This is a genomic window from Caballeronia sp. AZ1_KS37 (assembly GCF_023631165.1).
Classification (GTDB): Bacteria; Pseudomonadota; Gammaproteobacteria; order Burkholderiales; family Burkholderiaceae; genus Caballeronia; species Caballeronia zhejiangensis.
In genome coordinates this window covers 1-52,843 of the sequence record NZ_JALQDP010000019.1, presented here as the reverse complement: position 1 = coordinate 52,843, position 52,843 = coordinate 1, and the positions used below count along the sequence as shown (strand labels likewise).

The 52,843-nt window shown below is 62.9% G+C and carries 52 protein-coding genes; 18 read left to right on the top strand and 34 right to left on the bottom strand.

Annotation, left to right across the window (positions count from 1 at the left end):
• Positions 1 to 216 precede the first annotated feature (216 nt).
• On the top strand, positions 217 to 1,851 hold the full coding sequence (locus NCS00_RS12620) for an NAD(P)/FAD-dependent oxidoreductase (protein ID WP_250435243.1): 1,635 nt from the start codon (positions 217 to 219) through the stop codon (positions 1,849 to 1,851).
• A gap of 29 nt (positions 1,852 to 1,880) precedes the next feature.
• Complete coding sequence (locus NCS00_RS12615) at positions 1,881 to 2,261, top strand: hypothetical protein (RefSeq protein WP_250440233.1); 381 nt, start codon at positions 1,881 to 1,883, stop codon at positions 2,259 to 2,261.
• A gap of 53 nt (positions 2,262 to 2,314) precedes the next feature.
• Here the strand turns inward: NCS00_RS12615 and NCS00_RS12610 are convergent, their stop codons facing one another.
• The 3 genes from NCS00_RS12610 to NCS00_RS12600 all read right to left on the bottom strand — a co-directional run bounded on the left by NCS00_RS12610 (position 2,315) and on the right by NCS00_RS12600 (position 6,381).
• The gene (locus tag NCS00_RS12610; protein ID WP_175983098.1) at positions 2,315 to 3,856 is read right to left on the bottom strand and encodes a UxaA family hydrolase; all 1,542 of its coding nucleotides are present in this window, start codon (positions 3,854 to 3,856) and stop codon (positions 2,315 to 2,317) included.
• A 16-nt stretch (positions 3,857 to 3,872) separates the two neighbouring features.
• Positions 3,873 to 5,159: an MFS transporter gene (locus NCS00_RS12605; RefSeq protein WP_008344369.1), complete on the bottom strand. Its 1,287-nt coding sequence runs from the start codon at positions 5,157 to 5,159 to the stop codon at positions 3,873 to 3,875.
• A 97-nt stretch (positions 5,160 to 5,256) separates the two neighbouring features.
• Positions 5,257 to 6,381: a mannitol dehydrogenase family protein gene (locus NCS00_RS12600; protein WP_034473910.1), complete on the bottom strand. Its 1,125-nt coding sequence runs from the start codon at positions 6,379 to 6,381 to the stop codon at positions 5,257 to 5,259.
• Positions 6,382 to 6,605: 224 nt separating this feature from the next.
• Between NCS00_RS12600 and NCS00_RS12595 the strand changes: the two genes are divergently transcribed.
• On the top strand, positions 6,606 to 7,304 hold the full coding sequence (locus tag NCS00_RS12595; protein WP_350029722.1) for a FadR/GntR family transcriptional regulator: 699 nt from the start codon (positions 6,606 to 6,608) through the stop codon (positions 7,302 to 7,304).
• A 48-nt stretch (positions 7,305 to 7,352) separates the two neighbouring features.
• Here NCS00_RS12595 and NCS00_RS12590 read toward each other — a convergent pair whose 3' ends face one another.
• Complete coding sequence (locus tag NCS00_RS12590; RefSeq protein ID WP_008344375.1) at positions 7,353 to 7,673, bottom strand: hypothetical protein; 321 nt, start codon at positions 7,671 to 7,673, stop codon at positions 7,353 to 7,355.
• 376 nt (positions 7,674 to 8,049) lie between these two features.
• On the opposite strand from NCS00_RS12590, the gene NCS00_RS12585 reads away from it, so the two are divergent.
• Positions 8,050 to 8,925 (top strand): class I SAM-dependent methyltransferase, encoded by an 876-nt coding sequence (locus NCS00_RS12585; protein WP_008344377.1) that lies wholly within the window; start codon positions 8,050 to 8,052, stop codon positions 8,923 to 8,925.
• Here the strand turns inward: NCS00_RS12585 and NCS00_RS12580 are convergent, their stop codons facing one another.
• Positions 8,926 to 9,483 carry a DUF1415 domain-containing protein gene (locus tag NCS00_RS12580; RefSeq protein ID WP_250440232.1) on the bottom strand — a complete coding sequence of 186 codons (558 nt, stop codon included), beginning with the start codon at positions 9,481 to 9,483 and terminating at the stop codon, positions 8,926 to 8,928.
• Positions 9,480 to 10,127, bottom strand: coding sequence for a TetR/AcrR family transcriptional regulator (locus NCS00_RS12575; RefSeq protein ID WP_250440231.1), 648 nt, complete (start codon positions 10,125 to 10,127; stop codon positions 9,480 to 9,482). The genes NCS00_RS12580 and NCS00_RS12575 overlap by 4 nt, the downstream gene beginning before the upstream one ends.
• A gap of 131 nt (positions 10,128 to 10,258) precedes the next feature.
• On the opposite strand from NCS00_RS12575, the gene NCS00_RS12570 reads away from it, so the two are divergent.
• Together NCS00_RS12570 and NCS00_RS12565 are read left to right on the top strand one after the other, a co-directional pair.
• Positions 10,259 to 11,542, top strand: coding sequence for an MFS transporter (locus NCS00_RS12570; protein ID WP_033536108.1), 1,284 nt, complete (start codon positions 10,259 to 10,261; stop codon positions 11,540 to 11,542).
• Positions 11,543 to 11,646: 104 nt separating this feature from the next.
• Positions 11,647 to 12,243: a nitroreductase family protein gene (locus NCS00_RS12565; protein ID WP_250440230.1), complete on the top strand. Its 597-nt coding sequence runs from the start codon at positions 11,647 to 11,649 to the stop codon at positions 12,241 to 12,243.
• Between the two features lie 6 nt (positions 12,244 to 12,249).
• On the opposite strand, the gene NCS00_RS12560 is transcribed toward NCS00_RS12565, so the two are convergent.
• On the bottom strand, positions 12,250 to 13,737 hold the full coding sequence (locus NCS00_RS12560; RefSeq protein WP_250440229.1) for an MFS transporter: 1,488 nt from the start codon (positions 13,735 to 13,737) through the stop codon (positions 12,250 to 12,252).
• Between the two features lie 182 nt (positions 13,738 to 13,919).
• On the opposite strand from NCS00_RS12560, the gene NCS00_RS12555 reads away from it, so the two are divergent.
• Complete coding sequence (locus NCS00_RS12555) at positions 13,920 to 15,170, top strand: Hsp70 family protein (protein ID WP_034473913.1); 1,251 nt, start codon at positions 13,920 to 13,922, stop codon at positions 15,168 to 15,170.
• Positions 15,171 to 15,244: 74 nt separating this feature from the next.
• On the opposite strand, the gene NCS00_RS12550 is transcribed toward NCS00_RS12555, so the two are convergent.
• Positions 15,245 to 15,448 (bottom strand): cold-shock protein, encoded by a 204-nt coding sequence (locus NCS00_RS12550; RefSeq protein WP_007000074.1) that lies wholly within the window; start codon positions 15,446 to 15,448, stop codon positions 15,245 to 15,247.
• Between the two features lie 493 nt (positions 15,449 to 15,941).
• Between NCS00_RS12550 and NCS00_RS12545 the strand changes: the two genes are divergently transcribed.
• Positions 15,942 to 17,492 carry an APC family permease gene (locus tag NCS00_RS12545; protein WP_075583595.1) on the top strand — a complete coding sequence of 517 codons (1,551 nt, stop codon included), beginning with the start codon at positions 15,942 to 15,944 and terminating at the stop codon, positions 17,490 to 17,492.
• 56 nt (positions 17,493 to 17,548) lie between these two features.
• Here the strand turns inward: NCS00_RS12545 and NCS00_RS12540 are convergent, their stop codons facing one another.
• From NCS00_RS12540 to NCS00_RS12510, 7 genes are all read right to left on the bottom strand, one after another.
• Complete coding sequence (locus NCS00_RS12540; RefSeq protein ID WP_250440227.1) at positions 17,549 to 18,334, bottom strand: DODA-type extradiol aromatic ring-opening family dioxygenase; 786 nt, start codon at positions 18,332 to 18,334, stop codon at positions 17,549 to 17,551.
• A gap of 94 nt (positions 18,335 to 18,428) precedes the next feature.
• Positions 18,429 to 19,031 carry a UbiX family flavin prenyltransferase gene (locus NCS00_RS12535; protein WP_034473917.1) on the bottom strand — a complete coding sequence of 201 codons (603 nt, stop codon included), beginning with the start codon at positions 19,029 to 19,031 and terminating at the stop codon, positions 18,429 to 18,431.
• Between the two features lie 11 nt (positions 19,032 to 19,042).
• Positions 19,043 to 19,354, bottom strand: a complete 312-nt coding sequence (gene grxD / locus NCS00_RS12530; protein ID WP_034473919.1) for a Grx4 family monothiol glutaredoxin — start codon at positions 19,352 to 19,354, stop codon at positions 19,043 to 19,045.
• A 73-nt stretch (positions 19,355 to 19,427) separates the two neighbouring features.
• Positions 19,428 to 20,252: a peptide chain release factor N(5)-glutamine methyltransferase gene (gene prmC / locus NCS00_RS12525; protein ID WP_250440225.1), complete on the bottom strand. Its 825-nt coding sequence runs from the start codon at positions 20,250 to 20,252 to the stop codon at positions 19,428 to 19,430.
• Positions 20,249 to 21,331: a peptide chain release factor 1 gene (gene prfA / locus NCS00_RS12520; protein WP_034473922.1), complete on the bottom strand. Its 1,083-nt coding sequence runs from the start codon at positions 21,329 to 21,331 to the stop codon at positions 20,249 to 20,251. The genes prmC and prfA overlap by 4 nt, the downstream gene beginning before the upstream one ends.
• 97 nt (positions 21,332 to 21,428) lie before the next feature.
• Positions 21,429 to 22,724, bottom strand: coding sequence for a glutamyl-tRNA reductase (hemA, locus tag NCS00_RS12515; RefSeq protein ID WP_008344394.1), 1,296 nt, complete (start codon positions 22,722 to 22,724; stop codon positions 21,429 to 21,431).
• A 188-nt stretch (positions 22,725 to 22,912) separates the two neighbouring features.
• A complete protein-coding gene (locus tag NCS00_RS12510; RefSeq protein WP_250440224.1) occupies positions 22,913 to 23,692 on the bottom strand; it encodes a glycosyltransferase family 2 protein in 780 nt (259 codons plus the stop codon).
• Positions 23,693 to 24,100: 408 nt separating this feature from the next.
• On the opposite strand from NCS00_RS12510, the gene NCS00_RS12505 reads away from it, so the two are divergent.
• The 3 genes from NCS00_RS12505 to NCS00_RS12495 all read left to right on the top strand — a co-directional run bounded on the left by NCS00_RS12505 (position 24,101) and on the right by NCS00_RS12495 (position 26,929).
• On the top strand, positions 24,101 to 24,373 hold the full coding sequence (locus tag NCS00_RS12505) for a hypothetical protein (RefSeq protein ID WP_034473925.1): 273 nt from the start codon (positions 24,101 to 24,103) through the stop codon (positions 24,371 to 24,373).
• Between the two features lie 126 nt (positions 24,374 to 24,499).
• Entirely contained in the window at positions 24,500 to 26,287 is a 1,788-nt protein-coding gene (locus NCS00_RS12500) for an aminopeptidase P family protein (RefSeq protein ID WP_502801577.1), read from the top strand.
• An 18-nt stretch (positions 26,288 to 26,305) separates the two neighbouring features.
• A complete protein-coding gene (locus NCS00_RS12495; RefSeq protein WP_250435229.1) occupies positions 26,306 to 26,929 on the top strand; it encodes an HAD family hydrolase in 624 nt (207 codons plus the stop codon).
• A gap of 23 nt (positions 26,930 to 26,952) precedes the next feature.
• Here the strand turns inward: NCS00_RS12495 and NCS00_RS12490 are convergent, their stop codons facing one another.
• From NCS00_RS12490 to ychF, 4 genes are all read right to left on the bottom strand, one after another.
• The gene (locus tag NCS00_RS12490; protein WP_034473928.1) at positions 26,953 to 28,080 is read right to left on the bottom strand and encodes a DUF748 domain-containing protein; all 1,128 of its coding nucleotides are present in this window, start codon (positions 28,078 to 28,080) and stop codon (positions 26,953 to 26,955) included.
• A 131-nt stretch (positions 28,081 to 28,211) separates the two neighbouring features.
• On the bottom strand, positions 28,212 to 29,879 hold the full coding sequence (gene ettA, locus NCS00_RS12485) for an energy-dependent translational throttle protein EttA (protein WP_008344405.1): 1,668 nt from the start codon (positions 29,877 to 29,879) through the stop codon (positions 28,212 to 28,214).
• Positions 29,880 to 30,017: 138 nt separating this feature from the next.
• Complete coding sequence (locus NCS00_RS12480) at positions 30,018 to 30,326, bottom strand: DUF3761 domain-containing protein (protein ID WP_250440220.1); 309 nt, start codon at positions 30,324 to 30,326, stop codon at positions 30,018 to 30,020.
• A gap of 139 nt (positions 30,327 to 30,465) precedes the next feature.
• Positions 30,466 to 31,560, bottom strand: coding sequence for a redox-regulated ATPase YchF (ychF, locus tag NCS00_RS12475; protein ID WP_034473932.1), 1,095 nt, complete (start codon positions 31,558 to 31,560; stop codon positions 30,466 to 30,468).
• Positions 31,561 to 31,760: 200 nt separating this feature from the next.
• Here ychF and NCS00_RS12470 point away from each other — a divergent pair, with 200 nt between their 5' ends.
• The 4 genes from NCS00_RS12470 (at position 31,761) to NCS00_RS12455 (ending at position 36,425) form a co-directional block, all read left to right on the top strand.
• Positions 31,761 to 32,933, top strand: coding sequence for a UbiH/UbiF family hydroxylase (locus NCS00_RS12470; RefSeq protein ID WP_250440219.1), 1,173 nt, complete (start codon positions 31,761 to 31,763; stop codon positions 32,931 to 32,933).
• Between the two features lie 50 nt (positions 32,934 to 32,983).
• Complete coding sequence (locus NCS00_RS12465) at positions 32,984 to 33,715, top strand: DsbC family protein (protein WP_034473936.1); 732 nt, start codon at positions 32,984 to 32,986, stop codon at positions 33,713 to 33,715.
• A 171-nt stretch (positions 33,716 to 33,886) separates the two neighbouring features.
• Complete coding sequence (locus NCS00_RS12460) at positions 33,887 to 35,686, top strand: M61 family metallopeptidase (protein WP_250440234.1); 1,800 nt, start codon at positions 33,887 to 33,889, stop codon at positions 35,684 to 35,686.
• A 142-nt stretch (positions 35,687 to 35,828) separates the two neighbouring features.
• The gene (locus tag NCS00_RS12455; protein WP_250440218.1) at positions 35,829 to 36,425 is read left to right on the top strand and encodes an FMN-dependent NADH-azoreductase; all 597 of its coding nucleotides are present in this window, start codon (positions 35,829 to 35,831) and stop codon (positions 36,423 to 36,425) included.
• A gap of 44 nt (positions 36,426 to 36,469) precedes the next feature.
• Here NCS00_RS12455 and NCS00_RS12450 read toward each other — a convergent pair whose 3' ends face one another.
• The 9 genes from NCS00_RS12450 to rpe all read right to left on the bottom strand — a co-directional run bounded on the left by NCS00_RS12450 (position 36,470) and on the right by rpe (position 45,098).
• On the bottom strand, positions 36,470 to 37,798 hold the full coding sequence (locus NCS00_RS12450) for an IS4 family transposase (RefSeq protein WP_250440217.1): 1,329 nt from the start codon (positions 37,796 to 37,798) through the stop codon (positions 36,470 to 36,472).
• A gap of 116 nt (positions 37,799 to 37,914) precedes the next feature.
• The gene (locus tag NCS00_RS12445) at positions 37,915 to 38,697 is read right to left on the bottom strand and encodes a uracil-DNA glycosylase (protein ID WP_008344418.1); all 783 of its coding nucleotides are present in this window, start codon (positions 38,695 to 38,697) and stop codon (positions 37,915 to 37,917) included.
• On the bottom strand, positions 38,694 to 39,341 hold the full coding sequence (locus NCS00_RS12440; RefSeq protein ID WP_008344419.1) for a CYTH domain-containing protein: 648 nt from the start codon (positions 39,339 to 39,341) through the stop codon (positions 38,694 to 38,696). The genes NCS00_RS12445 and NCS00_RS12440 overlap by 4 nt, the downstream gene beginning before the upstream one ends.
• 20 nt (positions 39,342 to 39,361) lie before the next feature.
• Positions 39,362 to 40,147: an indole-3-glycerol phosphate synthase TrpC gene (gene trpC / locus NCS00_RS12435; protein ID WP_008344421.1), complete on the bottom strand. Its 786-nt coding sequence runs from the start codon at positions 40,145 to 40,147 to the stop codon at positions 39,362 to 39,364.
• A 22-nt stretch (positions 40,148 to 40,169) separates the two neighbouring features.
• A complete protein-coding gene (gene trpD, locus NCS00_RS12430) occupies positions 40,170 to 41,204 on the bottom strand; it encodes an anthranilate phosphoribosyltransferase (protein WP_250435228.1) in 1,035 nt (344 codons plus the stop codon).
• A gap of 4 nt (positions 41,205 to 41,208) precedes the next feature.
• Positions 41,209 to 41,793, bottom strand: coding sequence for an aminodeoxychorismate/anthranilate synthase component II (locus NCS00_RS12425; RefSeq protein WP_034473938.1), 585 nt, complete (start codon positions 41,791 to 41,793; stop codon positions 41,209 to 41,211).
• Between the two features lie 11 nt (positions 41,794 to 41,804).
• Positions 41,805 to 43,301: an anthranilate synthase component I gene (gene trpE / locus NCS00_RS12420; RefSeq protein WP_250440216.1), complete on the bottom strand. Its 1,497-nt coding sequence runs from the start codon at positions 43,299 to 43,301 to the stop codon at positions 41,805 to 41,807.
• A gap of 364 nt (positions 43,302 to 43,665) precedes the next feature.
• The gene (locus NCS00_RS12415; RefSeq protein WP_008344428.1) at positions 43,666 to 44,406 is read right to left on the bottom strand and encodes a phosphoglycolate phosphatase; all 741 of its coding nucleotides are present in this window, start codon (positions 44,404 to 44,406) and stop codon (positions 43,666 to 43,668) included.
• Positions 44,403 to 45,098: a ribulose-phosphate 3-epimerase gene (gene rpe / locus NCS00_RS12410; RefSeq protein WP_008344430.1), complete on the bottom strand. Its 696-nt coding sequence runs from the start codon at positions 45,096 to 45,098 to the stop codon at positions 44,403 to 44,405. Before rpe ends, NCS00_RS12415 begins: the two co-directional genes overlap by 4 nt.
• Before the next feature lie 220 nt (positions 45,099 to 45,318).
• Here rpe and apaG point away from each other — a divergent pair, with 220 nt between their 5' ends.
• On the top strand, positions 45,319 to 45,693 hold the full coding sequence (gene apaG, locus NCS00_RS12405; RefSeq protein WP_008344432.1) for a Co2+/Mg2+ efflux facilitator ApaG/CorD: 375 nt from the start codon (positions 45,319 to 45,321) through the stop codon (positions 45,691 to 45,693).
• A 25-nt stretch (positions 45,694 to 45,718) separates the two neighbouring features.
• On the opposite strand, the gene NCS00_RS33685 is transcribed toward apaG, so the two are convergent.
• Complete coding sequence (locus NCS00_RS33685; RefSeq protein WP_033536109.1) at positions 45,719 to 45,868, bottom strand: hypothetical protein; 150 nt, start codon at positions 45,866 to 45,868, stop codon at positions 45,719 to 45,721.
• On the opposite strand from NCS00_RS33685, the gene mltA reads away from it, so the two are divergent.
• Positions 45,867 to 47,030, top strand: a complete 1,164-nt coding sequence (gene mltA / locus NCS00_RS12400; protein WP_502800742.1) for a murein transglycosylase A — start codon at positions 45,867 to 45,869, stop codon at positions 47,028 to 47,030. The two genes, NCS00_RS33685 and mltA, sit on opposite strands and share 2 nt — an antisense overlap.
• 65 nt (positions 47,031 to 47,095) lie before the next feature.
• Here mltA and paaK read toward each other — a convergent pair whose 3' ends face one another.
• From paaK to paaN, 4 genes are all read right to left on the bottom strand, one after another.
• On the bottom strand, positions 47,096 to 48,400 hold the full coding sequence (paaK, locus tag NCS00_RS12395) for a phenylacetate--CoA ligase PaaK (protein WP_008344438.1): 1,305 nt from the start codon (positions 48,398 to 48,400) through the stop codon (positions 47,096 to 47,098).
• A gap of 69 nt (positions 48,401 to 48,469) precedes the next feature.
• Positions 48,470 to 48,856 (bottom strand): hydroxyphenylacetyl-CoA thioesterase PaaI, encoded by a 387-nt coding sequence (gene paaI / locus NCS00_RS12390; RefSeq protein WP_235366211.1) that lies wholly within the window; start codon positions 48,854 to 48,856, stop codon positions 48,470 to 48,472.
• Positions 48,857 to 48,920: 64 nt separating this feature from the next.
• Entirely contained in the window at positions 48,921 to 49,712 is a 792-nt protein-coding gene (gene paaG, locus NCS00_RS12385; RefSeq protein ID WP_008344440.1) for a 2-(1,2-epoxy-1,2-dihydrophenyl)acetyl-CoA isomerase PaaG, read from the bottom strand.
• A 158-nt stretch (positions 49,713 to 49,870) separates the two neighbouring features.
• Positions 49,871 to 51,580, bottom strand: a complete 1,710-nt coding sequence (paaN, locus tag NCS00_RS12380) for a phenylacetic acid degradation protein PaaN (protein WP_175983113.1) — start codon at positions 51,578 to 51,580, stop codon at positions 49,871 to 49,873.
• Between the two features lie 141 nt (positions 51,581 to 51,721).
• On the opposite strand from paaN, the gene NCS00_RS12375 reads away from it, so the two are divergent.
• The gene (locus tag NCS00_RS12375) at positions 51,722 to 52,498 is read left to right on the top strand and encodes an enoyl-CoA hydratase (protein WP_250440215.1); all 777 of its coding nucleotides are present in this window, start codon (positions 51,722 to 51,724) and stop codon (positions 52,496 to 52,498) included.
• 3 nt (positions 52,499 to 52,501) lie between these two features.
• On the opposite strand, the gene NCS00_RS12370 is transcribed toward NCS00_RS12375, so the two are convergent.
• A partial coding sequence (locus NCS00_RS12370; RefSeq protein ID WP_250440214.1) for a hypothetical protein occupies positions 52,502 to 52,843 on the bottom strand: 342 nt, incomplete at its 5' end.

Genomic DNA, 52,843 nt, shown 5'->3' with positions numbered 1-52,843 from the left:
GGACCGTGAAACGACTCCACGCCGATGATAGTGCGGATACCCGTGTGAAAGTAGGTAATCGTCAGGCTCCTCATGCTCCAAACAAAAACCCCACCCCAAAAGGTGGGGTTTTTGCGTTTGAAGCGCGGTATCTGCAAATCCGCGAAGTGCGCGTTGCGCAAGCGCTAGAATCTCTCTACAGCTTTTCAAAAAGTACGGCAGCGCCGTCGACTTCCCATGCTACGTCTAAGCGAACTCAAGCTCTCGCTCGATCATCCCGAATCGGCTATCGAAACTGCGGTTCTCGCGCGTCTCGCGGAAATCGGCGTTGGCGCGAACGAACTCGTGAGCTTTCACGTATTTCGCCGCGCACACGATGCCCGCAAGCGCGCCGATATCAAGCTCACCTACATCATCGATGTCGAGTTGCGAGACGAAGCGTCGGTGTTGAAGCGACTGGAAGCGCATCCGCATCCGCACTGCGGCGTGACGCCCGACATGGCGTATCGTTTCGTCGCAAAAGCGCCGGCGCAATCGACGATGCTGCGTCCCGTCGTCATCGGCATGGGACCGTGCGGGCTTTTCGCCGGCTTGATCCTCGCGCAGATGGGCTTTCGGCCGATCATTCTCGAACGCGGCAAAGCGGTGCGCGAGCGGACGAAAGACACGTGGGGCCTCTGGCGTCGCAACGAGCTCAATCCGGAATCGAACGTGCAGTTCGGCGAAGGCGGCGCAGGCACGTTCTCGGACGGCAAGCTCTACAGCCAGATCAAAGATCCCAAACATTACGGCCGCAAGGTGCTCGACGAGTTCGTCAAAGCTGGCGCGCCGGAAGACATTCTGTATTTGAGCCGGCCGCACATCGGTACCTTCCGGCTGGTGAGCATGGTCGAGAAGATGCGCGCGCAAATCCATCAGCTTGGCGGGGAAGTGCGATTTCAGCACCGGGTTGAAGACATCGACATCGATAACGGCAAGGTGCGCGGGCTCAAACTTTCGACGGGCGAAACGCTGCGCTGCGATCACGTCGTGCTCGCCGTCGGTCACAGCGCACGCGATACGTTCGAGATGCTGCACGAACGCGGCGTCTACATGGAGGCCAAGCCGTTCTCGCTCGGCTTCCGGATCGAGCATCCGCAAGGCGTCATCGACAGAAGCCGCTTCGGGAAATTCGCCGGCCACGAAAAGCTCGGCGCGGCCGACTACAAAGTGGTCCATCACTGCAGCAATGGACGCGCGGTCTATAGCTTCTGCATGTGCCCGGGCGGCACGGTCGTCGCGGCGACGTCCGAGCCGGGCCGCGTCGTGACGAACGGCATGAGCCAGTATTCGCGCGCCGAGCGTAACGCGAACGCGGGCATCGTCGTCGGCATTACGCCGGATGACTACCCGGGCGGCCCGCTGGCCGGCATCGCGTTTCAGCGCAAGTGGGAAGAGCGCGCGTTCGAACTCGGCGGCGGCGACTACTCCGCGCCGGGGCAACTCGTCGGCGATTTCATCGCGGGGCGCGCATCCACTTCGCTCGGTTCCGTGGCGCCGTCCTACAAGCCGGGCGTAAAGCCGACCGATTTGAGCACCGCGCTGCCCGATTACGTGATCGAAGCGATTCGCGAAGCGTTGCCCGAGCTCGACAAGAAGATCAAGGGATTCGCGATGCACGACGCAGTGTTGACCGGTGTCGAGACGCGCACGTCGTCGCCGATCCGCGTGCGTCGCAAGGACGACTATCAGAGCGTCAATGTGGAGGGGCTTTATCCGGCGGGAGAGGGCGCGGGCTACGCTGGGGGCATTTATTCGGCTGCGATCGACGGCATCGAAGTGGCGGAAGCCGTCGCGTTGCAGATGATGGCGCAACACGCCGAGACGGTCTGATCGTCCGCGCTCCCAACGAGGTCGCGAACATGCCATCCGATGCGCTTCTCGTCACCAATCGAGCGGCTGCTGTCGTCTTGCCGAAGCAGCCGTTCGTCGATTGGATCAACCGCGCCGATCCGGCACCAGACCCGCAGCGTCCCGTTCTTTTCGACGAGGCGCGCGACGACCCAAACACGTTCCTGATTCCATGCGGAGGCGACGATGTTATCGAGTCCGCCGAGAAATGGATCAACCGAAACTGGCAGACGATTTTCGACCAGATGCTCGACGACTGGCACACGGACGACGCATTGTGGCCGCAGAAGCGATCGCTCAAACTCTTTCGCGAATGGTGCGAAGTGCGGCTTCACGGCACGGTGTTCGACTGCTCGGACGAGCCAATCCAAATCGACCTCGGACCGGCCTGATCGAAGAAATACGCGCCGGAACACGGCGCGTTTTTTTCACCAAAATAGAAGCCTCAAGTCACCACACCCACCTGCCAAGGCACGAACTCACTCTGCCCATACCCGTGGAGTTCGCTCTTCGACGCCACGCCTGACGCACAGTCGAGCATCATCTGGAAGATTTCGTCGCCGAGTTGTTCGATGGTCGCGGAGCCGTCGATCACGCCGCCGCAATTGATATCCATGTCCTCTTCCTGGCGTTCCCACAGCGCGGTGTTCGTCGCCAGTTTGAGCGACGGCGACGGCGCGCATCCATAAGCCGAACCGCGTCCCGTCGTGAAGCAGATCAGATTTGCGCCCGATGCAACCTGGCCCGTCGCCGACATCGGATCGTAGCCGGGCGAATCCATGAACACGAAGCCTTTCGCGTCGATGCGCTGAGCGTACTCGTACACTTCGACGAGATTCGTTGTCCCGCCTTTCGCGACCGCGCCGAGCGATTTCTCGAGGATCGTCGTCAATCCGCCGACCTTGTTGCCTGCCGACGGATTGTTGTCCATCGCCGCGCCATTGCGCGCGCAGTATTCTTCCCACCACTTGATACGCGTGAGCAGTTTCTCACCGACCTCGCGGCTCACCGCGCGGCGCGTCAGCAGATGCTCCGCGCCATACACTTCCGGCGTTTCGGAAAGAATCGCCGTGCCGCCATGCGCGACGAGCTTGTCGACCGCCGCGCCCAAGGCGGGATTCGCCGAAATGCCCGAATAGCCATCCGACCCGCCGCACTGCAAACCGACGATCAGATGCGACGCCGGCAGCGGCTCGCGCTGCACGCGATTGGCATCGGCGAGCATTTCCTTCACCAGCGCGATGCCGCGTTCGATCGTCTTGCGCGTGCCGCCGCTATCCTGAATCGTGAAGCTCTTCAGATGCGAACCGTCCTTCAGCCCGCTCGATTCGAGCACACCGGAAATCTGATTGGTCTCGCATCCCAGACCCACGAACAGCACCGAATGAAAATTCGGATGCACCGCGTAACCCGCAAGCGTGCGCCGCAAGATGCCGAGCCCTTCGCCCTGCATGTCGATGCCGCATCCGAGACCGTGCGTCAGCGCGATCACGCCGTCGACGTTCGGGTAATCCGCGAGCGCTTCCGGATGCACGTCGCGCCGGAAATGATCGGCGATCGCGCGGGCGACCGTCGCCGAGCAGTTCACGCTCGTCAGCACGCCGACGAAATTGCGCGTGGCGACGCGGCCGTCCTCGCGGCGGATGCCCATGAAAGTCGCGGGCTTGTCGACGAACGGCGTCGGATGCAGATCGACGCCGAACGCGTGCTCGCGCGCGAAATCGGCCATCGACAGATTGTGCGTGTGGACGTGCTGCCCGCGCGCGATCGCTTCCTTCGCCACGCCGATGATCTGGTTGTAGCGCTTCACGGGCGCGCCCGCCGCGATATCGCGCGTCGCGATCTTGTGGCCCGGCGGAATCAGCCCGGCGACGACGAGATCCTCCGACGCGATCCGCGCGCCGGAGAGCAACTGACGCGTCGCGATCACGACGTCGTCATTGGGATGCAGCCGGATGACCGCATGGTCGGTGGATGTGGTGGACATGGTTTTGTTCTCAGACTCAGACCGTGGAAGGTGCGCGACCGTCGTCGCGCCGGGCTTGCTCTTCTTCGGCGCGATTGAGCGGTTCGATCTTGCCGACAATGAAAAGATAGCTGAACGCGCCGAGGAAGCAGAAGCCGCCCGCGACGCACAGCGGAATCACGAACGAGCCCTTGGTGATCGCGAGCATCACGCCGGTGAACGTGGTGATGACGATGCCTGCCAGATTCGACGCGAAATTCTGGATGCCGCCGATCGACGCGACGTGATCCGGCGTCGGCGCGACGTCGCTCGGGAGCGACCAGATCGATGCAGCGGCGAACGCGAGACTCGCGTAAGCGATGCCGAAGAACGCGAGCATCAGATAAATGTTTTCGACGAACGCGCACAGCGTGATGACGGACGACATCAGCATGCCGCCGACCATGCAGGTCTTGCGTGCGGCGGTCAGGCTCCAGCCGCGCTTGAAGAGCGAATCGGAGATGAAGCCGCCGAGCCAGCCGCCGGGAATCGACATCAGCGCGGGAATCGTGCCGAGCGTGCCGAGCGATTTCAGCGAGAAGCCGTGCGCCTGCACGAGATAGCTCGGGAACCAGGTGATGAAGAAGTAGATCACGAAGTTCAGGCAGAAGAAGCCGAGCATCATGCCCCACAGCGTGCGGTACTTGAACAGCGACGCCCACGACACCTTGTTCTTCGGCGCAACCGGCACCGGCGCGACATCGGTTTCGCCGGTGAGATCGCCCTTCGACTTGTTACGGTAGATCAGGAACCAGCCGAGAATCCACACGAAGCCGATCACGCCGGTAATGACGAACGACGCTTCCCAGCCGAACGAGCTGATGATGAACGCGACGACCGGAATGGACAGTGCCGAACCCACGCGCGAGCCCGAATCGAAGATGCTGGTCGCGAATGCGCGCTGCGATTTTGTGAACCATTGCGACACGAGCTTCGCGCACGACGGATACGCGCCCGCTTCGCCGACGCCCAGCATCAGGCGGCAGCCGAACATGCCGACGACGCTCGTCGCAACCGCGGTCAACGCCGTGAACACCGACCACCAGCCCACCGCGAGCGGCAGTGCGATGCGTGCGCCGACGCGATCGACGAACCAGCCGAACGGCATCTGCATGAGCGCGTAGCTCCAGAAGAAGCCGCTCAGGATGAAGCCCATTTCGGCCGGGCCGATATTGAGCGCTTTTTCGATTTGCGGCGCGGCGACCGCAAGGTTTGCACGATCGATGTAATTGATCGCGATTGCCAGAAAGGCCAGAAATATCACTACCCAACGCATTTTGCGCATCGTTTGTCTCCTCAATGGGGCGGCACTTCAATGTGTTCCAGCTCGATCCGCGATGCCGGCGCGGTGAGCCGTGATTGAAAATCGGTCGGGCCGGTCGTCAGGCGGTTTCGAGTGCGTCGCGAAGACGCGTTTGTTCGATGTCGAGCTTCAGTTCGCGCGCCAGATCGATGACGGGCTGAAAGCGTCGAACTTTCTTCTCGTCGTGATTGCGCGCGATGTCAGCGAGCCGATGGACGAGAAACGGGTTCTCGAAGCGGTCGCGCACGCTCGCGAGGTAGTCGGCCGCAACGTCGCCCTTGCCGAGCGCCGCGAATACGGGAAGCACTTCGTCGCGCCACGTCGCTTCGAGCGGCTCGCGATAGGCCGGATCGCGCATCGCGTCGAGTACGGTCATGTCCGGCGAGCCGTCGCGCGTGCGCCAGATCTGCGCGAGCATCGTGTGGCCGAGATTCAGCATCAGAAGCTTGAGGCGTTCGTAGTGCGCGAGATCGTCGGTGACGACGATGTCCTCGTGCTCGCACGGCAATACCATGCCGTCCTGACGCTCGATCGCCCACAGCGCGTACGGCTCCGCGATCGCGCCGACAGGTTGTATCGGCTCCGACACGATGCGGTCCACGAGCGAATTCACCCACACGCAGTCGTTCGTCAGATAAGCGATGAACGCGTCGTCGACGTTCCAGCCGCGCGCCACGCCGATCACCAGATCGCGCAGCGTATCGCCGTTGCGCGAAACGAGTTCGCAGGGCAGAAGCGTGATCGGCGCGCCGCCGGCGCGATGCCGCGCGTGCAGCAGCACCGCGAGCTTCGCCGCGAAGCCGCGCGGCGTGCGCTGGCCGTCGAGCAGATCGGCGGTGTCTTCATCGAAAAGCGCGTACCCTGCGTCGGCGGTGTTCGAGACGATCACTTTCACGTCGCGCTTCACGCGCTCGATCAGCAAGGGCCAGTCTTCGTTCGCGTGCAGCGCTTCGGTGATGGCGTCGCATTCGACCGTCATATCGATGGTTTCATCGCGCTGACGGCCACGGATGCGCACCGGATAACGCCCGGCCGAGCGCAAGGCCTCGACACGCGCGCGGCTGTCGGCGCTCGACGTCGTCTGGACGACGGTGATCTTGCCGAGCGCTTTCGCCGGATCGCGGCGCGCCGCAACGGTCACGAAAAAATCGACGTGTGCCTGCAAAAAGCGGCTGGTGCCGAATTGAAGAATCGGATTGCTCATCGTCGCGCGCGCTAGGGAGGAATTTGGTCTGGGAACGGTTCCAGATTGCCGTAAAAAAATTGGCCCACCTGGCCTTACCGGATTGCATACTAGTGTCTTGAAATAGAATTGGTCAAGCCACTTGTAAGCAGTCTGCGGACGGCAAACGCCCGCCCCACGGCGCGTCAACCCTTCCACTGATTACAATCCACGTTTTCCCCGAGACGAAAAGCAGGAGCCAGCTCGTGAGCGTCAAACCAGCCGAAACGCGTCGCCTCTATCTACAGATCGCCGACAAGCTGCGCGGGCTGATCGAACAGCAGGATTTCGCGCCGAACGGCCGCTTGCCGTCCGAGCGCGAACTGGCGCAGACGCTCGGCGTGTCGCGGCCATCGGTGCGCGAGGCGCTTGTCGCGCTGGAACTGGAAGGGCGCGTCGAAATTCGCATGGGCTCGGGCGTGTACATCGTCGCGGCGCCGTCGGCGAAGCCGGCGACGAGCGAAGCGGAACTGGGCGAAAGCCCGATCGAGATCATGAACGCGCGCGGCGTAATCGAGGGCGCGATCGCGGCGAGCGTCGCGCCGTTCGCGAAACCGAAAGAGATCAAGGCGTTGCGCGCCGTGTACGAGACGATGGCGCGCGAAGTCGCGAACGGCCAGGTGCCGATGGCGACCGATCGCGCGTTTCACATCGCGATCGCGCAGATGACCGGCAACGACGTGCTCGTGCGAACGGTCGGCAGTCTGTATGACGAGCGGCATAGTCCGCTGTCATCGACACTGCGTGGGCACTTCGAAGGAGAGGAAACGTGGGCGGCCGCGCTTGGCGAGCATCGCGAGATTCTGGAAGCACTGGAAGCGCGCGACGCCATACAGGCGCAAGCCGCGATGCAGCGGCACATGCGTCAGTCCGCGGCGCGCCTCATGACCAAACGCAAAAGCTGACGCCGGCGCGCGCTCGGAACGCGCACCGGTTTCAGACGCGCGATCGCGTCAGCCCGGATAGGCTTCATCGACCTTCAGACCCGCCAGCTTGAAGATCACGCGCAACGTTTGCGGCGCAATCTCGCGGCGTGACGCGAGCGTCGTCAGGACGAAATCCATCACCTTGGCGTACTTCAGCATGGTCAGGCACGTTTCGATATCGGTGGAGCCGTCGCGCATCGATTCGGCGAGGCGCAACATCTCCACGGAAATCTCTCGTGCCATTTCGAGTTCGAGTTGCTGCTTTTCGCTCCACGCGGGCATCGCGGTCAGTGCCGCGAGCATCTCCTGAAATTGTTTCTCTGCTTTCTTGTCCGGGATCGCATCCATCGCCGTCCTCTCATGTTCATGGCGCCGGCGAGTCGCATTCGCCGCGCTGTGCGTTAGGTGTTACGTAACAAGGTGGGCGCGGGTGACGACGTTCGACGTGTCGAGGCACGGCTTGTTACTGGCTTGTTGCTCCTGCTTGCTGCATCGGTACGCAGCCGCGAGGCCACGCTGTGTCGTCTTTTCCAATGGCCTCATTGTCCGACGATGCACAATCCGTTCCATGCGTTTGCTGCCACGCATTGGCCGATCAGCCGTGGCTGGAACAAGAGCGTCTTCGCGCTTTTGGGTAAACTTCCCCTTTTGAGACGGCAGAACCAGCGGTTAGCGCACATTCGGCGCGAACTGCTCCGCTTTTTTTATTCAACACACCTTCAAGATGACCAGGAAGTCCTCCGCGTCGGCTCCGGGCACACCCGACCCATCCACCAAACACGAGATTCGTCCAGGCCAGTCGATCGAACTGCTGAAGGAACTCCATATCCTCACGCGCGACGGCAAGATGAATCAGGACAGCCGCCGCAAACTGAAGCAGGTCTATCACCTCTATCAGTTCATCGAACCGCTTCTCGCCGAAGTTCACGAGCGCCAAGGGGCCGTATCACTTGTCGATCACGGTGCAGGAAAATCCTATCTTGGGTTTATTCTCTACGATCTCTTCTTCAAGACTCTGCGCGATCGGTCACACATCTTTGGAATCGAGACGCGCGAAGAGCTCGTAAAAAAATCGGAAGAATTGGCTGGCCGACTCGGGTTTACGGGGATGTCATTTTTGAATCTGTCGGTGGCCGAATCAATTGATTCAGATCGTCTACCTGATTCGATCGATATCGTCACCGCGCTTCACGCGTGCAACACCGCCACCGACGACGCCATCCAGTTCGCTCTGCAAAAGAAAGCGAAATACATCGTCGTGGTGCCGTGCTGTCAGGCGGAAGTGGCTTCGGTGCTGCGCAAGAACAAGGGCCACTCGCTTTCGAAGAACGTGCTGACGGAAATGTGGCGGCATCCGCTGCACACGCGCGAATTCGGGAGCCAGATCACGAACGTGCTGCGCTGCCTGCAGCTCGAATCGCACGGTTATCAGGTGAGCGTAACGGAACTCGTCGGCTGGGAACATTCGATGAAAAACGAGCTCATCGTTGCGCAATTCAAGGACCTGCCGCGCGGCCGGCCTGCGCAAAGGCTGTCTGACGTGCTGGAAACGCTCGGGCTGGACGAGTTGCGCGAGCGCTTTTTCGCGCCCGCGCACTGATCAGGACTTCTCTTTCATCCACGCTGCGAAGCCGTCCTGCCCGAGACGGCGCAGCGTTTCGATATTGCGTTCGTAGATGTCGGCCGCATCGGGAAATGCAGCCACCGCGCGATCGATGCTCGCTTCGCGGATCAGATGGAACGTCGGGTACGGCGCGCGATTCGTGTAGTTGTCGATATCGTCGGGCCCGGTGCCTTCGAACCGATAGTCCGGATGAAAACTCGCGATCTGCAATTCGCCCGCGAGTCCCAATTGATCGACGAGGCGCTCGGCGAAGAAGAGCGCGTCGTTATAGTCGGCGAAATCGGCGAACGCATGCGGCGTGATGAAAAGCGTCGTGTCGATTACTTCCGCGTCGGTGTCGCGCAAGAGGCGAAGTTCATCGGTCAGTTCCACGACGAGGTCGTCCACGCCGCGCGCCTCGCTCACCACATAGCGAATCTGCTCTTTGACATGCACGCTCTTCGCGAACGGGCACAGGTTGAGTCCGATCACCGCGCGGGTGAGCCAGTGTCGGGTCGCCGCGATCACGTCGTCGCGGTTGCTGCTGTCATTCATGAATCTTCCTGTTTGCGATGCCCGGCGCAGGCCGCCGCGATCAGCGTGCGCGCGATGCGCGGCGCGGCGAGCAGCGGGCCCGAACTGGGGCCGTAGGTCTGGCTCGTCGCGTAGATGCCGTCGACGAGCAACGCGAGCGATTCCGCCAGTTCGACGGGATTATCCGCTCCGGCGGCCGCCGAAATTTCGACGAGGCGGGTCATCAGGTAACTTTTGTTGCGCTCGACCGATTGGCGCGCGGGATGCGCCGGATCGCCGAATTCGCACGCGATATTCACGAACGGGCAGCCGCGGTAATCGGGCGACGACGCGCGCTTCACCAGATCTTCGAGCGCCTGGACGAGCTGTTTCGCCGGCTCGCCGGGATGTTTCGCGACGCTCGCCTCGAAGCGCCGCCGGAATCTTTCATCCATGCGCTCCAGATACGCGACGACGAGTTCGTCTTTCGACGCGAATTGCCGATACAGGCTCATTTTATTGACGCCCGCCCGCTCGACGACGGCATCGACGCCGATCGCGCGGATGCCGTCGCGATAGAAAAGCTCCTGCGCCGCGTCGAGCAATTGCTCCTGCGCGGTCGCCGCGTCCGTGCGCGCGTTGCGACGGGCGGCGGTTTTCGGCTGATCGGACGTTACTCGGGTCAAGATCGGATCCTCGATGATTTCTGCTGCATGCTTGACATGTTACCGATCGGTAACTAAGCTCGCAACTCTGATGTGACAGAACGGTAACGAATGTTCTTGCTTGAGATAAAAATCAACCTGACGGAGCAGCGATGAATTGGGTAGCGAGACGGCTGAACGGCCGTATGCATTACGGCTGGGTCGCGGTGGGCGTCGTGTTCCTGGTGTTGCTCGCGGCGGCTGGCACGCGCGCAACGCCGAGCGTCATGATGTTGCCGCTCGAAAAGCAGTTCGGCTGGTCGCGCGGCACGATTTCGCTGGCGATTTCGATCAATCTCGCGCTCTACGGTCTCGCGGGCCCGTTCGCCGCGGCCGCGATGCAGCGTTTCGGCGTGCGCCCGACCGTGCTGGCCGCAATTGCGACGCTTGCCGCCGGCGTCGGCATTTCGTCGATGATGACCGAGCCGTGGCAAATGGTGCTCGTCTGGGGCGTGATGGTCGGCAGCGCGACGGGCGTGGCCGCGCTCACGCTGTCCGCGACGATCGTGAATCGCTGGTTCACGACGCATCGCGGCCTCGCGATGGGCATTCTCACCGCGAGTTCCGCGACCGGCCAGCTCGTGTTCCTGCCGTTCCTCGCTTCGATCTCCGAGCATTACGGCTGGCGTCCGGTAGTGTTCGTCGTCGCGGCGGCGGCGGCGATCGTGTTGCCGCTCGTCGCGTGGCTGCTGCCCGAGCGCCCGGCCGATCTCTCGCTGCGTCCGGTCGGCGAGACCGCCGACTTGCCGCCCGGCGCGCTCCCGCCGCCGAAAAATCCGATCAAGGTCGCGTTCGGCACGCTCGCGATGGCCAGCAAGACGCGCGATTTCTGGCTGCTGTTCTTCAGCTTCTTCGTCTGCGGCGCGAGCACGAACGGTTACGTCGGCACGCATCTGATCGCGATGTGCTCCGACTACGGCATGACGCAAGTGCAGGGCGCGACGCTGCTCGCCGCGATGGGCATTTTCGATCTGTTCGGCACGACGCTCTCCGGCTGGCTTTCCGACCGTTTCAACTCGCGCGTGCTGCTGTTCTGGTACTACGGCCTTCGCGGACTGTCGCTGATCTATCTGCCGTATGCGTTCGGCATCGATTTCTTCGGCCTGCCGCTCTTCGCCGTGTTCTACGGGCTCGACTGGATCGCCACCGTGCCGCCGACCGTGCGCCTCGCCACCGATGTCTACGGCAAGGAATCGGCGCCGATCGTGTTCGGCTGGGTCGTCGCGGGCCATCAGCTCGGCGCGGCGTTCGCGGCGCTCGGCGGCGGCATGCTGCGTTCGAGCCTCGGCAGCTATACCGTCGCGACGATGATCTCCGGCGGCCTGTGCCTCGTCGCCGCCGTGACGGTGCTGCGCATCAATCGCGCGGGCCGGACGATGGGCGTCGCCGCGACCTGACGATCTGCACGCGCGCGCGAGCTTGTTTATCCTTGTCGCGTTGAACGGCGCGCATCTTTGCCGATGCGCGCCGTTTGTCTTTCATCACGCCAACGAGGATCAACATGAGCACGAAACCCGCTCCGACCGATGTCGACATCCACGAACTGATCGCCGGCCGCTGGAGCCCGCGCGCCTTTTCCAATGCGCCGATCGAGCGCACGACGTTGCATCGCCTGCTCGAAGCGGCGCGTTGGGCGCCGTCGTCGAACAATTTGCAGCCGTGGCGTTTCATCGCGTTCGATCGTCATCGCGACGAAGCCGCGTTCAAACGCGCGTTCGATACGCTCGCGCCGTCGAATCAGAAATGGAACGTGAACGTGCCGCTGCTCGTCTGCGTGACGGCCTCGACGCTCACGCCGAAAGGCGACGCGAACCGCACCGCGACTTATGACACCGGCGCGGCCGCGATGGCGCTGGTGCTCCAGGCGCACGCGCTCGGACTCGCGACGCATCAGATGGGCGGCTTCGACCGCGACGCCTTCCGTCAGGCGTTCTCGGTTCCCGCCGATGTCGAGATCATCGCGATGATCGCGATCGGGCATCACGGCGACGCGAGCGAGCTCGACGACGCGCTGCGCGAGCGCGAAGCGGCGCCGCGCGCACGCAAGACGCTGGCTGAAACGGCCTTCGAAGGCGCGTGGGACAAGGCGTTCAAGTAAGCGCGGTCAGTGCTCGTCCGCCGCCGAAAGTGGACGAGCGACATCTTCGAGCGATTTGCGCTCCGCCGCGACGCCCCAGATTCCGGCGACGACCGCCGCCGCGATCATCAGCAGCGAGCCGATCAGATAGCCGATGAACACAGGGCCGCGCTCGTGCGTGTCAATCAACTGGCCGAAAAGCGTCGGCCCGATAATGCCGCCGAGCGCCGTGCCGAACGCGTAGAACACGGCGATGGCGAGCGCGCGAATTTCCAGCGGGAACGTCTCGCTCACGGTCAGATACGCGGAACTCGCCGCCGCCGACGCGAAGAAGAAAATCACCATCCACGCGATGGTTTGCGTCGTCACGGTGAGCATGCCGTGCATGAACATCCAGCCGCTCACCGTCAGCAGCACGCCCGAGATCGCATACGTCGACGCGATCATGCGACGCCGTCCGAGCACGTCGAAAAGTCTGCCGAGCAGCACCGGACCGAGAAAATTCCCGGCGGCGAACGGCAGCACGTACCAGCCGATGTGATCGCCCGGCACATGATAGAAATCGGTCAGCACGAGCGCGTAGGTGAAGAAAATCGCGTTGTAGAAGAACGCCTGCGCGGTCATCAGCACCAATCCGACGAGCGAGCGGCTGCGATGCGCCTTGAACAGCGTGTGGACGACTTCGCGGATCGGCGTGCCATCACGCGCGTGCAGACGCAGCGGCTTGACGGGCGTGTCGGGAATCTCGACGCCGTGCTGCCGAAAATGCGCCTCGATTTCCTCGACGACGTGCCTCGCCTCGTCCGCGCGATTGTGCGTGATGAGCCAGCGCGGGCTTTCCGGCACCCACATGCGCATGAAGAGAATCGTGAGCCCGAGCGCCGCGCCGATCAGAAAGCACGCCCGCCAGCCCCAATCGGGCGGAAGCAGCGCGGGATCGAGCAGCACGATCGAGCCCGCCGCGCCGATGCCCGCGCCGACCCAGAACGTGCCGTTGATCGCGAGATCGGTCCAGCCGCGCAGGCGGGCGGGCGTGAATTCCTGAATCGTCGAATTGATTGCCGTGTATTCGCCGCCGATGCCCGCGCCCGTCAGAAAACGGAACAGTACGAACGTCGCGAGATTCCACGAGAACGCGGTCGCGGCGGTCGCGGCCACGTACAGAAAGAGCGTGATGAAGAACAGCTTGCGCCGGCCGAGCCGGTCCGTGAGCCAGCCGAACCCGAGCGCGCCGAGCACCGCGCCCGCGATATACGCGCTGCCCGCGATACCGACATCGGCATTCGAAAACTGCAGCGCCGGGCTCGATTTCAGCGCGCTCGCGACCGCGCCGGCGAGCGTCACTTCGAGGCCGTCGAGCAGCCAGGTGATGCCGAGCGCAAGGACGATCAGCGTGTGAAAGCGTCCCCACGGCAGGCGATCGAGCCGCCCGGGCAGATCGGTTTCGATGATGGCCGGGCGATCGCTGGCTGTATCGCTCAAACGGGTCTCCCGTGGCGTGGCGGTTTCGTTCATGCGTCGGAGCGTGCTCTCGAAATCAAACAAATTGCCGCGAGGCGAGCAAGTTATATTCCGCTTTTGTCGAATAAACTCAATGGTTTAAAAATATCCGAAATGCGGTTGATGCGCCCGCGCGAACGTGTTAAAAACGCCGTCCATGTTTGAATGCGGCGTCTTTCAGGACGCCGCCGATGCCCATGACTTATTGCGCGATCGATTTCGGCACATCGAATTCAGCGGTGGCTTTGCCCGACGGATTGTCGATCCGGCTGGCGCCCGTCGAAGGCGAAGCGACGACGCTGCCCACCGCGGTTTTCTTCAACACAGACGAGAATAACCAGTCCTACGGCCGCGCGGCGCTCGAAGCGTACATCGACGGCTTCGACGGCCGCCTGATGCGCTCGATGAAGAGCATTCTCGGTTCGCCGCTCGCGGACAACAGCACCGACCTGGGCGACGGCTCGGCGATCAAATACACCGATGTCATCACGCTCTTTCTGCAGCATTTGAAGCAGAAGGCGCAGGCGCTCGCCGCCGAACCGCTCACGCGCGCGGTGCTCGGCCGCCCCGTATTTTTCGTCGACGACGATCCGCGCGCCGACCATCTCGCGCAAAAGCAGCTCGAAGCGTGCGCGCACGCGGTCGGCTTGCGCGAGATCCATTTCCAATACGAGCCGATCGCGGCGGCCTTCGACTATGAGGCCGGGCTGACGCAGGAAGGCCTCGTCCTGGTCGCCGATATAGGCGGCGGCACGTCGGACTTTTCGCTCGTGCGCGTCGGTCCGGAGCGCGCGCGGCATCTCGAGCGCAAGGGCGATGTGCTCGCGCACCACGGCGTGCACGTCGCCGGCACGGATTTCGACCGGCGCGTGGAACTCGCGACGGTGCTGCGCGAACTCGGCTATCAATCGCTCGATCCGAAAGGGCGCGAAGTGCCGAGCCCCGTGTATTTCGATCTCGCGACCTGGCATCTGATCAACACGGTCTATACGCCGAAGCGCGTGAGCGAATTGCAACTGATGCGCCATCTCTACACCGACGTGCGGCATCACGATCGGCTGATGCGCGTCGTGTATCGCCGGCTCGGGCACGCGCTGACCGCGCACGCCGAGGAAGCGAAGATCGACGTCGCCGCGGGCGGCACGACCGAAATCGACATGGAAGAGGTGGAAGAAGCGCTGCGCGTCGGGTTCGACGAGACGCAGCTCATCGCGGCCGGCGCGGACGAAACGCGGCGGATCGTCGAGGCGGCGCACGAGACGCTCAAGCGGGCGGGCGTCGCGCCGGCGGACGTGGGCGCGGTCTATTTCACAGGTGGCACGACGGGTCTGCGATTCCTGTCGGACGCGCTTTCGGCGGCGTTTCCCGGCGCGAAACCGGTATTCGGCGATCGCCTCGCCAGCGTGGCGAAAGGACTCGGAATCTACGCGCAACGCATCTTCGCCTGATGCGGATCACGCAGCCGCGCAGAAAACAAAAAACCCCGCCGAAGCGGGGTTTTTCATACGAATTCTAGCGGGTCTTAGACCGGCTTGATGTTCGCGGCTTGCTTGCCCTTCGGGCCGGTCTTCACTTCGTAGGAAACCTTTTGGTTTTCCTGAAGCGTCTTGAAGCCTTCGATGCGGATTTCCGAGAAGTGCGCGAACAGATCTTCGCCGCCGCCATCCGGAGTGATGAAGCCAAAGCCCTTTGCGTCATTGAACCACTTGACGGTACCGGTTTCCATGTTACTTGTTCCAAAAAAATGATGAATAAGGCCGAAGCCCAGGGGTGCGGAAAATCAAGGAAGGGGCAATGGGACCAACCGGAGTACCGTGATGGCGAACTCGAAAGAACCAATTCACTCGCCACTTGAAATCCTGCAAGAAGCTTTATACGGCGAAACGATTTCGCGGTCAATTAATATCCGACAACTCTGAAGGGATTTTTTTGAGATGCGTAAGCAAATTTTACAGCGCTTGCGCATCCGGTCTCGACTGGCTCAAGGAATCCCCGCTTTGGGGCGAACTTCTCTCCAATATGCACTGCATTCGAAAGGTGCAACCGTTAAACTACGCGCCTTCTTGACGGTTGCACCGATATCGCCGGCTGCCAGACATGGTCGTTGCTGGATCGGGCAACGGCGGCTCCGCGAGCCGTTTCTATTCCGGCAGTGCGAGATATTTGGAGGAAAAGTGACAGAGAAGTCGATTAAGCGAAACATCGGTCCGTTGGCGCTGATGCTGACGGGCCTCGGATCCATCATCGGGTCGGGGTGGCTGTTCGGTGCGTGGAAGGCGTCGCAGATCGCCGGACCCGCCGCGATTTGCGCGTGGATCATCGGTGCGGTGGTCATTCTGGCGATTGCGCTGACCTACGCCGAACTGGGCGCAACCTTTCCCGAATCCGGCGGCATGGTGCGCTACGCGCGCTATTCGCACGGCGCGCTGGTCGGATTCATCAGCGCTTGGGCGAACTGGATCGCGATCGTGTCCGTCATTCCGATCGAAGCGGAAGCGTCCATCCAGTACATGAGCACCTGGCCGTACGAATGGGCGCACGAGCTGTTCGTCGGACATACGCTCACGACTACTGGCCTGCTGTTGTCGGCCGTGCTGGTCGTCATTTACTTCCTGCTGAATTACTGGGGCGTCAAGCTGTTCGCGCGCGCGAACTCGATCATCACGATCTTCAAGTTCCTGGTGCCGGGTTTGACGATCGGCGGCCTCGTCTTCTCGGGCTTCCATTCGGAGAACTTCGGCACGGCGTCGAATTTCGCGCCGTTCGGATGGTCCGCGGTTCTCACCGCCGTGGCGACGAGCGGGATCGTGTTCAGCTTCAACGGCTTTCAGAGCCCGGTGAACCTCGCGGGCGAGGCGCGCCATCCGGCGAAAAGCATCCCGTTCGCCGTGGTCGGTTCGATCCTGATCGCGCTCGTGATCTACGTGCTGCTTCAGATCGCGTACATCGGCGCGGTGAATCCGGCGGATGTGGCGAAGGGCTGGCAGCACTTCAACTTTGCATCGCCGTTCGCGGAACTGGCGATCGCGCTCAACCTGAATTGGCTCGCCATCCTCTTGTATGTCGATGCGTTCGTCAGTCCGAGCGGCACCGGCACGACCTATATGGCCACGACCACGCGCATGATCTACGCGATGGAGCGCAACAACACGATGCCGAAGATGTTCGGCAACGTGCATCCGTTTTACGGCGTGCCGCGTCAGGCGATGTGGTTCAACCTGTTCGTGTCGTTCGTGTTCCTGTTCTTCTTCCGCGGCTGGGGCACGCTCGCGGCGGTGATCTCGGTGGCGACGGTCATCTCGTATCTCACCGGCCCCGTCAGCCTGATGGCGTTGCGCCGCGCGGCGCCGGATCTGGATCGCCCGGTCAATATTCCGCTGATGGGCCTGGTCGCGCCGTTCGCATTCGTGTGCGCGTCGCTCGTGCTGTTCTGGGCGAAGTGGCCGCTGACCGGCGAGATCATTCTGCTGATGGTCGTCGCGTTGCCGGTGTACTTCTATTTTCAGAGCAAGGTCGGTTTCGCAGGCTGGGGCCGCGATCTGAAGGCTGCTTGGTGGCTCGTGGCCTATCTGCCGTCGATGGCGGTCATGTCGCTGATCGGCAGCAAGGACTTCGGCGGAAACGGATTGCTGCCGTACGGCTGGGACATGGCGGCGGTCGCCGTGCTCGCGCTGATCTTCTATTACTGGGGCGTGCACACGGGTTATCGCACGACCTATCTCGAAGAGCGCGAAAGCACCGACGACATTCTTCACGAAGTCGGCGCGTAAGCGTTTCGCCTTCGCCGAACAAAGCCCGCCTGAGCGATCAGGCGGGCTTTTTTCGATCAGTCGTCGGTGAAGACGTAGTTGGTCATCGCGAGCGCACGCTGGAATGTGCCGAGTGACTGGATGCCGAGCCGATAATCGTCCGCCGCCGCGCCGAGCGCGCTGAACACCGGCAGCAGATGCTCGTCGGTCGGATGCATCAGCGCGGCGTGCGGCGCGCGTGCGCGATAGTCGAGCAGGGCGTCGATATCGCGTTCGGCCATGCGGCTCTCGAACCAGTCGGTGAATTCGGCCACGCGCGGATCGGCGTCTTCAGGGCGAGCGCTGAAATCGGCCATGCGCAGATTGTGCGTGATCTGCCCGGAACCGACGATCATCACGCCGTCATCGCGCAACTCGCGCAGCGCCCGGCCGATGCGGAAATGGTGCGCGGCATTGAGATGCGGCTGAATCGATAGCTGCGTGACCGGCACCTCGGCGTCGGGGAACATCAGCAGCATCGGCACCCATGCGCCGTGATCGAGCCCGTGATTCGTCGTCGCGGCGGGAATGCCTTGCGCGCCGAGCAGCGCGGCGGCGCGCTTCGCCAGATCGGGCGCGCCGGGCGCCGGATAGCGCAGTTCGTAGAGCGCGCGCGGGAAGCCGTAGAAGTCGTGGATGGTTTCCGGGCGCTCGGCCGTGCTAGCGACCGGCTGCGCCGTGCCCCAATGCGCGGACAGCATCAAAATGGCGCCGGGGCGCGGCAGCGTCTGACCGAGCGATGCGAATTCGGCGGACGGCATCGACGGGTCGATCGGCAGCGTCGGCGCGCCGTGGGAAATGAAAACGGTGGGGAGTCGGCTCATGGCGGCAAATTCCTAAGCGGTATGCCGTGAATGTAGTACCGCTAGCTTCGTTTATAAACGGTCCGGCGGGCAACGAATTGTGTCGCCGGCGTTGTCAATCCGACGCTTCGCCGCGCAGCCCGCGCCACGCGGGTGCAACCGGTTGGGCAAAGCCGAACAGATCGATGACGCGCGCGACGGTGTGATCGACCATTTCGTCGATGCTCGCGGGCTTCTGATAGAACGCCGGCAACGGCGGAAAGATCACACCGCCCATTTCGGTGACGGCCGTCATATTCCGCAGATGCGCGAGGTTGAACGGCGTTTCGCGCACAAGCAGCACCAGACGGCGACGTTCTTTCAGCACGACATCGGCGGCGCGAGTGATGAGATTGTCCGAAAGACCGTGCGCGATGCTCGCGAGCGTTCGCATCGAACAGGGCGCGACGACCATGCCGTCGGTTGCGAACGAACCCGACGCAATGGTCGCGCCGACATCGCGCACGCTGTGGACGACATCGGCGAACGCGTGGACCGCGGCTTTATCGAGTTCGAGTTCGTGCTGGATATTGAGCCAGCCGGCGCTGGAAACGAGCAGATGCGTCTCGACGCCGGACAGCCGGCGCAGCGTCTCGAGCAGACGCACGCCGTAGATGGCGCCCGTTGCGCCCGTGATCGCGACGATGAGCCGTCGTTTCGCGGCAGCGGGCGCGCTCACTTGCTAAAGACTTAAGCGGCGGCGAAAAGCTGTTGCAGTTCGCCCGATTGATACATCTCCATCATGATGTCCGAGCCGCCGATGAACTCGCCCTTCACGTAGAGCTGCGGAATGGTCGGCCAGTTGGAGAATTCCTTGATGCCCTGGCGGATTTCGTCGTCTTCGAGGACGTTCACGGTCTTGATCTGATCGACGCCGCATGCCTTGAGCACTTGGATTGCGCGGCCGGAGAAGCCGCACATCGGGAATTGCGCCGTGCCCTTCATGAAAAGGACGACCGCGTTCTGATCGACGATTTGCTTGATGCGTTCTTGCGTATCCATGGCATTCCTGCGCTTGAGATTTCGGTGAGAGTTCTCGAAATGATAGCGGATTTCGATTGCACGAGCCGGGCCGTCAGGCCGCGAACCGGCCGCCCGAGCAACGTTCGATGCCCGCGAGGTCGCGCATCGAGTGCACGTCGCTGAAACCGCGTGCGGTGAGCAGCGCGCGCACCGATTCCGCCTGGTCGTAGCCGTGCTCGATCCACAGCGCGCCGTCGTGCGCGAGAAGACGCGGCGCGTTATCGACGATCGTGCGGATCGCGGACAAACCGTCGGCGTCGTCGGTGAGCGCGCCGCGCGGCTCGAAGCGCAGGTCGCCTTGTTCGAGATGCGGATCGCCGCTCGCGATATACGGCGGATTGCTGACGATCGCCTCGAACCGCAACGACGGATCGATGTTCGCGGTCCAATCGCTTTCGACGAAGGTCACGTTACCGCTCTTCAGCAGGCGCGAAGCGTTGCCGCGCGCGACATCGAGCGCGGCGCGCGACCGGTCGACGGCCCACACGCGCGCATCGGGCCGCGCGTGGGCGATCGAAATCGCGATCGCGCCGGTTCCCGTGCCGAGATCGAGCACGCGCGGGTTCGACGCATCGGCGACGGCTTCGAGCGTGAGTTCCACGAGCAACTCGGTTTCCGGCCGCGGGATCAGCACGTCGGGCGTCACGTCGAATTCGAGGCCGAAGAATTCGCGCTTGCCGATCAACTGCGCGATCGGCTCGCCGTTCGAGCGCCGCGCCGCGAGCGCCTCGAAACGCGCGACCGCGTCTTGCGGCAGCGTCTCGCGATCGCGCGTGATGAGTTCCGTGCGCCGCCAGGCGAGTACGTGCATCAAGAGAATGCGCGCTTCGAGCGGTGGCAGCGCGCACGCGCGCAATAACGCGGCGGCGTCGCTCACTCCGTTTCCCCGAGCGCCGCGAGCTGCTCCGCCTGATGCTCGGACACGAGCGCGCCGATCAGTTCGTCGAGATCGCCGTCCATGATGTACTCGAGCTTGTAGAGCGTGAGGTTGATGCGGTGATCCGTCATGCGCCCTTGCGGGAAGTTGTACGTGCGAATGCGTTCCGAACGGTCGCCCGAGCCGATCAGACTCTTGCGCGTCGCCGCTTCCTTCGCGTGCTGCTCGTGATACTGCTTGTCCTTGATGCGCGCGGCCAGCACCTTCAGCGCGCGATCCTTGTTCTTGTGCTGCGAGCGGTCATCCTGACATTCGACGACGATGCCCGTCGGCAAGTGCGTGACGCGCACCGCCGAATCCGTCTTGTTGATGTGCTGCCCGCCCGCGCCTGACGCGCGGAACGTATCGATGCGCAAATCGGCCGGATTGATGACGACTTCGCTGATCTCATCGGCTTCCGGCATCACCGCGACCGTGCACGCGGACGTATGAATGCGGCCTTGCGTTTCCGTCGCCGGAACCCGCTGCACGCGATGCCCGCCCGATTCGAACTTGAGCCGCGAATACGCGCCCTGTCCGGCGAGCCGCACGATCACTTCCTTATAGCCGCCGAGATCCGAGACGCTTTCCGACATCGTCTCGGCCGTCCAGCGATTGCGTTCCGCATAACGCAGATACATGCGCAGCAGATCGCCCGCGAACAGCGCGGATTCGTCGCCGCCCGTGCCCGCGCGAATTTCGATGAAGATGTTGCGATCGTCGTTCGGATCTTTCGGCAGAAGCATCGTCTGCAGTTCGCCTTCGATCTTCGTCATGCGCTCGCGCGCCTCGCCGATTTCCTCTTCGGCGAAATCGCGCATCGACGGATCGGAAAGCAGTTCCTGCGCGGTCGCTTCGTCGGTCAAAGCCTGTCGCCACAGAGCGTATTGCTCGACGATCGGACTGATTTCCGCGTGCTCGCGCGTGAGTTTCCGGTACTGATCCATGTCGGAAGTCACGTCTTCGCGGCTCAGCAGTTCGTTGAGATCGACCAGCCGCTTTGCAAGCTGGTCGAGCTTGCCTTGCATGCTCGTTTTCATCGGACGGAGATGACGCGGTGAGCGTCAGGAAGAACTGCGATCGGAAAGCCGCCGCGTAAATCGCGGACAGCCTTTGAGAATAGCAAAGAGAAGGCCGCTAACGTTCCGACGAATCGGACGACGAGCCGTGACGGTAGAAGCCGCTCATCAGGTCGATGAGCTGGTTGCGCTCCTCGCTGCTTGCTCGGTTGAGCGCGTGCGTCGGACCGTGAATCAGCTTGTTCGTGAGCGATTGCGAGAGCGCTTCGAGCACGGCGGCGGGGTCGTCGCCGCGCGCGAGCATCTTGCGCGCGCGTTCGAGTTCGGCACGGCGCAGCGCGTCCGCCTGCGTGTGCATGTGGCGGATGACCGGCACGATGCTGCGCGCATCGAGCCATTGCATGAAATTCGCGACGCGCGTCTCGATGATCGATTCGGCCTGCGCGACCGCCGCCTGACGCGACGCGTTGCCCTCGCGCACGATCGCACCGAGATCATCGACGGTGTAGAGGAACACGTCGTGCAAATTGCCGACTTCCGGCTCGATATCGCGCGGTACGGCGAGATCGACCATGAAGATCGGGCGATGCCGGCGCGCGCGCACTGCACGCTCGACCGCGCCGAGACCGATGATCGGCAGCGTCGACGCCGTGCACGACACGATGATGTCGAACTCGTGCATGCGCGACGGCAATTCGGAAAGCGGAATCGCGCGGCCGTTGAAGCGGCCGGCGAGCTTCTCGCCGCGCTCCGCCGTGCGGTTGGCGACGACCAGCTCACGCGGATTCTGCGCCGCGAAATGGGTGGCGCAGAGCTCGATCATTTCGCCCGCGCCGATGAACAGCACGCGCTGGCTGGAGATATTCTCGAAGATGCGCTGCGCGAGGCGCACGGCGGCGGCGGCCATCGAGACGGATTGCGCGCCGATTTCGGTCGTCGTGCGAACTTCCTTCGCGACTGCGAACGTGCGCTGGAACAACTGATTGAGATACGTGCCGAGCGCGCCGGCTTCGGACGCGGTGCGCACCGCGTCCTTCATTTGTCCGACGATTTGCGTCTCTCCGAGCACCATCGAGTCCAGCCCCGATGCGACGCGGAACGCGTGACGCACCGCTTCCGACTGCGGCAGCGCATACACATGCGGCGCAAGCTCGGGAACGGGGATGTTGTGGTACTTCGAGAGCCACTGGATCGCGGCTTCGCGGGCGGCGGAGTCGTCGGTGGCGCAGTAGAGTTCGGTGCGATTGCAGGTAGAGAGAATCGCCGCTTCGGGCGACGCCTTCGCGAGCGGGCCAAGCCAAATGTCCTTCAGCGCGCCCAGCGCGGGCTTCAGCTGTTCGAGCGGAAACGCCACGCGTTCGCGCAGAGCGACAGGCGCAGTGTGGTGGTTGATTCCGATCGTGAGGAGCTGCATTTTTTGGGGCTGATGCTTTGGGCCTAAGCCGATGGCCTTTCAGATAGCCCAATATTATAGCCTTTTGCGTATTTCTTCATTTATAGGTGGCATTTGGGGCGCGACCGAGCCCGAAGTGCCGAAAACGCCCGCGCAGCCGGGCGTCGAGCGGTTTGCCGGAACGAGCGTGTGACAGAAAGCCGCGCCGGTCAGCGGAAATACTTCGCAAGCTCGAGCGCTCGCGCGTCCAGTTCCTCGATCGGCATTTCATCGGTTCGGCGCGCCATTTGCCGGTTTCGCGCGCTATGTTCTTCCTCGCAGATCGCGGCGCGTGACGCGGAATCATGATTCAGATGAAACAGCGAGGAATCCGGTCCGGCAAGTGCATGCCAACGCAGACCGAGCCGCGCGCCGCGGATGAACAGGTCGTCGTCCTCGCCGCCCCAGCCCGTGAACTGCGGATCCACGCCGCCGATACGGATGAATTCCGGGCGTTTAAAAAGGTTGATTGCGCCCGGCGTGTTGGCGTAGAGCACATTGATATCGTCCGGTAAATCGCCTTCCATGAACGGAGCGAATTCGTCGAAGTTTCCCGATTCGATAAACGTTTGGCGTCGATCGCCTGAAACATTCAGCACGCGCGAGAAGGGGCAAAGCACGTCGCTGGCATCGCCGTCCATTAATGCGTCGACGGCCGATTTCATCATGCGTGGATTGGCGATCATATCGGCATCGTGCATGCAGATAATCGGGCTTTTTGCCATTAACGCACCGAGATTGACGAGCCTCGCTTTCGGAAACGGGCCGGTATCGTGCACGAATACGTGCCGGATGCGCGAATCGCCGATCTCGGTCCAACTGAACGTGGGCGCGGCGTCCGCTTCGATCAGCCAGATGTGAAAGTCCGAATAGGTGCGGACAAGGTGGCGCAGAACGCCACGCAGGTTATCGCGCCTTTCCTGACCGGAGCCGCGATACGTGACGATCATTTCGAGACCACGCAGGGAAATTGGATTGGCTTCAGTCATAGGAAAATGCCGCCTTTGAAACCGTCAATTCGTCGCGTGAAAATCAGTAACGCGATTAACGAAGTGGCGATAAATGTGAGGTTCGCTTTATAAATGGCAAGAATATATATAAAGCGCAAAGATGAAAGGATTTTATCATTCGACCGAGCGGCGGAGTTTCGGAAAACTCGCATAATCTTCTCAAAAAGAAGAAGCGCGCTTTTGGTTCCCTTCGATGCGATTTCGGTACGCGCATTCCGAGCCTTGCGCTCCCCATATCCGGCCCCTAAACTCAAGCGCTACGTCGCGCCGAGGATTGCCCTAAATCATGTACATCCACCGATCTGCTCCGCTTTGCAACGAATCGACACCGATGGAGCATCGCCGCTGATGGGCTGGATCGGACTGATTTTTCTCGGTGCGGTGATCGGCGCGGCGGGCTGGTGGCTGCATCCGCTACGCCGTGCGGGACGCGTCGCGCGCGGTCCGGCGGGCTACGTCTGGACGGCCATCGCCGCTGGCATACTGGCGACGGTTGTTGCGCGCATGCTCGGCAATATCGTCGATGTATATCACGACGGCGACACGCTCGAATGGCTCGCGTGCGCGGTCTTCGCGCTCTTCGTCGTGACGACGACTGTCGGACTGGCGGCGCGCCGCTGATCTCGATTTTGTGACGCGGGCGGGTGATCCTTGCCGCGCGTCGTGCTCTTCGCGCCCTACGCGGGCTTTCAAGCAGGTGACTTCATGAACGATCGCATTGCAGATTCAGCCATTCCGGAACCCGCCATGTTCGCGAGCCGCATCGAGTCGTTGCGCGGCCAGATGGCGCGCGAAAAGCTCGCCGCCGTGCTGATTCCATCGGCGGATCCGCATCTTTCCGAATATCTGCCGGAACGCTGGCAAGGGCGTCAGTGGCTTTCGGGCTTCACCGGCTCGGTCGGCACGCTCGTGGTGACGGCGGACTTCGCGGGCGTCTGGGTCGACAGCCGCTACTGGACGCAAGCCGAGACGCAACTCGCCGGCACCGGCATCGTGCTCATGAAGATGATGGGCGGGCAGCAGACCGCGCCGCACGTCGACTGGCTCGCTGAAAACGTCGCATCGGGCGCGACGGTCGCCGTCGACGGCACCGTGCTCGGCGTCGCGGCGGCGCGTGCACTGTCCGATGCGCTGAGTGCGCGCGGCATCGTATTACGCACCGATGTCGATCTGCTCGATGCCGTGTGGCCCGCGCGCCCCGGCTTGCCGGAGGCGGTCGTCTACGAGCATGCGGCGCCGAATGCGAGCGTCGCTCGCGCGGACAAGCTCGCGCAAGTGCGCGACGCGATGCGTGCCAAAGGCGCGCAATGGCACTTCGTTTCCACACTCGACGATCTCGCGTGGATCTTCAATCTGCGCGGCGGCGACGTGAGCTACAACCCGGTTTTCGTCGCGCACGCGCTGATCGGTCTCGACGACGCGACGATTTTCGTCGCGGACGGCAAGATTCCGGGCGCGCTCGTCGAATCGCTGTCGCGCGACAACGTGCGCGTCGCGCCGTACGCGGCCGCATCGGAATCGCTCGCGTCGCTGCCCGCGGGCGCGACGCTCCTGATCGACCCGCGCCGAATCACGCACGGCTTGCTGGAGAAAGTGCCGTCGGCGGTGAAAATCGTCGAGGCGGTGAATCCGTCGACGTTCGCGAAGTCGCGCAAGACCGCGGCGGAAGCGGAGCATATCCGCGCGACGATGGAGCAGGACGGCGCCGCGCTCGCCGAATTCTTCGCGTGGTTCGAGGAAGCGCTGGGACGCGAGCGCATCACGGAACTGACCATCGACGAGAAGCTGACTGCCGCGCGTGCACGCCGCCCGGGTTTCGTCACGCTGAGCTTCGGCACGATCGCGGGCTTCAACGCGAACGGCGCGATGCCGCATTACCGCGCGACGGAAGCGTCGCATGCGGTCATCGAAGGCAACGGTCTGCTGCTGATCGATTCGGGCGGCCAATATCTGAGCGGCACCACGGACATCACGCGTGTCGTGCCGATCGGCGAAATCACGGCCGAGCACAAGCGCGATTTCACCGTCGTGCTGAAGGGTACGATGGCGCTTTCGCGCGCGCGTTTTCCGCGCGGCATCCGTTCGCCGATGCTCGATTCGATCGCGCGCGCGCCGATCTGGGAAGCGGGCGCGGACTACGGCCACGGCACGGGACACGGCGTCGGCTATTTCCTGAACGTGCACGAAGGCCCGCAAGTAATTTCGCACTACGCGCCCGCCGAACCGTGGACGGCGATGGAAGAGGGCATGATCACGTCGGTCGAGCCGGGCATTTATCGGCCGGGCAAGTGGGGCATCCGCATCGAGAATCTCGTGATGAACCAGGCGGCGGGCAAGACCGAATTCGGCGATTTCCTCGAATTTGAAACGCTGACGCTTTGTCCGATCGACGCGCGCTGCATCGATGTGTCGTTGCTGCGCGAAGACGAACGCGCGTGGCTCAACGCGTATCACGAAACCGTGCGGCGCCGCGTGTCGCCGCATGTGACGGGCAAGGCGCTGGCATGGCTCGAAGAGCGGACCAAGGCGATCTGACCCACGGAGCAGCGAGCAATGACCATCAAGGCAGTCGTATTCGATTTCGGCGGCGTGCTGATCGACTGGAATCGCGAATATCTCTACAAGCATCTGATTCCAGACGACACCGAGCGCCGCTGGTTCCTCGACAACGTCTGCAAGATGGAATGGGTCGTGCAACAGGACGGCGGGCAGACCATCGAGGACGGCACCGCCGAACTGATCGCCGTCTATCCCGAGCACGAAGCGCTGATCCGCGCGTTCTACGCACGCTGGCCGGAAATGGTGTCCGGCGTGCTGGAAGAGGGCGTGGCGCTCGTCGACCGGCTCGAAGCGGCGGGCGTGCCGCTCTTCGGCCTCACGAACTGGTCGGCAGAGACGTTTCCGTATGCGTGGGAACGCTTCGACGTCTTGCGGAAGTTTCGCGAGATCGTCGTGTCAGGGCGCGTGGGCCTCGTGAAGCCTGATCCGCAGATTTTCGGTTTGATGCGCGCGGAAATCGAACGGCATCTGCCGGGCGTTCAGCCGAACGAACTCGTGTTCATCGACGACAACCCGATGAACGCGCAAGCCGCGACGGCGCTCGGCTGGCACGGCGTTCACTACACCGGCGCGCTGGAAACCGAAACGAAGCTGCGCGCGCTGAATCTGCCGATCTGAAAGTAAAGCGAGAAGGCGACGCGCTATTGCCCGAGCAGGTTCTTCAGCGCGTTGCCGATTCCCCGAACCGTATCGCCCGCGCCGCGCGCGACGCCTTCAGCGCTGACGCCCAGCGCCTTCGCGAATCCCGCCGCGAGCTTCTTCGACAGACTCTCGCTCAGCGAAAATTTCGGATCGCGCAGATCGCCTTCGAGCGTGAAGTCGAGCTTGATCTGTTCCTTGCGGTCTTTGAGCGCGGCGATCGCGGCTTTCGTCGGAATCGAGAGAAAGGTGTCGAGCGCGTTGCCGGTATCGCTGATCTGCAGATGATTCAGCGTCAACGTGCCGGGCGCGTGAATGCGGTAATTCTTCACGGTTGCATCGATCGTCATGTCGATGGTGCCGCCTGTCACCGCCGCCTTTGCGCCGGCCTTCTTCAGCAGATACGGATCGAGCGTCGCGACATCGACGTTGCGCAGCGTCGCGCGCGTCTGCGAATCCTTGTTGGCGATGATCATCCAGCCGCCCCACGTGACGTTGCCCGTGTGCGACGGACCTTTGATGGAACCGGTCATCGAAAGCTCGGTGCGCTCGGTGAGCGCGGGCAGATGCAGATGATCGACAGTGGCGCGCGCATCGCCGATCAGCACGCGATACGGCGGGTTCGGCACGGAGCCGTCGAAGAACTCCATCGAGCCGCGCTCGAACGACACGCGATCGATGATTTTTTCTTCTTGCGCGTGCTCCTGACGTTCCTTGCTGTCGGGCCGGGCGTCGGCTTCGCGCGCGGTTTCCTTGAGGCCGGGCAGGATGCGTACGCGGCCATCGGCGGAGCGGACGATCGACAGATAGTAGTTGTCGACGCTCACGCTGCGCAGATGAATCGGCCTCGAGATGAGCGATTGCATGTCGACGTCGAGCACGATGCGCTCCGCGCGCATCGCGTCGCCGGCTGGCCAGTCTTTCGGGCCGCGCAGCCGCACGCGCGAGAGCGTGACGTGCCCGAAGCCGACGTCGATCTCTTCCACCGAACCGTTCGGGCCGAGCGTCTCGAGGATCCGCTCTTTCATCTGATGGACGACGAAAAACCAGCCGCCGATCACCACGACGACGAGCGCCACGACGATTCCGATTGCCCAAAGCGCTCCCCGCCGCGCGCTCGATCCCGCCATCTGCGTGTGTCTCCGTGTCGGCTTACTGGAAAGCGTCGCTCGAAAAAGTAAGTGGCGACTGCGCCCTACACAGTCGCCACTTTTACGCCTGATGTCGGTGCGCGCCCCCGCATAGGCTCTTTCGTCAGACGTTAGCGCGTGATCGGCTTGTAGCGCAGACGCTTGGGCTTCGCGGCTTCCTCGCCGAGACGCTTGCGCTTGTCGGCCTCGTATTCCTGATAGTTGCCGTCGAAGAATTCGACGTGCGAATCGCCCTCGAACGCGAGGATGTGCGTCGCGATGCGGTCGAGGAACCAGCGGTCGTGCGAAATCACCATCACGGAGCCGGCGAATTCGAGCAGCGCGTCTTCGAGCGCGCGCAGCGTTTCGACGTCGAGGTCGTTCGACGGTTCGTCGAGCAGCAGCACGTTGCCGCCCGCGATGAGCGTCTTCGCCAGATGCAGACGTCCGCGCTCGCCGCCGGACAGATTGCCGACGAGTTTCTGCTGATCGCTGCCCTTGAAGTTGAAGCGGCCGATATACGCGCGCGACGGCGTTTCGTATTTGCCGACCGTGAGGACGTCGGCGCCGCCGGAGATTTCCTCGAAGACGGTCTTGTCGGCGGCGAGCGCATCGCGGCTCTGATCGACGTACGCGAGCTTGACCGTCGGTCCCTTGACGATTTCGCCCGAATCCGGCTGCTCCTTGCCGGTCAGCATGCGGAAGAGCGTGGACTTACCCGCGCCGTTCGGCCCGATGATGCCGACGATCGCGCCCGCCGGAATCTTCATGTTCAGGTTGTCGATGAGCAGGCGGTCGCCATACGCCTTGCTGACGTTCTTGAACTCGATGACTTCATTGCCGAGGCGATCGCCGACCGGAATGAAGATTTCCTGCGTTTCGTTGCGCTTCTGGTATTCCTGGCTGTTGAGTTCCTCGAATCGCGCGATACGCGCCTTCGATTTCGCCTGACGTCCCTTCGGATTCTGTCGCACCCATTCGAGTTCTTTCTTGATCGCCTTCTGACGCGCGGATTCGCTCGCCTCTTCCTGCTTCAGGCGGTCTTCCTTCTGATCGAGCCAGCTCGAATAGTTGCCCTTCCACGGAATGCCGTGTCCGCGGTCGAGTTCGAGAATCCATTCGGCGGCGTTATCGAGGAAGTAGCGATCGTGCGTCACCGCGACGACGGTGCCCGGATAGCGCGTCAGAAACTGTTCGAGCCATTCGACGGATTCGGCGTCGAGGTGGTTGGTCGGTTCGTCGAGGAGCAGCATGTCGGGCTTTTGCAGCAGCAGCTTGCACAGCGCGACGCGACGCTTTTCGCCGCCCGACAGATGTTCGATTTTCGCGTCCCACGCGGGCAGGCGCAGCGCGTCGGCGGCGACTTCGAGTTGCTGCTCGGGGCTACCGCCATCGCTCGTCGAGAGGATGGCTTCGTACTTCGCCTGTTCGGCGGCGAGCGCGTCGAAATCGGCGTCGGGTTCGGCGTAGGCGGCGTAGATTTCGTCGAGCTTCTTTTGCGCCAGGAAGACATCGCCGAGACCTTCTTCGACGGCTTCACGCACGGTCTGCTGCGGATCGAGCTGCGGCTCCTGCGGCAGATAGCCGATGTTCAGATTGGGCATCGGCGTGGCTTCGCCTTCGATGTCCTTGTCGACGCCCGCCATGATGCGGATGAGCGTCGATTTGCCGGAACCGTTCAGGCCGAGCAGACCGATTTTGGCGCCGGGGAAGAACGAAAGGGAGATGTCTTTCAGGATCTGACGCTTCGGCGGGACGATCTTGCCGACGCGGTTCATGGTGAAGACGTATTGGGCCATGTTGTCCTAGCTGGATGGATGAATGCGGGGCGCCCGGTTCGGCGCGCGAGGATGTTCGGTGGCGCGGATTCGCGCGTTCCCGCCGTGGCGTTTCGCGCAGGCGGGATGAGGTGGCATTGTACTTCGCGGTGGAGGCGGTCATTGCCAGGCGGCTACGCCCCCGTGCCGCGAGCATGTGCCGCTGTGATCCTGGCTGAAGCTGTAGGAGCCGTCGCGGCATTGCGCGGTCGCGCCCGCGGGGACAGCGCCGGAGCGCGTGCGCGCGGGCGAGTGGACGACGTTGCCGTCGCGGTTGACGTAATGACCGTGGTTGTCGAGATCGGACTCGTCGGGCTGCGGTTGATACTGGTACGGGTTGCCGCGATAGGCGAAGGCGTCGGACGTTGCGAGCAAGCTCGCCGCGATCAGCGTGAAAGCTGTGAATGCGCGCAGTGCGTGTCTCTGCATCTTGTGGTTGTCTCTCGTTGTTTTTGTCGATCGCAGCGTTGCTGCGTTGTCTCGTCCGCGCAAGAAAAAAGCGGAGTGTCCATGAAAAGACACTCCGCTTCGCGAGGCAAGCCGCTTTGACGTTTCTTTACGTCGCGCGTCAGACGTTAAACAAGAAATTCATGACATCCCCGTCGTGCACGACATACTCCTTCCCTTCGGCGCGCATCTTCCCGGCTTCCTTCGCCCCTTGCTCGCCCTTATATGCGATGTAGTCATCGAACGAGATGGTCTGCGCGCGAATGAACCCGCGCTCGAAATCCGTGTGAATGGCACCCGCCGCCTGGGGCGCCGTATCGCCGATATGAATCGTCCACGCGCGCACTTCCTTCACGCCCGCCGTGAAGTACGTCTGCAGGCCGAGCAGCTTGAAACCCGCGCGAATCACGCGATTCAAGCCCGGCTCGTCCATGCCCATGTCGGCGAGGAATTCGAGCTTGTCGGCATCGTCGAGATCGGCGATTTCCGCTTCGATCGCCGCGCACACCGCGACCACCGGCGCGTTTTCCGCTTCCGCATGCTTGCGCACCGCGTCGAGATGCGGGTTGTTCTCGAAGCCGTCGTCCTTCACGTTCGCGACGTACATCGTCGGCTTGGACGTGATCAGGCAGAACGGCTTGATGAGCAGCAGTTCTTCTTCCGTCAGCGAAAGGCCGCGCACCGGCTTCGCCTGATCGAGCTGCGCGCGCACTTTTTCCAGCACGGCGACGAGCTTGATCGCTTCCTTGTCGTTGCCCGACTTCGCCGCCTTCGAATAGCGCGCCTGCGCTTTTTCGACCGTCGCCAGGTCAGCGAGCGCGAGTTCCGTGTTGATGACTTCGATATCCGCAATCGGATCGATCTGGCCCGCGACGTGGATCACGTTCTCGTCCTCGAAGCAGCGCACGACGTGCGTGATCGCGTCGGTTTCGCGGATGTTCGCGAGGAACTGATTGCCGAGGCCTTCACCTTTCGACGCACCGGCGACGAGCCCCGCGATATCGACGAATTCGACGACCGCCGGCAGGATGCGCTCGGGCTTCACGATTTCGGCGAGCGCGGTGAGGCGCGCGTCCGGCACTTCGACGACGCCGACGTTCGGCTCGATCGTGCAGAACGGATAGTTTTCGGCGGCAATGCCCGCCTTGGTCAACGCATTGAAAAGAGTGGACTTGCCGACATTAGGCAAGCCGACGATGCCGCATTGGAGGCTCATGGAATCCTTCGAACTGGTAAGACGGCGCGGGCCGCGCGGGTTTCGTCAAAAATGGTGCGCAATGAGCGGGCGAGAACCGCCCGCCACGCTACGGCCGCGTGCGGCGGCCAGGCAAACCGCTATTGTACCGCCGCACCGTCGCGGGCAAGCGCCGCCGCCGGCTCGCAAACCCGTTCGAACCCCACGGCTATAATGCCCGGATGACTCCGCATCCACTGAAATTTCACGCTATCGTCGTCGGCGGCGGGCTCGTCGGCAAGACGGCGGCGCTCGCGCTCGCGCAATCCGGGCTGCGCACCGCGCTCGTCGCGTCGCGCGCGGCTGGCCTGCCGCCGGGCGCGGCGTTCGATTCGCGCATCTACGCGCTGTCGTCGAGCTCGCAGGCGCTGCTGGAGCGTCTGCGCGTCTGGCAGGCGCTCGATCGTTCGCGGCTCGGTCCCGTCTTCGACATGCGCGTGTTCGGCGATGCCCACGCGGAATTGCACTTCTCGGCGTTTCAGGCGTCGGTGCCGCAGCTCGCGTGGATCGTGGAATCGTCGCTGATCGAGCAATCGCTCGATGCCGCGTTGCGCTTTTCGCCGAGTCTTTCGTGGTTCGAATCGCGCGCGCAGGGCATGACGGTCGAAACCGACGCCGGGCACATTGCGCTCGCGAGCGGCGAAATGCTGGAGACGGATCTGATCGTCGGCGCGGACGGCGCGCATTCGTGGGTGCGCGCGCAAATGGGCGCGAAGATGAATCGGCGCGATTATCGGCAGACGGGCGTCGTCGCCAATTTCAAGGCCGAAAAGCCGCACGGCGAAACGGCGTACCAATGGTTCCGCGATACCGAAATCATCGCGCTCTTGCCGCTGCCGGGCGATCACGTTTCGCTCGTGTGGTCCGCGCGCACCGAACACGCCGACGAACTGCTCGCGCTCGATCCGGCGCAACTCGCCGCGCAAGTCGAAACGGCAACGCAAAACCAGCTCGGCACGCTCGATTGCGTGACGCCGGCGCAAGGCTTTCCGCTCGGGCTGCAAACCGTCGACAAACTCGTCGCGCCGCGTGTTGCGCTCGTCGGCGATGCCGCGCATCTGATTCATCCGCTCGCGGGGCAGGGCATGAACCTCGGCCTGCGCGACGTCGCCGCGCTCGCGGACGTCATCGCGAACAAGGAGTCGTTCCGCGATCTCGGCGATCCGATCCTCCTTCGCCGATACGAACGCGCGCGCCGTGAAGACATCCAGAAGCTCATGTTCGCGACCGACGGCCTGCAGCGGCTTTTCGCCGTGCCGGGCACGCTCGCGCGCGCGGTCCGCAACACCGGCATGGCGTTCGTCGGCGCGCAGCCGCTCATCAAGCGCTGGCTCGTCTCGGCGGCGCTCGGCTGAAACAATCTCACTTTCTCGGGCGCGATGCCGCACGACTCACAGGAAACCGCATGAAAACCACCCTCAGACTGGCCCTGGCGACGGCCGCGGCGCTCGCCGTGACGCTCGGCGTCGGCTGTTCGGCGCAGGCCGATCAGACCACCGACAAGCTCAAGTCGGCGCTCGAATCGCGCATGGGCGACGCGACCATCAAGAGCATCGAAAAGACGCCGATTCCCGGTCTCTACGAGGTGAATCTCGGCTCGCAGATCGTGTATAGCGACGCGAGCGGCAATTACGTGCTGATCGGCGATCTCGTCGATACACGGAACAGCAAGAACCTGACCGAGGCGCGGCTTGCCGAAACCAACAAGATCGACTTCGCGAAGCTGCCGTTCGAGAACGCGGTGAAGGTCGTGAAGGGCAACGGCAGCCGCAAGATCGCGGTGTTTTCCGATCCGAACTGCCCGTACTGCAAGCAACTCGAATCGACGCTGAAGTCGATCGACAACGTGACGGTCTACACCTTCCTGTATCCGGTGCTCTCGCCCGATTCGACGGCCAAGTCGAAGTCGATCTGGTGCGCGCAGGATCGCGGCGTGTCGTGGGAAAGCTGGATGCTCGATCACAAGGCGCCGACCGCGTCGGCATCGTGCGATACGACCGCCATCGACAAGAATCTAAAGCTCGGCCGCGCGATGAACGTCACCGGCACGCCGACCGTATTCCTCGCCGATGGCCGGCGTCTGCCAGGCGCCGTGCCCGCCGACCGGCTCGAAAAGGAACTGTCCGCCGTGCGCTGAGCGCGGTCCGAAACGAAGAAGGGAGGCGCGTCATGCGCCTCCTGTGTTTTTACGGCCTTGCTTTTCCGAAAGCGCAGCGTAAACAAGCAAGGCGCCGGGCGCGGTTCGTTCAAGATCGACGCGCCCAGAACAAGAACAAAGGACATCGAGATGACTACGCTTTTGCAAACGGTGCAGCCCGTCCGCTACCGCATCGTTCCGAAAAATCCCGCCGCGCATCTCTTCGAAGTGACGCTGACCGTAGCCGTTCCCGATCCGGCCGGCCAGCGCTTCATGCTGCCGGTCTGGATTCCGGGCAGCTACATGATCCGCGAATTCGCACGCAACATCGTGACGCTGCAGGCGTTCAACGCGGCGGGCCGCAAGATCGCCATCGAAAAGATCGACAAGCACGCGTGGCAAGCCGCGCCGACCGACGGCCCGATCACGCTGCGCTACGAGGTCTACGCGTGGGACATGTCGGTGCGCGCCGCGCATCTCGACGACACCGTCGGCTTCTTCAACGGCACGAGCACGTTCCTCGCGGTGGAAGGGCAGTCGGGCGCGCCGTGCGTCGTCGATATCGAACCGCCGCAGGGCGGCGCGTATCGCAACTGGCGCGTCGCGACGGCGCTTTCAGAAGCGCGCGGCACGAAGCGCTACGGTTTCGGCGCCTATGAAGCGGCGAATTACGACGAACTCGTCGACCATCCGGTCACGCTCGGTGAATTCGCGCTCGGCAGTTTCAGCGCGCACGGCGTGAAGCACGACATCGTGATTTCGGGGCGCGTCGTCAATCTCGATATGAACCGGCTCGCCGCCGACCTGAAGCGCGTCTGCGAAGCGCAGATCGCGCTCTTCGAGCCGCGCACGAAGAAAGCGCCGATGGATCGCTACGTGTTCATGACCGTCGCAGTCAGCGATGGTTACGGCGGGCTGGAGCATCGCGCATCGACGGCGCTCATCTGCAATCGCACGGATCTGCCGGTGCAGGGCCGCCCGGAAACGACCGAGGGTTATCGCACGTATCTCGGCCTGTGCAGCCACGAGTATTTCCATACGTGGAACGTGAAGCGGATCAAGCCGGCGACGTTCGCGCCGTACGATCTGTCGCAGGAAAATTACACGACGCTCTTGTGGCTCTTCGAAGGCTTCACGTCGTACTACGACGATCTGATGCTCGTGCGCAGCGGCCTGATTTCCGCCGGCGATTATTTCAGTCTGCTCGGCAAGACGATCGGCGGCGTGCTGCGCGGCTCCGGGCGGTTCAAGCAATCGGTCGCGCAAAGCTCGTTCGACGCCTGGGTGAAGTACTACCGCGCCGACGAAAACGCGTCGAACGCGATCGTCAGCTATTACCAGAAAGGCTCGCTCGTCGCGCTGGCGTTCGATCTGTCGATTCGCGCGCAGACCGACAACCGCAAGTCGCTCGACGACGTGATGCGTCTGCTTTGGCAGCGCTACGGTCGCGAGTTTTACAACGGCAAGGGGCGCGGCATTGCGGAGGAAGACGTCGAGGCGCTTTTCGCCGAAGCGACCGGCGCTGACCTGCGCTCGCTGTTCCGCGACGGCGTGCGCGGCACGCGCGATCTGCCGCTCGACGCGCTTTTCGAGCCGTTCGGCATCGCGCTCGCACCGGATCTGCCGGGCAACGGCGCGGCCGTCAAGCCGTCGCTCGGCGCGCGCGTGCGTGGCGGCGCGGATTGCACGCTGGCCGTCGTCCACGAAGGCAGCGCGGCGCAGAAGGCGGGATTGTCGGCGGGCGATGTGCTCGTCGCGATCGACGGACTGCGCGTCAACGGCTCGAATCTCGATGCGCTGCTGTCGCGTTATCTGCCGGGCGCGAAAGTGGAGGTGCACGCGTTCCGTCGCGACGAGCTGCGCCGCACCGAGGTCAAGCTGGACGGACCGGAAGTCGCGCGTTACGTGCTGACGGCCATCGACGGTCGGGGTCCGTCGAAACAATGGCGCGAGCGCTGGCTGAAAGGCTGATTGCCGGAATATGTGGCGGATTGTTCTATCGGTGCAACGATCCGTCACGATCTGACGGCTTTTTCCCGAAGGTCGAAATGAGAAGAATGCTTCCTAACGGGACGCCGAGTGCGCCCGAACCTCTCAGAGACAGGAAGCCATCATGACGACGATTCTCCAGATCAACTCCGCCGCCCGTTCGCAAGGCGCTCAATCGACGCTGCTCGCCGACGAACTGACCGCGAAACTGCAACAAAGCAATCCGGGCGCGAAGGTGGTCGTGCGCAATCTGCTGGGCGACGCGCTGCCGCATCTCGACGACGCCACGCTCGGCGCGTTCTTCACGCCCGCCGATCAGCGCACTGCGGAGCAAGCCGCGATCAACGCCAAGAGCGAAGCGCTGATCGCCGAGCTGCAAGCCGCGAATATCGTCGTAATCGCAGCGCCGCTGTACAACTTCGGCATCTCGTCGCAACTGAAGACGTATTTCGACTGGATCGCGCGTGCGGGCATCACGTTCAGCTACACCGCGAATGGTCCGGAAGGTCTCGTGAAGGGCAAGAAGGTGTACGTGGTGTCGGCGCGCGGCGGCAAGTACGCAGGCACGCCGAACGATTCGCAGACGCCGTTCCTCAAGACGTTCCTCGGCTTCCTCGGCATGACGGACGTGAACTTCATCTACGCCGAAGGCCTGAACATGGGACCGGAAGCGGCTGGCGCGGCACTCGCGTCGGCGCGTGAGGCGATCGCAGCGGTTTAAGCGCTTTCGTATCGAAGAAAAACCCCGCGTGGCGGTAATGCCGTTCAGTTAAGGTCTTTTCTTAGATAGCGAACGGTGTACCGTTTAGGGCGGGATTTGACGACCCGGTCGCATGTGCGTCCGGGTCGTTTTTCGTTGCGCATAGACTTGAGCCTTTCGCGCAGACGCTGAAGGCAGGCGGGTAATTTTGCAAACGCCGGCGTGAGGGCCGCCCACATCATCTCGTGCTGGATCGTGTGAAGCGCTCGCACGAAGCTGATATCAGTCGGAGCAAGTTTCGCTTCTCGCGCGGCGCTCGCGATCTCACGTCGAATCAGGTTGTAGGCGATCAACGCGCCCCATATCTCCTGATAGACCCCTGCGACGGTGCGGCTGCGCAAGGTCAATTCCGAACCCAGCATCGATTGTTTGAGCTCGGCGTAACTGGTTTCGATTTGCCAGCGGCGCTCATAACAGGCGACGATATCAGCGGGTTTGAAGCGTCGGCGATCGATCAGCGAAGTCAGCAGCACGCGTTCGCGTCCGCGCGCGTCGATGGCACGGATCGCCCGCGCGCTCCAGAATTCGGGCAAAGCCGGACATTTCTGGCGCGCCTGCGGCGACACACGCATGCGCACCATCGCATCGTCAGCGCTACCCGAGACGACTTCGCAGCAGGTGTTGGCTTTGGCTGGAATCAGGAAGTGGCGATTGCGCGCGTTCATCGTCAGGCCACACAGGATTTCCGCGGCCAGAAAGCCCTTGTCGAACACCGTCAGTGAGTCTTCCGGGATCTGCGCCAGCAGGCTTTTGGCGTACACCATTTCGTTGGTGTCGTAGCGACCGAAATTGATATCGGCGATCAGGTGCGTCGGAATGGCGGTGAGCGTCACGGCGCGCACCTGCGGATAACTCGCCACCTTGCCGCTGGCATAGCCCTGCGCGCCAAAGTGCTCGCGGTTGGCCGCGCTGTCCGGGGTGCGGAGTGTGGTGCCATCCAGTGCCCACAGACTTAAGCCCTTGAACGCATGGTGGGCCGCGTCCTGAGTCGTCCACGCTCGCGCGGTCTGTTCAAACAGCCACGCCATCGGCGCTTCGCCAACGCGTTGGCGCGCCTGCGCCGCAGCGCTCTTGCTGACAAACGGGGCGGCCTCGTTGGGCAAGGCCAGATCGAGGCTGTCAAGGACCTCGCTGATCGACCAGTGACGGTACATCGCCAGCGCAATGACCAGCCACACCACCTGCTCGGCCGGAAGGCGACGGCGCCGGATGCTCGCCGTGCCGGTCGCCTGGACTGCGCGTTCGATCCACTCGAAGGGCAGATGCTCGGCCAACCGTCGCAGATCGGCCGGCTCCTGTGCTTCGATCAGGTACGTGAGGTGGTTGGCAAGCATCGCACCGAGAAGTTAACAGTCCGGCGCTCCGTTTACAACCACTTCTCGCTCCACAAACAAAAATGCCGTTCAGCGCTAACTGAACGGCATTACCGCGTGGCGGGGTTTTTTGCGTTTCAGGCGAGCAATTCAGGCTCGGCGGGCAGACGCCAGTCGATCGGCGCGCGTCCGTGCTTCGTCAGATATTCGTTCGCGAGCGCGAAGTGCCCGCAGCCGAAGAATCCGCGATACGCCGACAACGGCGACGGATGTGCCGCCTCCAGCACGCAATGCGCCTTCTGCGTGTCGTCGATCAGCTTGCGCTTCGCCTGCGCGTGCGCGCCCCACAGCATGAACACGAGGCCATCGTGACGCTGCGCCATTTCGTGGATCAGCGTGTCGGTGCATTGTTCCCAGCCGCGTTTCGCGTGGCTTCCGGCTTTATCGCGCTCGACCGTCAGCGACGTGTTCAGCAGCAGCACGCCTTGTTTGGCCCACGAATCGAGGCAACCGTGCGCGGGCGCGGGAAATCCGAGACTCGCGTGAATCTCCTTGAAGATGTTGCGCAAGGACGGCGGCGGGCGCACGGGTGCGGGCACCGAAAACGCGAGGCCGTGCGCTTGCGGCGCGCCTTTGTCCTCGCCGTGATACGGGTCTTGTCCGAGGATGACGACCTTCACGTCGGCAGGACTCGTGAGGCGCAGCGCGCGGAAGACATCGGCGGGATAGACGGTCTTGCCGGCGGCGCGCTCGGCATCGACGAACGCGCACAACGCCGCGTAATGCTTGCTGTCGATGAACGGCTTCAGATGGCGGCGCCAGTCGGCGGGCAGCGCGTCGAACTGACTTTCGAGCGTCGTGGAGTTCGACGACGCGTTCGCGGCTTCGTTATCCGCGAAAAGGGAAGGCTGCTGATTCATGCGTTGCGGTTCTTGCCTTCGGGCGGCTCGCGCAGCAGATAGCCGCGCTGCGCCTTGCTGAGGTCTTCGGGAACGATCTCGGGAAACGCGCCGCGCAATTCCGCCGCGAGCATCGAAAGCGCGCTTTCCTCGCCGGATTTCAGTTCCAGCTCCAGCTCGCTGATATCCGCGCGACGCGTCGTGCCGTCGACGTCCGCCGTGATTTCGCCGCGATCCAGCGCGACTTCGATATGCGAACCCTCGCGCTCGATGTCCCAGACGATGCGCCTGAAATTGGTCTTGAACAGCGCGATCAGGTCCGGCGCGGCGCGTTCCAGCGCTTCGCGCGCGGCGTCGTTGTCGCAGGCGGCAATGAGCGCATCGATTTCGAGCGCTTCGCCTTGCACCGGCAACTCCCACTCGTGCCGGTTGCTCAGGCCAGCCACCGATTTGCCGAGCGTCTTGAACGTCTGCAGCCATTGCTCCGGCGTGCGGCGCAGGCGCAGCGCGGATTTCGCCTTCGCGAGCGCGCAGTCCGGCGTGTCGAAGTAGACGTTGGCAAGCTCGATCGGCTTGCCCGCGCCGGTGCGTTCGTCGAAGAAGCGCGCCACGTCGTCGTGTTGCGACGGCGCGAGCGCGAGTTTCAATTCCCGTTCGATGCCCATGCGGTTCCCGTCGATGAGATTTAGAAGAACATGCGCGCGAGTTCGGCGCCCGGATCGTCGGCGCGCATGAACGCTTCGCCGACGAGGAACGTATGCACGCGCATCGCGCGCAGCCGGTCGACATCGACGCGCGACAGAACGCCGGATTCCGTTACCACGATGCGGTCATCGGGAATCTGCTCCAGCAAGCCGATGGTCGTTTCGATCGTCGTTTCGAACGTGCGCAGATTGCGATTGTTGATGCCGATGAGCGGCGTCTTCAGCGTGAGCGCGTCGCGCAGTTCGTCGGCGTCGTGGACTTCGACCAGCACCGCGAGCCCGAGCGAGTGCGCGTAGGCTTCGAGATCCTGCATCTGCGAGAGTTCGAGCGCGGCGGCGATCAGCAGAATGCAGTCCGCGCCCATCGCGCGGGCTTCGATGATCTGATACGGATCGATGATGAAGTCCTTGCGCAGCACCGGCAGACTGCACGCCGCGCGCGCTTCCTCCAGATACGCGACGCTACCCTTGAAGAACTGCACGTCGGTGAGCACGGAAAGGCATGCGGCGCCGCCTTTTTCGTACGAACGCGCGATGTCGGCGGGTACGAAATCCTCTCGCAGCACCCCCTTCGACGGGCTCGCCTTCTTCACTTCCGCGATCACCGCCGCCTGATTCGCCGCATGCTTCGCGCGCAATGCGCCGACGAAATCGCGCAGGTCGCGCGAACTGGCTTCGAGTTTCAGCTCTTCGAGCGGCGCGCTTTGTTCGGCAGCGCGGACTTCCTCGCGCTTGACCGCGATGATGCGATCCAGAATGTCACTCATGTCGGCTTCCGTTCGGGTTCCGTTATTTCTTTGCGAATTGCTGCGTGAACTTCACGAGCGTCTCGACCTTCTCGCGCGCCGCGCCGCTCTCGATCGCTTCGCGCGCGGCGGCCATGCCGGCTTCGATCGAATCGACGACATCCGCGGCATAAAGCGCGGTTCCCGCATTCAATGTGACGATCTCGCGCGCGACGCCCGCCTTGTTGTTCAGCGCGCCGAGCAGCATTGCCTTCGATTCCTGCGCGTCCTGCACCTTCAGCGAACGATTCGACACCATCTGCAGGCCGAAATCCTCCGGATGAATCTCGTACTCGGTGACTTCGCCGTTTCTCAGCTCGCCGACTTTCGTCGCGGCGCCGAGCGACACCTCGTCCATGCCGTCCTTGCCGTACACGACAAGAACGTGTTTCGCGCCGAGACGCTGCATCACGCGCACCTGAATACCGACGAGGTCTTCGTGAAACACGCCCTGAAGCTGATTCGGCGCGCCGGCCGGATTCGTCAGCGGCCCGAGAATATTGAAGATGGTCCGCACGCCGAGTTCGCGGCGCACGGGCGCGATGTTCTTCATCGCCGGATGATGATTCGGCGCGAACATGAAGCCCATGCCGGTTTCGGCAATGGAAGCGGCCACTTGTTCCGGTGTCAGATCGATGTTCACGCCGAGGGCTTCGAGCACGTCCGCGCTGCCGGATTTGCTCGACACGCCGCGGTTGCCGTGCTTCGCGACCTTCGCGCCCGACGCGGCCGCGACGAACATCGATGCCGTGGAGATATTGAACGTGTGCGAGCCGTCGCCGCCCGTGCCGACGATATCAACGAAATTCGAGTTGTCCGCCACTTCGACGTGATTCGCAAATTCGCGCATGACGGTCGCGGCAGCGGCGATTTCGCCGATGGTTTCCTTCTTCACGCGCAAGCCGGTGATGATCGCGGCGGCCATGACGGGCGACATCTCGCCGCGCATGATCTGGCGCATCAGATGCAGCATTTCGTCGTGAAAGATTTCCCGATGTTCGATCGTGCGCTGCAGCGCTTCCTGTGCGGTGATGGTCATGTCGTCAGGCTCGCTTTCCGGTCGAAGAGTTTTTCACGAAGTTTTCGAGCAGCGCGTGGCCGTGCTCGGAAAGAATCGATTCGGGATGGAACTGCACGCCTTCCACTTCCAGCTCACGGTGACGAACACCCATGATTTCACCGTCGGGCGTCCACGCGGACACTTCCAGACAGTCGGGCAAAGACTCGCGCTCAATAGCGAGCGAGTGATAGCGCGTCACGTTGAAGTGTTTGGGAAGATCGGCGAACACGCCTTTACAGTCGGTTTCGATCTGGCTCACCTTGCCGTGCATGATCGTCTGTGCGCGCACGACGCGTCCGCCGAACGCCTCGCCGATTGCCTGATGGCCGAGGCACACGCCGAGAATCGGCAGCTTGCCGGAAAACTCACGCAACACGTCGAGCGTGATGCCCGCGTGTTGCGGATTGCTCGGTCCCGGCGAAAGACAGATGCGCTCGGGGTTGAGCTTCGCGATTTCGTCGAGCGTGATTTCGTCGTTGCGATACGTGAGCACGTCCTCGCCGAGTTCGCCGAAGTACTGGACCAGGTTGTAGGTGAAGGAATCGTAGTTGTCGATCATCAGCAGCATGGCTTGTCTCCTCAGAAGTCGCTGTCGAGGCCGTCTTGCACTTGCTCGGCGGCGCGCAGCACGGCGCGCGCCTTGTTCTCCGTTTCCTGCCATTCGGATTCGGGCACCGAATCGGCGACGACGCCCGCTGCCGCCTGAACATAGAGATTGCCCTTGTGGATGAGACCGGTGCGGATCGCGATGGCCAGATCCATTTCGCCGCTGAAGGACAGATACCCGACAGCGCCGCCGTACAAGCCGCGCTTGATCGGCTCGAGTTCGTCGATGAGTTCCATCGCGCGAACCTTCGGCGCGCCGGACAGCGTGCCGGCAGGGAAGGTGGCGCGCAGCACGTCGAAATTGCTCATGCCTTCCTTGAGCTTGCCTTCGACCGAGCTCACGATGTGCTGGACGTGCGAGTATTTTTCGATGACCAGTTTGTCCGTCACGGTGACCGACCCGGTCTGCGCGATGCGGCCGACGTCGTTGCGCGCGAGGTCGATCAGCATGACGTGCTCGGCGACTTCCTTCGGATCGTTAAGCAGTTCGGTGGCGAGTTCGGCGTCGCGTTCGGGCGTGTTGCCGCGCGGGCGCGTGCCTGCGAGCGGACGAATCGTCACAATGCGATCGTCGGCGCGCTTTTCCTGACGCACGAGAATTTCCGGCGATGCACCGACCACGTGCACTTGGCCGCCGAAGTTGTAGTAGTACATATACGGCGACGGATTCAGCGAACGCAGCGCGCGATACAGCGAAAGCGGATTGTCGCGAAACGGCTTGATGAGCCGCTGGCCGACTTGCACTTGCATCAGTTCGCCGGCCGCGATGTATTCCTTCGCGCGGCGCACGGCGTTCAGATAATCGTCCTTCTTGAATTCGCGGAACGTTTCCGTACGCACGCTCGCGGATGTCACCGGCGGTTGAACCGTCACCCGCAAACGCGCCTTCAGTTCGCGCAGCCGATGCTTCGCCTTGGCATACGCTTCCGGCTTGGTCGGATCGGCGTAGACGATGAGATAAAGCTTGCCCGCGAGGTTGTCGATGACCGCGACTTCTTCGGTCAGCAGCAACTGGATGTCGGGAAGATCGAGATCGTCGGGCGGCGCACTGTGCGCGAGCTTCTTCTCGATGTAGCGCACCGCGTCGTAACCGAAGTAGCCCGCGAGACCGCCGCAAAAGCGCGGCAAGCCGGGCCGCGTCGCGACCTTGAAGCGCTTTTGATATTGCTCGATGAACGTGAGCGGATCGCCTTCATCCGTTTCGACGACGTTGCCATCGGTCACGACTTGCGTCTTGCCGTTTCGCACGCTCACGGTCGTGCGGGCCGGCAGACCGATGAACGAGTAGCGCCCGAAACGCTCGCCGCCCACGACGGACTCCAGCAGGAACGAGTTCGCGCCGTTGCGCTCGGTCTGCGCGAGCTTGAGATAGAGCGAGAGCGGCGTTTCGAGGTCGGCGAGGGCTTCGGCGATGAGCGGAATGCGATTGAAGCCTTCGTTCGCCAGCGATTGGAATTCGAGTTCGGTCATGTTGCGATCCTTGAGCGATGCGCGCTTTCTGGGTGGCGCGGTATCGGGGAGTGCAGGGCGCTGCGGTCGGTCGAATCTCGTGATGATCGCATACGACGGCCCCGCCGCTTCGATTTGCGGAAGCGGACAGGACGACTCGCGGCACTACACGACGCGTGCGTGAGCGAGGTTCGATATACGACGATTCAACGGAAACGGCGCGGGTATGCGCAGCGAAACAAAAAACGGATGCTGAAGCGCGATCACGCATGACGGCTTCAGCGCACCTCGGGCGAGGTTAGCGCGACCAGCGACGCCAGGGCCAGGCTCCCCGGTCGATGCTGCTCAGACTCCGTTTTCTGTTGAGAAACATGAATGGATGGACTTATTCAGTCAGTGTGGTGTCCGGCGGCGCCAAGGTGGCCGCAATCGCCGATGCTGCGGTGCGCAGCGAGGAAACTATACCATCGGATTTCACCGACTGTACAGGCTTCCCATGGTTGTAACCGTACGGAACGGTCAAGGTCGCGAGGCCGGCCGCGCGGCCCGCGAGCGCGTCGTTTTCCGAATCGCCGACCGCCACGGTCTCGCGCGGCAAGACGTCCAGTCGTTCGCATGCGGTGAGCATCGGGAGCGGATCGGGTTTCTTCGCGGGCAGCGAGTCGCCGCCGAGAATCACCTTGAAGAAATCCGCAATGCCGAAGTGCGCAAGCAACTCCACGGCGAAGCGATGCGGCTTGTTGGTCACGCATGCGAGCGCGACGCCGCTTTCACGCATCGCTTCGAGGCCTTCCCTCACTTCGGGGAATAGCGTCGAGTGCTTGCCGTTGACCTTCGCGTATTCGCTTTGATAGATCGCGAGCGCGTCGTCGAACTGCGCGACCGCCTGCGACGGCGACAGCCGCACGGCGAGCACGCTGCGGATCAGATTCTCCGAACCCTTGCCGACATAGCCCGTGACTTCATCGCGCGTGACCGGCTGTTCGATGGCGATGCGCGCGAGCATTGCATTCAGTGCCGCGACGAAGTCGTCGGCGGTGTCGACCATGGTGCCGTCGAGGTCGATGATCGCCGCGCGGATCGGACGATTCACGAAGGGCGATTGCGCCGCTGCGATCTCACTCATGCTTTCGCTCCAGATTCCACCTTCGCCAGTTCGGCGCGCATTGCGTCGATGACCGCCTTGTAGTCGGGCTTGCCGAAAATGGCCGATCCCGCGACGAACGAATCCGCGCCGGCCGCCGCGATTTCCGCGATGTTGTCGACCTTCACGCCGCCATCGACTTCCAGATGGATTTCGCGCCCCGTGCGATCCCGATACGCATCGATGCGCGCGCGTGCCTCGCGCACCTTGTTGAGCGCCTCGGGAATGAACGACTGCCCGCCGAAACCCGGATTCACCGACATGATGAGCACGAGATCGACCTTGTCCATTACGTGATCGAGGTAGATCAGCGGCGTGGCGGGATTGAAAACGAGGCCCGCCTTGCAGCCGTGATCGCGGATCAGCGACAGCGTGCGGTCGATGTGATCCGAACCTTCCGGATGAAAACTGATCACATTGGCGCCGGCCTTCGCGAAATCGGGCACGATGCGGTCGACCGGGCGCACCATCAGATGCACGTCGATGGGCACGTCCACGTGCGGGCGGATAGCCTCGCACACCATCGGACCGATCGTCAGGTTCGGCACGTAGTGGTTGTCCATGACGTCGAAGTGGATCCAGTCGGCGCCGGCGGCGACGACGTTGCGGACTTCCTCGCCGAGGCGGGAAAAGTCGGCGGACAGGATGCTGGGAGCGATGTGGAATTGCGCCATGGACGTATGCGGGTAGCGACCTAAAGCCGTGATTTTAACCCGCGTTTTCCGCGGAGTCCCTCGTCCGAATGGCCAACGGATGGCGCGCGGATGTGGCGGCGGGACGCCAATCGTGTTGCGGGCGCCGCGCGCATCAAGCAGAATGCCAGACCAATGGCCGCGCGCCGGCGCGCCCGTGTCTGGCGGCCAAGCGGCCGATCGAATTGGAATTGGAACAACGATGAGCCAGTACGAATTCAGCGTTTCCGTGGAGACGCGGTATTTGCCGGACCAATCAGACCCGGATAGCAGGCAGTACGCATTTGCCTACACGCTGACGATCCGCAATACCGGCCAGGTGGCGGCGCAGTTGATCTCGCGGCACTGGATCATCACCGACAGCAACGATCACGTTCAGGAAGTGAAGGGGCTGGGCGTCGTCGGGCATCAGCCGCTGTTGCCGCCGGGCGAGCAGTTCGAATACACGAGCTGGGCGGTGATCGCGACGCCGGTCGGCACGATGCGCGGCGAGTATTTCTGCGTGGCGGAAGACGGCGAGCGCTTCGAAGCGCCCGTAGCGGAATTTGCGTTGCATATGCCGCGCACGCTCCACTGAGCGAAACAGCGGCAGGCGGCGCGAATCAGCGCCGTTTCGCGGGATCGTTCGAGCGGTTCTGGTTCTTCTTCTTGCCCGATGCCGTCCATACGACGATGAAGATCAGCAAGGCGAGCGCCACGAGCGACTCGAGCGCAAAAATAAGCATTGGATATTCGTCGAACAGATCAGACATGGCGGTTCCCATCAAGAACGAGCATTGTATGCGCTTCGTGCGGCCGGCCGCACGAGCAGCGGCCTGGGCCGCATCGATTGCAACCGCTGTCCTGCTCGCCTCGTGCGGCGGCGGCAATTACGTGAAGCCGGGGCCTGCGACGGCGACCGGCACGCCGATCATCACCGGACAGCGCGCCGCTTCGCGCCTGACTGCGGTGAGCTGGCAGCAGGTGCCGGGCTGGCAGGACGATTCGCTGATCGGCGCCACCGCCGCGCTGCGCCAGAACTGCAACCGGCTCTCGCGACAGGCCAACTGGCAGAAGGCGTGCGCGGCGGCCGAGCGGCTCGACGACCTCGACATGTCGGCGGCGCGCAGCTTCTTCGAAGCCTATTTCACGCCATTTCAGCTCGCCAACACCGACGGCACGCTCGACGGTCTCGTGACCGGCTACTACGAGCCGCTTCTGCGCGGGTCGCGCACGCGTCACGGGATTTATCAGTATGCGTTGTACCGGTGGCCGTATCGATACAAGCCCGGTTCGGCGCTTCCCGCGCGCGCGCAGCTCGAACGTTCGGGCGCGTTGAACGGCAACGAACTCGTGTGGGTCGACGATCCGATCGAAGCGTTCTTTCTGCAGGTGCAGGGTTCGGGGCGCGTCGTCATGGAAGACGGCAGCGTGATGCGCGTCGGCTTCGGCGGCACCAACAACCAGCCGTATCGCTCGATCGGCAAGGAATTGCTCGATCGCGGCGAACTCACGCCCGCACAGGCGACGATGCAAGGCATCAAAGCATGGGCGAAGGCGAATCCGGCGCGCGTCGACGCACTGCTCGACGTGAACCCGCGCTTCGTCTTTTTCCGCGAGATGCCCGCTAACGAAACGGTGTCCGCAAGTCTCGGCGACGGTCCCGTCGGCGCGCTCGGCGTGCCGTTGACGCCGGAGCGTTCGATTGCCGTCGATCCGTCGGCGATTCCGCTCGGCACGCCCGTTTTCCTGCAGACCACGCGTCCGCTCAGCAATCAGCCGATGAATCGCCTCGTTTTCGCGCAGGACACCGGTTCGGCGATCAAAGGCGGTGTGCGCGCGGACTATTTCTGGGGACTGGGGGACGATGCCGGCGATCTCGCCGGGCGCATGAAGCAGGGCGGCAGGATGTGGCTGTTGCTGCCCAATTCCTGATATCGCCGGTTTCCCGGCAGCTTCACAAAAAGCTCGCGGCCATCATGGCTCGCGAGCTTTTTGCTTCAAGAGGCGACGTTGCGCCGGTCGATCACGCGCCGCGCCTTGCCGACGGATCGCTCGATGCCGTTCACCGCGAGCACGTTCACCACGGCGCTCACACCGATCAGCGCCTTGATGTCGTAGGCGAGCGCGGACTTCGCGTTTTCGAGCGCGGTCACATCCGGCGCGGATTCGGGGCAAGGCTCGACGTTCAGCGTGAGTACGTCGAGCGGGCCTTCCTTGGTGAGCACGATCTGATAGTGCGGCGCGAGTACCGGGCGCTTGAGCAGCAATTCCTCGATCTGCGTCGGGAAAACATTGACGCCGCGCACGATCATCATGTCGTCGGAGCGGCCGGTGATCTTCTCCATGCGTCGCATCGTGCGAGCGGTGCCGGGCAGAAGGCGCGTCAGATCGCGCGTGCGATAGCGGATGATCGGCAGCGCTTCCTTCGTGAGCGACGTGAACACGAGTTCCCCGAATTCGCCGTCCGGCAGCACCTCGCCGGTTTCCGGATCGATGATCTCGGGATAGAAGTGATCTTCCCAGATCGTCGGGCCGTCCTTGGTTTCCGCGCATTCCGATGCCACGCCCGGCCCCATTACTTCCGAGAGTCCGTAGATGTCGACGGCGTCGATGCCCATGCGCGTTTCGATCGCGCGGCGCATGTCGTTCGTCCACGGCTCCGCGCCGAAGATGCCGATGCGCAGCGAGCAACTTGCCGGATCGATGCCCTGGCGCTCCAGTTCATCGGCGATCGACAGCATGTAGCTCGGCGTGACCATGATGATGTCCGGCCGAAAGTCCTGGATCAGTTGCACCTGCTTCTCCGTCTGGCCGCCGCCGAACGGAATGACGGTGAGTCCCGCGCGCTCGGCGCCGTAGTGCGCGCCGAGTCCGCCGGTGAAGAGGCCGTAGCCGTAACTCACGTGCACCTTGTCGCCACGACGTGCGCCGGCCGCCCGAATGGAGCGTGCGACGAGGTTCGCCCAGTTGTCCAGATCCTGCGCCGTGTAGCCGACGACAGTCGGCTTCCCCGTCGTACCCGATGACGCGTGGATGCGCGAGACCCGCTCCTGCGGAACCGCGAACATGCCAAACGGATAGTTGTCGCGCAGATCCTTCTTGGTCGTAAACGGAAAACGGCCAAGATCCGAGAGCGACGTGACGTCATCCGGATGAACGCCTGCTTCGTCAAACTTGCGCCGATAAACCGGCGAGTTCTCGTAAGCATGCTTGAGCGTCCATTTGAGACGCTCGAGCTGCAGCGCCGCGAGTTCGTCGCGGCTCGCCTTCTCGATCGGATCGAGCGGCAGCGATGTGGTCATTGCTGTCTCCTTGATGCTGACTACGCGGCGCGGCTTTTAGATGCCGCGTCCGTTATATGAACGAGTCCGTCACACGGGAATTACGTTGCCTCTTATCTGAGCCGACTTGCCGCGGAACATCGCGACCGGCTCGCCTTCGCGATTCGTCACGCGGATATCGTAGATACCCGTGCGCCCGCTCAGCGTTTGCTCGATCGCTTCGGCAGTCAGGCGATCGCCGCCCTGCACGGGCCGCAAAAACTCGATCGAGCAGCCCGCCGCGACCGTGCTGATGTTGTACGAGTTGCAGGCGAACGCGAACGCGGAGTCCGCCAGCGTGAACATCAGGCCGCCGTGGCAAATCGCATGGCCGTTCAGAAAGTCGGGGCGCACGTCCATTTGCAGACGCGCATAGCCGGGCCGGACTTCGATCAGCTCGATGCCGAGCGCGCGCGAGCATGCGTCCGCTTCGTACATGGCTTTCGCCGTGGCTTCCGCGAGTTGTTGTGGCGTCACAGATATCTCCAGTTCGATTCGGTTCTCACAGACCTTCGAAGCGCGGTGCGCGCTTCTCCTTGAACGCGGCGACGCCTTCGATGTAATCCGGCGACGCACCGAGCTCGCGCTGAAGATCGCGTTCGAGATCGAGCTGCTGGTCGAAAGTCCTGTTCGCGCTCGCGCGGATCGCTTTCTTGATCGCGACGACCGCGCGCGCCGGCTGCTGCGCGAGTTGGGCGGCCAGTTGCGCGGCCGCTTGCTGCAGCTCGGCATCGTCGACGACGCGCCACACGATGCCCCACGCCTCCGCCTTCTCGGCGCTGAGTTTTTCGCCCGTCAGCGCGAGCCCGAGCGCACGCGCCTCACCGACGCGGCGCGACAGCAGCCATGTGCCGCCCGAATCGGGCACGAGGCCGATCTTCACGAATGCCTGAATGAAGCTGGCCGAGCGCGCCGCGACGACGAAGTCGCACGCCATCGCGAGATTCGCGCCGGCTCCAGCGGCCGTGCCGTTCACTGCCGCGATGACCGGCATCGGCAAAGCCTGAAGCCTGCGCACGAGCGGATTGAAGTGCTCGTCGATGAGATCGCCCAGATCCGACATCGAGCCAGGCGTGAAATCCAGATCCGCGAGATCCTGTCCCGCGCAGAAGCCGCGACCCGCGCCGGTGATGACGAGCGCGCGCGCATTGCCCGCTTCTATTTCAGTGAGCGCCTGGTTCAACTCGCGATGCATCTCGCGCGTGAAGCTGTTCAGTTTGTCGGGGCGATTGAGCGTCAACGTCGCGACGCGCGTCTCGACATCGACGTGAAAGAACACGGACTTCTCTGTCATTACATTTCCTCTCTCGACGAATCCGGCTGCGGCGGCGCGTGCTCGCCGCCATTCCTTGCATCCGATACTAGCCGCGCGACCGCGAGCTTTCCATTAGGCCGAATGGCATAAGCCGTTTGCACGGCGATCCGGCCTTTGGATCGTTTGTGTCGATTGGCTTATGCCGTCTGGCCAGCTTCCGCCGACGCGGCCTTCGGTGCAACATGGACGCGGCTTTGCACTACTCGGAAGCGATTTGCGACGAAAGCTGCATCCGAAAGCGCTGCGTTGGCCGCGGGGTTCGCGCCCGTGCCGTGGAAGTCGGAGAACGCCGCGGTCTGATTGACGAAGACGCCGCCGGTGAGGTTGATCGAGAGCGCGACACCGCCTTCAATGGCTGCTTCGTGCGCGGCTTCGATCACCTTGTCGTCGGTGCTGTAGACCGAGAACGTCAAGGCGCCGTGCGTGCGCGCGATCGACCCGGCGAGTTCGAGCGATTGCGCGGTCGAGTCGGTCGCGACGACGAACGAAATCGGGCCGAACCATTCCTTGGTGAATTTCGCTTCGTCGGTGCGCGCGTCGAGCTTGAGCATGAGGGGTGTGTGAACGCGGGCTTCGGGAAACGCAGGGTGCGTGAGAGATTGGCTGTCGAGCAGCATGTCGCCGAGCTTGCGCGCTTCGGTGACGCGTTCCACGACGCCATCGTTCTGAATCGCTCCCGTGAGCTCGACGGCGCGGGCCGGATCGGATGCGAGTTTTTCGACGGCGCCCGCGAGCGCTTTCGCGACGTCATCGAAGCTCAGTTGGCCTTCGGCGGTGCGGATGCCATTGCGCGGCACGTAGATGTTCTGCGGCGCGGTGCACATCTGACCGGAATAGAGGGCGAGTGAGAAGGCGATGTTGCGCGCGGCGGACTTCATGTCGTCCACGGAATCGATGACGATCTGATTCACGCCCGCCTTCTCGGTGTAGACCTGCGCCTGATGCGCGTTGCGCTCGAGCCAGGTGCCGTTTTGCGTGCTTCCCGTGAAATCGATGAGCTTGATTTCGGGACGCACGGCGAGTTCCTGGACCAACGCGCCGTCGTTGGGTTCGGTGGCCAAGAGCGTGACGACGTTCGGATCGAAGCCGGCCTCACGAAGCACTTCACGCGCGATTCGCACGGTGATCGCGAGCGGCAGGATCGCGCCGGGGTGCGGCTTGACGATGACGGCGTTGCCGGTTGCGAGATCGGCGAACATGCCGGGATAGCCGTTCCAGGTCGGAAACGTGCAGCAGCCGAGCACAAGCCCCGTGCCGCGCGGGACGATGGAGAAGCGCTTTTGCATCGCGAGCGGCGGATTTTTGCCCTGCGGCTTTTCCCAGTGCGCTTCGGCGGGGATGCGACGTAGCTGGTCCCACGCATAGACAACGGCTTCGAGCGCCCGGTCTTGCGCGTGCGGGCCACCGGCCTGGAATGCCATCATGAATGCCTGGCCGGTCGTGTGCATCACGCCGTACGCGATCTCGAAGCTGGCGCGGTTCAGGCGCGACAGGATTTCGAGGCTCACGCCCACCCAAGCCTGCGGGCCGGCGGCGCGCCAGGCGGACTGCGCCTTGGCCGCAGCTTGAGTCAGCGCGTCGGGATCGGCCTTCGGATAGCGGACGTCCAGCGCGATGCCGAACGGCGAACGCTCCTTCCCGACCGTTTCGCCCGTCGAAGGCTGATCGAGTTCGAAAGTCTTGCCGAGATGAGCTTTGAATGCTGCCTCTCCATCGGCGCTGGCCGTTTCCCCGTACACTTTGGGGCTCGGCATTTCGGCGAACGGGCTCCAGTAGCCGCGCGTTTCGATGGCTGCGAGCGCTTTGTCGAGCGTCGCTTCGTGCTTCGTGAATAGCGGATGTGTCATGGTCGCGAGAAGAGAAGAACGAGGGAAAGGTGCCAGGCCGAATAATTAACCGACCGGTTGGTTGGTGATGGTAGCATTATCGAGATGCAGTGACGAATGACTTTTCATTAGGGCTTACCTGAGGATCGCAAGGAGGAGCGAATGGCTTACGAGAATCTGCTGGTCGAGACGCGTGGTCGGGTCGGACTGATTACGCTGAATCGTCCGAAAGCGCTGAACGCGCTGAATGACGCGCTGATGGACGAACTGGGCGTCGCCCTCAAGGCATTCGACGCCGATGGAGACATCGGCGCAATCGTGCTGACCGGCAGCGAAAAGGCGTTCGCGGCGGGTGCGGACATCGGCATGATGGCCGGCTACTCCTATATGGATGTCTACAAGGGCGACTACATCACGCGTAACTGGGAAACGATCCGCACGATTCGCAAGCCGATCATTGCCGCGGTCGCGGGTTTTGCGCTCGGCGGAGGTTGCGAACTCGCGATGATGTGCGACATCGTCATCGCCGCCGACACGGCCAAGTTCGGTCAGCCCGAGATCAAGCTCGGCGTGATTCCGGGAGCGGGCGGCACGCAGCGCTTGCCGCGCGCTGTATCGAAAGCCAAGGCGATGGATATGTGCCTGACTGCGCGCATGATGGACGCGAGCGAGGCCGAACGGGCGGGGCTGGTGTCGCGCATCGTCGGGGCGGATCGCCTTCTGGACGAGGCCGTCGAAGCGGCGACGATCATCGCCGGCTTCTCGCTGCCCGCCGTGATGATGGCCAAGGAGGCTGTTAATCGCGCTTACGAGACAACGCTCGCAGAAGGTGTTCATTTCGAGAGGCGTCTGTTCCATTCTCTGTTCGCGACGGAGGATCAGAAGGAAGGCATGGCGGCGTTCGTTGAAAAGCGTGAGCCGGTTTTCAAGCATCGGTGACGTTCATGTGAGAAAGCGCTTGCGCTCCTCGATTCCGCTCACTAGAATTCCGCTCCTTCGCGATTCGATGAACGCGAAGGAAGCGGGAGAGGGCGGTATCGGCGGTGTGCTCGGGGGTAGGTTGTAGAAGGCTCCGGGCGCGGATCGGCAAGAAAAAGAAACTTCGAATTCTTGTTGACACGAACCGAAGCGTTCTTCATAATCTCGTTTCTCTGCTGCTGATGCAGCGACGCAAGACGGAAGTTGAAGTAAGGCTTGTCTTGCGATGTGCTCTTTAAAAACTAACAGCCGATAAGTGTGGGCGCTTGATGGCGAGTGCGGCTGGTTCTTCGGAATCGGCGATAG

What these genes read in the sequence shown, in the direction of transcription:
- paaG (WP_008344440.1), bottom strand. Translation starts at nt 49,712, where the DNA reads ATGACAGAGAAGTCCGTGTTCTTTCACGTCGATGTCGAGACGCGCGTC.
- trpD (WP_250435228.1), bottom strand. Translation starts at nt 41,204, where the DNA reads ATGACCATCACCGCACAGGAAGCGCTGCAGCGCACGATCGAACATCGG.
- trpE (WP_250440216.1), bottom strand. Translation starts at nt 43,301, where the DNA reads ATGACCGAACTCGAATTCCAATCGCTGGCGAACGAAGGCTTCAATCGC.
- NCS00_RS12445 (WP_008344418.1), bottom strand. Translation starts at nt 38,697, where the DNA reads ATGAATCAGCAGCCTTCCCTTTTCGCGGATAACGAAGCCGCGAACGCG.
- NCS00_RS12560 (WP_250440229.1), bottom strand. Translation starts at nt 13,737, where the DNA reads ATGAACGAAACCGCCACGCCACGGGAGACCCGTTTGAGCGATACAGCC.
- ychF (WP_034473932.1), bottom strand. Translation starts at nt 31,560, where the DNA reads ATGAGCCTCCAATGCGGCATCGTCGGCTTGCCTAATGTCGGCAAGTCC.
- rpe (WP_008344430.1), bottom strand. Translation starts at nt 45,098, where the DNA reads ATGGCGCAATTCCACATCGCTCCCAGCATCCTGTCCGCCGACTTTTCC.
- NCS00_RS12495 (WP_250435229.1), top strand. Translation starts at nt 26,306, where the DNA reads ATGACCATCAAGGCAGTCGTATTCGATTTCGGCGGCGTGCTGATCGAC.
- NCS00_RS12540 (WP_250440227.1), bottom strand. Translation starts at nt 18,334, where the DNA reads ATGAGCCGACTCCCCACCGTTTTCATTTCCCACGGCGCGCCGACGCTG.
- NCS00_RS12605 (WP_008344369.1), bottom strand. Translation starts at nt 5,159, where the DNA reads ATGCGCAAAATGCGTTGGGTAGTGATATTTCTGGCCTTTCTGGCAATC.
- NCS00_RS12480 (WP_250440220.1), bottom strand. Translation starts at nt 30,326, where the DNA reads ATGCAGAGACACGCACTGCGCGCATTCACAGCTTTCACGCTGATCGCG.
- NCS00_RS12590 (WP_008344375.1), bottom strand. Translation starts at nt 7,673, where the DNA reads ATGGATGCGATCCCGGACAAGAAAGCAGAGAAACAATTTCAGGAGATG.
- NCS00_RS12450 (WP_250440217.1), bottom strand. Translation starts at nt 37,798, where the DNA reads ATGCTTGCCAACCACCTCACGTACCTGATCGAAGCACAGGAGCCGGCC.
- paaI (WP_235366211.1), bottom strand. Translation starts at nt 48,856, where the DNA reads ATGTACGAAGCGGACGCATGCTCGCGCGCGCTCGGCATCGAGCTGATC.
- NCS00_RS12565 (WP_250440230.1), top strand. Translation starts at nt 11,647, where the DNA reads ATGAGCACGAAACCCGCTCCGACCGATGTCGACATCCACGAACTGATC.
- NCS00_RS12375 (WP_250440215.1), top strand. Translation starts at nt 51,722, where the DNA reads ATGGCTTACGAGAATCTGCTGGTCGAGACGCGTGGTCGGGTCGGACTG.
- NCS00_RS12425 (WP_034473938.1), bottom strand. Translation starts at nt 41,793, where the DNA reads ATGCTGCTGATGATCGACAACTACGATTCCTTCACCTACAACCTGGTC.
- NCS00_RS12580 (WP_250440232.1), bottom strand. Translation starts at nt 9,483, where the DNA reads ATGAATGACAGCAGCAACCGCGACGACGTGATCGCGGCGACCCGACAC.
- apaG (WP_008344432.1), top strand. Translation starts at nt 45,319, where the DNA reads ATGAGCCAGTACGAATTCAGCGTTTCCGTGGAGACGCGGTATTTGCCG.
- NCS00_RS12415 (WP_008344428.1), bottom strand. Translation starts at nt 44,406, where the DNA reads ATGAGTGAGATCGCAGCGGCGCAATCGCCCTTCGTGAATCGTCCGATC.
- ettA (WP_008344405.1), bottom strand. Translation starts at nt 29,879, where the DNA reads ATGGCCCAATACGTCTTCACCATGAACCGCGTCGGCAAGATCGTCCCG.
- NCS00_RS12550 (WP_007000074.1), bottom strand. Translation starts at nt 15,448, where the DNA reads ATGGAAACCGGTACCGTCAAGTGGTTCAATGACGCAAAGGGCTTTGGC.
- NCS00_RS12600 (WP_034473910.1), bottom strand. Translation starts at nt 6,381, where the DNA reads ATGAGCAATCCGATTCTTCAATTCGGCACCAGCCGCTTTTTGCAGGCA.
- NCS00_RS33685 (WP_033536109.1), bottom strand. Translation starts at nt 45,868, where the DNA reads ATGTCTGATCTGTTCGACGAATATCCAATGCTTATTTTTGCGCTCGAG.
- paaN (WP_175983113.1), bottom strand. Translation starts at nt 51,580, where the DNA reads ATGACACATCCGCTATTCACGAAGCACGAAGCGACGCTCGACAAAGCG.
- NCS00_RS12470 (WP_250440219.1), top strand. Translation starts at nt 31,761, where the DNA reads ATGACTCCGCATCCACTGAAATTTCACGCTATCGTCGTCGGCGGCGGG.
- NCS00_RS12455 (WP_250440218.1), top strand. Translation starts at nt 35,829, where the DNA reads ATGACGACGATTCTCCAGATCAACTCCGCCGCCCGTTCGCAAGGCGCT.
- NCS00_RS12620 (WP_250435243.1), top strand. Translation starts at nt 217, where the DNA reads ATGCTACGTCTAAGCGAACTCAAGCTCTCGCTCGATCATCCCGAATCG.
- NCS00_RS12505 (WP_034473925.1), top strand. Translation starts at nt 24,101, where the DNA reads ATGGGCTGGATCGGACTGATTTTTCTCGGTGCGGTGATCGGCGCGGCG.
- NCS00_RS12465 (WP_034473936.1), top strand. Translation starts at nt 32,984, where the DNA reads ATGAAAACCACCCTCAGACTGGCCCTGGCGACGGCCGCGGCGCTCGCC.
- NCS00_RS12440 (WP_008344419.1), bottom strand. Translation starts at nt 39,341, where the DNA reads ATGGGCATCGAACGGGAATTGAAACTCGCGCTCGCGCCGTCGCAACAC.
- trpC (WP_008344421.1), bottom strand. Translation starts at nt 40,147, where the DNA reads ATGAGTGACATTCTGGATCGCATCATCGCGGTCAAGCGCGAGGAAGTC.
- NCS00_RS12545 (WP_075583595.1), top strand. Translation starts at nt 15,942, where the DNA reads ATGCTGACGGGCCTCGGATCCATCATCGGGTCGGGGTGGCTGTTCGGT.
- NCS00_RS12490 (WP_034473928.1), bottom strand. Translation starts at nt 28,080, where the DNA reads ATGGCGGGATCGAGCGCGCGGCGGGGAGCGCTTTGGGCAATCGGAATC.
- prfA (WP_034473922.1), bottom strand. Translation starts at nt 21,331, where the DNA reads ATGAAAACGAGCATGCAAGGCAAGCTCGACCAGCTTGCAAAGCGGCTG.
- NCS00_RS12615 (WP_250440233.1), top strand. Translation starts at nt 1,881, where the DNA reads ATGCCATCCGATGCGCTTCTCGTCACCAATCGAGCGGCTGCTGTCGTC.
- NCS00_RS12610 (WP_175983098.1), bottom strand. Translation starts at nt 3,856, where the DNA reads ATGTCCACCACATCCACCGACCATGCGGTCATCCGGCTGCATCCCAAT.
- NCS00_RS12570 (WP_033536108.1), top strand. Translation starts at nt 10,259, where the DNA reads ATGAATTGGGTAGCGAGACGGCTGAACGGCCGTATGCATTACGGCTGG.
- NCS00_RS12510 (WP_250440224.1), bottom strand. Translation starts at nt 23,692, where the DNA reads ATGATCGTCACGTATCGCGGCTCCGGTCAGGAAAGGCGCGATAACCTG.
- NCS00_RS12500 (WP_502801577.1), top strand. Translation starts at nt 24,500, where the DNA reads ATGTTCGCGAGCCGCATCGAGTCGTTGCGCGGCCAGATGGCGCGCGAA.
- NCS00_RS12585 (WP_008344377.1), top strand. Translation starts at nt 8,050, where the DNA reads ATGACCAGGAAGTCCTCCGCGTCGGCTCCGGGCACACCCGACCCATCC.
- hemA (WP_008344394.1), bottom strand. Translation starts at nt 22,724, where the DNA reads ATGCAGCTCCTCACGATCGGAATCAACCACCACACTGCGCCTGTCGCT.
- NCS00_RS12555 (WP_034473913.1), top strand. Translation starts at nt 13,920, where the DNA reads ATGACTTATTGCGCGATCGATTTCGGCACATCGAATTCAGCGGTGGCT.
- paaK (WP_008344438.1), bottom strand. Translation starts at nt 48,400, where the DNA reads ATGACCACATCGCTGCCGCTCGATCCGATCGAGAAGGCGAGCCGCGAC.
- mltA (WP_502800742.1), top strand. Translation starts at nt 45,867, where the DNA reads ATGGCGGTTCCCATCAAGAACGAGCATTGTATGCGCTTCGTGCGGCCG.
- grxD (WP_034473919.1), bottom strand. Translation starts at nt 19,354, where the DNA reads ATGGATACGCAAGAACGCATCAAGCAAATCGTCGATCAGAACGCGGTC.